The sequence below is a fragment of the Pandoraea sp. CB10b_02 genome, assembly GCF_002216225.1.
In the GTDB taxonomy this organism is placed as follows: Bacteria; Pseudomonadota; Gammaproteobacteria; order Burkholderiales; family Burkholderiaceae; genus Pandoraea; species Pandoraea nosoerga.
Window position 1 is genome coordinate 1 of sequence record NZ_NJGW02000019.1, and the last position, 57,497, is coordinate 57,497.

At 66.9% G+C, this 57,497-nt stretch carries 45 protein-coding genes (1 of these 45 running past the window's edge); 27 read left to right on the forward strand and 18 right to left on the reverse strand.

What is annotated here, in order from left to right; translation table 11 throughout:
• Positions 1-318: 318 nt before the first annotated feature.
• From CDN36_RS17610 to CDN36_RS17630, 5 genes are all read left to right on the forward strand, one after another.
• A complete protein-coding gene (locus CDN36_RS17610; protein WP_287497444.1) occupies positions 319-1,752 on the forward strand; it encodes an NAD(P)/FAD-dependent oxidoreductase in 1,434 nt (477 codons plus the stop codon).
• A gap of 94 nt (positions 1,753-1,846) precedes the next feature.
• The gene (locus tag CDN36_RS17615) at positions 1,847-2,236 is read left to right on the forward strand and encodes a nuclear transport factor 2 family protein (protein ID WP_287497445.1); all 390 of its coding nucleotides are present in this window, start codon (positions 1,847-1,849) and stop codon (positions 2,234-2,236) included.
• Between the two features lie 265 nt (positions 2,237-2,501).
• Positions 2,502-4,334 (forward strand): sulfoacetaldehyde acetyltransferase, encoded by a 1,833-nt coding sequence (gene xsc / locus CDN36_RS17620; protein WP_174966226.1) that lies wholly within the window; start codon positions 2,502-2,504, stop codon positions 4,332-4,334.
• A gap of 76 nt (positions 4,335-4,410) precedes the next feature.
• Positions 4,411-5,451: a phosphate acetyltransferase gene (pta, locus tag CDN36_RS17625; protein ID WP_287497446.1), complete on the forward strand. Its 1,041-nt coding sequence runs from the start codon at positions 4,411-4,413 to the stop codon at positions 5,449-5,451.
• On the forward strand, positions 5,448-6,215 hold the full coding sequence (locus tag CDN36_RS17630; RefSeq protein ID WP_150553701.1) for a sulfite exporter TauE/SafE family protein: 768 nt from the start codon (positions 5,448-5,450) through the stop codon (positions 6,213-6,215). Before pta ends, CDN36_RS17630 begins: the two co-directional genes overlap by 4 nt.
• Positions 6,216-6,230: 15 nt before the next feature.
• On the opposite strand, the gene CDN36_RS17635 is transcribed toward CDN36_RS17630, so the two are convergent.
• Together CDN36_RS17635 and CDN36_RS17640 are read right to left on the reverse strand one after the other, a co-directional pair.
• A complete protein-coding gene (locus tag CDN36_RS17635) occupies positions 6,231-7,979 on the reverse strand; it encodes a cobaltochelatase CobT-related protein (protein ID WP_287497447.1) in 1,749 nt (582 codons plus the stop codon).
• Entirely contained in the window at positions 7,976-8,962 is a 987-nt protein-coding gene (locus CDN36_RS17640; protein WP_174966227.1) for an AAA family ATPase, read from the reverse strand. The genes CDN36_RS17635 and CDN36_RS17640 overlap by 4 nt, the downstream gene beginning before the upstream one ends.
• Before the next feature lie 282 nt (positions 8,963-9,244).
• Between CDN36_RS17640 and CDN36_RS17645 the strand changes: the two genes are divergently transcribed.
• Complete coding sequence (locus CDN36_RS17645) at positions 9,245-10,033, forward strand: IclR family transcriptional regulator (protein ID WP_150553704.1); 789 nt, start codon at positions 9,245-9,247, stop codon at positions 10,031-10,033.
• A 56-nt stretch (positions 10,034-10,089) separates the two neighbouring features.
• Here CDN36_RS17645 and CDN36_RS17650 read toward each other — a convergent pair whose 3' ends face one another.
• The gene (locus CDN36_RS17650) at positions 10,090-10,950 is read right to left on the reverse strand and encodes an IclR family transcriptional regulator (RefSeq protein WP_150553705.1); all 861 of its coding nucleotides are present in this window, start codon (positions 10,948-10,950) and stop codon (positions 10,090-10,092) included.
• 341 nt (positions 10,951-11,291) lie between these two features.
• Here CDN36_RS17650 and CDN36_RS17655 point away from each other — a divergent pair, with 341 nt between their 5' ends.
• The 4 genes from CDN36_RS17655 (at position 11,292) to CDN36_RS17670 (ending at position 17,274) form a co-directional block, all read left to right on the forward strand.
• Positions 11,292-12,962, forward strand: a complete 1,671-nt coding sequence (locus tag CDN36_RS17655) for a GMC family oxidoreductase (RefSeq protein ID WP_287497448.1) — start codon at positions 11,292-11,294, stop codon at positions 12,960-12,962.
• Between the two features lie 43 nt (positions 12,963-13,005).
• Positions 13,006-14,334, forward strand: coding sequence for an MFS transporter (locus CDN36_RS17660; protein WP_150553707.1), 1,329 nt, complete (start codon positions 13,006-13,008; stop codon positions 14,332-14,334).
• A 198-nt stretch (positions 14,335-14,532) separates the two neighbouring features.
• Positions 14,533-15,828 (forward strand): MFS transporter, encoded by a 1,296-nt coding sequence (locus tag CDN36_RS17665; protein WP_287497449.1) that lies wholly within the window; start codon positions 14,533-14,535, stop codon positions 15,826-15,828.
• 195 nt (positions 15,829-16,023) lie between these two features.
• On the forward strand, positions 16,024-17,274 hold the full coding sequence (locus CDN36_RS17670; RefSeq protein ID WP_150553709.1) for a sensor domain-containing phosphodiesterase: 1,251 nt from the start codon (positions 16,024-16,026) through the stop codon (positions 17,272-17,274).
• 123 nt (positions 17,275-17,397) lie between these two features.
• On the opposite strand, the gene CDN36_RS17675 is transcribed toward CDN36_RS17670, so the two are convergent.
• Positions 17,398-18,504, reverse strand: a complete 1,107-nt coding sequence (locus CDN36_RS17675) for an NADH:flavin oxidoreductase/NADH oxidase (RefSeq protein ID WP_287497450.1) — start codon at positions 18,502-18,504, stop codon at positions 17,398-17,400.
• Between the two features lie 162 nt (positions 18,505-18,666).
• Between CDN36_RS17675 and CDN36_RS17680 the strand changes: the two genes are divergently transcribed.
• Complete coding sequence (locus CDN36_RS17680) at positions 18,667-19,590, forward strand: LysR family transcriptional regulator (protein WP_287497451.1); 924 nt, start codon at positions 18,667-18,669, stop codon at positions 19,588-19,590.
• Between the two features lie 93 nt (positions 19,591-19,683).
• On the opposite strand, the gene CDN36_RS17685 is transcribed toward CDN36_RS17680, so the two are convergent.
• Positions 19,684-20,844, reverse strand: coding sequence for an ABC transporter substrate-binding protein (locus tag CDN36_RS17685; protein WP_287497452.1), 1,161 nt, complete (start codon positions 20,842-20,844; stop codon positions 19,684-19,686).
• Between the two features lie 282 nt (positions 20,845-21,126).
• Between CDN36_RS17685 and CDN36_RS17690 the strand changes: the two genes are divergently transcribed.
• Positions 21,127-22,563 (forward strand): LLM class flavin-dependent oxidoreductase, encoded by a 1,437-nt coding sequence (locus tag CDN36_RS17690; protein WP_287497453.1) that lies wholly within the window; start codon positions 21,127-21,129, stop codon positions 22,561-22,563.
• Here the strand turns inward: CDN36_RS17690 and CDN36_RS17695 are convergent.
• Positions 22,530-23,642 (reverse strand): tartrate dehydrogenase, encoded by a 1,113-nt coding sequence (locus tag CDN36_RS17695; RefSeq protein ID WP_287497454.1) that lies wholly within the window; start codon positions 23,640-23,642, stop codon positions 22,530-22,532. The genes CDN36_RS17690 and CDN36_RS17695 overlap by 34 nt on opposite strands.
• Before the next feature lie 148 nt (positions 23,643-23,790).
• On the opposite strand from CDN36_RS17695, the gene CDN36_RS17700 reads away from it, so the two are divergent.
• Positions 23,791-24,693 (forward strand): LysR family transcriptional regulator, encoded by a 903-nt coding sequence (locus CDN36_RS17700; RefSeq protein WP_287497476.1) that lies wholly within the window; start codon positions 23,791-23,793, stop codon positions 24,691-24,693.
• Between the two features lie 22 nt (positions 24,694-24,715).
• Here CDN36_RS17700 and bglX read toward each other — a convergent pair whose 3' ends face one another.
• The gene (gene bglX / locus CDN36_RS17705; RefSeq protein ID WP_287497477.1) at positions 24,716-27,028 is read right to left on the reverse strand and encodes a beta-glucosidase BglX; all 2,313 of its coding nucleotides are present in this window, start codon (positions 27,026-27,028) and stop codon (positions 24,716-24,718) included.
• A 275-nt stretch (positions 27,029-27,303) separates the two neighbouring features.
• Between bglX and CDN36_RS17710 the strand changes: the two genes are divergently transcribed.
• From CDN36_RS17710 to CDN36_RS17720, 3 genes are all read left to right on the forward strand, one after another.
• Positions 27,304-28,878, forward strand: a complete 1,575-nt coding sequence (locus CDN36_RS17710; RefSeq protein WP_150554145.1) for a glucan biosynthesis protein G — start codon at positions 27,304-27,306, stop codon at positions 28,876-28,878.
• 346 nt (positions 28,879-29,224) lie between these two features.
• Positions 29,225-30,604, forward strand: coding sequence for an MFS transporter (locus CDN36_RS17715; RefSeq protein WP_287497455.1), 1,380 nt, complete (start codon positions 29,225-29,227; stop codon positions 30,602-30,604).
• A 312-nt stretch (positions 30,605-30,916) separates the two neighbouring features.
• Positions 30,917-31,405 carry a FapB/FapC family functional amyloid domain-containing protein gene (locus CDN36_RS17720; protein WP_287497456.1) on the forward strand — a complete coding sequence of 163 codons (489 nt, stop codon included), beginning with the start codon at positions 30,917-30,919 and terminating at the stop codon, positions 31,403-31,405.
• Positions 31,406-31,545: 140 nt separating this feature from the next.
• On the opposite strand, the gene CDN36_RS17725 is transcribed toward CDN36_RS17720, so the two are convergent.
• The 3 genes from CDN36_RS17725 to CDN36_RS17735 form a co-directional block, all read right to left on the reverse strand.
• Positions 31,546-33,015, reverse strand: a complete 1,470-nt coding sequence (locus CDN36_RS17725; protein ID WP_287497457.1) for a histidine-type phosphatase — start codon at positions 33,013-33,015, stop codon at positions 31,546-31,548.
• Positions 33,016-33,233: 218 nt separating this feature from the next.
• The gene (locus tag CDN36_RS17730; RefSeq protein ID WP_241013726.1) at positions 33,234-34,127 is read right to left on the reverse strand and encodes an IclR family transcriptional regulator; all 894 of its coding nucleotides are present in this window, start codon (positions 34,125-34,127) and stop codon (positions 33,234-33,236) included.
• Positions 34,124-34,939, reverse strand: a complete 816-nt coding sequence (locus CDN36_RS17735; protein ID WP_287497458.1) for an IclR family transcriptional regulator — start codon at positions 34,937-34,939, stop codon at positions 34,124-34,126. Before CDN36_RS17735 ends, CDN36_RS17730 begins: the two co-directional genes overlap by 4 nt.
• Positions 34,940-35,176: 237 nt before the next feature.
• Here CDN36_RS17735 and CDN36_RS17740 point away from each other — a divergent pair, with 237 nt between their 5' ends.
• The 3 genes from CDN36_RS17740 (at position 35,177) to CDN36_RS17750 (ending at position 38,325) form a co-directional block, all read left to right on the forward strand.
• Positions 35,177-36,136, forward strand: coding sequence for an MBL fold metallo-hydrolase (locus CDN36_RS17740; protein ID WP_150553718.1), 960 nt, complete (start codon positions 35,177-35,179; stop codon positions 36,134-36,136).
• 198 nt (positions 36,137-36,334) lie between these two features.
• Positions 36,335-38,068 carry an FAD-dependent oxidoreductase gene (locus CDN36_RS17745; protein WP_150553719.1) on the forward strand — a complete coding sequence of 578 codons (1,734 nt, stop codon included), beginning with the start codon at positions 36,335-36,337 and terminating at the stop codon, positions 38,066-38,068.
• Between the two features lie 47 nt (positions 38,069-38,115).
• Positions 38,116-38,325, forward strand: coding sequence for a DUF2783 domain-containing protein (locus CDN36_RS17750; protein ID WP_150553720.1), 210 nt, complete (start codon positions 38,116-38,118; stop codon positions 38,323-38,325).
• A 67-nt stretch (positions 38,326-38,392) separates the two neighbouring features.
• Here CDN36_RS17750 and CDN36_RS17755 read toward each other — a convergent pair whose 3' ends face one another.
• Positions 38,393-39,193, reverse strand: coding sequence for an IclR family transcriptional regulator (locus CDN36_RS17755; protein WP_150553721.1), 801 nt, complete (start codon positions 39,191-39,193; stop codon positions 38,393-38,395).
• 436 nt (positions 39,194-39,629) lie between these two features.
• On the opposite strand from CDN36_RS17755, the gene CDN36_RS17760 reads away from it, so the two are divergent.
• The 3 genes from CDN36_RS17760 to pcaF all read left to right on the forward strand — a co-directional run bounded on the left by CDN36_RS17760 (position 39,630) and on the right by pcaF (position 42,278).
• The gene (locus tag CDN36_RS17760) at positions 39,630-40,307 is read left to right on the forward strand and encodes a 3-oxoacid CoA-transferase subunit A (RefSeq protein WP_150553722.1); all 678 of its coding nucleotides are present in this window, start codon (positions 39,630-39,632) and stop codon (positions 40,305-40,307) included.
• Positions 40,308-40,340: 33 nt separating this feature from the next.
• Positions 40,341-40,991, forward strand: a complete 651-nt coding sequence (locus tag CDN36_RS17765; RefSeq protein ID WP_150554148.1) for a CoA transferase subunit B — start codon at positions 40,341-40,343, stop codon at positions 40,989-40,991.
• 84 nt (positions 40,992-41,075) lie between these two features.
• Positions 41,076-42,278, forward strand: coding sequence for a 3-oxoadipyl-CoA thiolase (gene pcaF, locus CDN36_RS17770; RefSeq protein ID WP_287497459.1), 1,203 nt, complete (start codon positions 41,076-41,078; stop codon positions 42,276-42,278).
• 264 nt (positions 42,279-42,542) lie between these two features.
• Here the strand turns inward: pcaF and leuA are convergent, their stop codons facing one another.
• Complete coding sequence (gene leuA / locus CDN36_RS17775) at positions 42,543-44,255, reverse strand: 2-isopropylmalate synthase (RefSeq protein ID WP_287497460.1); 1,713 nt, start codon at positions 44,253-44,255, stop codon at positions 42,543-42,545.
• Between the two features lie 474 nt (positions 44,256-44,729).
• On the opposite strand from leuA, the gene CDN36_RS17780 reads away from it, so the two are divergent.
• A complete protein-coding gene (locus tag CDN36_RS17780; RefSeq protein WP_502920383.1) occupies positions 44,730-46,016 on the forward strand; it encodes an MFS transporter in 1,287 nt (428 codons plus the stop codon).
• Positions 46,017-46,046: 30 nt separating this feature from the next.
• On the opposite strand, the gene CDN36_RS17785 is transcribed toward CDN36_RS17780, so the two are convergent.
• Positions 46,047-46,520, reverse strand: coding sequence for an Lrp/AsnC family transcriptional regulator (locus CDN36_RS17785; protein WP_150553726.1), 474 nt, complete (start codon positions 46,518-46,520; stop codon positions 46,047-46,049).
• Positions 46,521-46,842: 322 nt separating this feature from the next.
• Here CDN36_RS17785 and hppD point away from each other — a divergent pair, with 322 nt between their 5' ends.
• The 3 genes from hppD (at position 46,843) to CDN36_RS17800 (ending at position 50,930) form a co-directional block, all read left to right on the forward strand.
• Positions 46,843-47,916 (forward strand): 4-hydroxyphenylpyruvate dioxygenase, encoded by a 1,074-nt coding sequence (gene hppD, locus CDN36_RS17790; RefSeq protein WP_150553727.1) that lies wholly within the window; start codon positions 46,843-46,845, stop codon positions 47,914-47,916.
• A gap of 207 nt (positions 47,917-48,123) precedes the next feature.
• Entirely contained in the window at positions 48,124-49,509 is a 1,386-nt protein-coding gene (locus CDN36_RS17795; RefSeq protein ID WP_287497461.1) for an amino acid permease, read from the forward strand.
• A 221-nt stretch (positions 49,510-49,730) separates the two neighbouring features.
• A complete protein-coding gene (locus tag CDN36_RS17800) occupies positions 49,731-50,930 on the forward strand; it encodes an amino acid aminotransferase (protein ID WP_287497462.1) in 1,200 nt (399 codons plus the stop codon).
• A gap of 149 nt (positions 50,931-51,079) precedes the next feature.
• On the opposite strand, the gene CDN36_RS17805 is transcribed toward CDN36_RS17800, so the two are convergent.
• On the reverse strand, positions 51,080-51,901 hold the full coding sequence (locus CDN36_RS17805; RefSeq protein ID WP_287497463.1) for an alpha/beta fold hydrolase: 822 nt from the start codon (positions 51,899-51,901) through the stop codon (positions 51,080-51,082).
• A gap of 457 nt (positions 51,902-52,358) precedes the next feature.
• Between CDN36_RS17805 and CDN36_RS17810 the strand changes: the two genes are divergently transcribed.
• Positions 52,359-53,066 carry a glutathione binding-like protein gene (locus CDN36_RS17810; RefSeq protein WP_150553731.1) on the forward strand — a complete coding sequence of 236 codons (708 nt, stop codon included), beginning with the start codon at positions 52,359-52,361 and terminating at the stop codon, positions 53,064-53,066.
• Between the two features lies 1 nt (position 53,067).
• Here CDN36_RS17810 and CDN36_RS17815 read toward each other — a convergent pair whose 3' ends face one another.
• The 4 genes from CDN36_RS17815 to CDN36_RS17830 form a co-directional block, all read right to left on the reverse strand.
• On the reverse strand, positions 53,068-53,922 hold the full coding sequence (locus CDN36_RS17815) for a class I SAM-dependent methyltransferase (protein WP_287497464.1): 855 nt from the start codon (positions 53,920-53,922) through the stop codon (positions 53,068-53,070).
• Positions 53,923-54,079: 157 nt separating this feature from the next.
• Positions 54,080-54,586, reverse strand: coding sequence for a GNAT family N-acetyltransferase (locus CDN36_RS17820; RefSeq protein WP_287497465.1), 507 nt, complete (start codon positions 54,584-54,586; stop codon positions 54,080-54,082).
• 108 nt (positions 54,587-54,694) lie between these two features.
• Complete coding sequence (locus CDN36_RS17825) at positions 54,695-57,253, reverse strand: penicillin-binding protein 1A (protein WP_502920384.1); 2,559 nt, start codon at positions 57,251-57,253, stop codon at positions 54,695-54,697.
• Between the two features lie 95 nt (positions 57,254-57,348).
• Positions 57,349-57,497: the final stretch of a FadR/GntR family transcriptional regulator gene (locus CDN36_RS17830; RefSeq protein WP_287497466.1), read on the reverse strand. The gene runs 568 nt beyond the window's last position; only the last 149 of its 717 coding nucleotides appear in the window; its start codon lies beyond the right edge, outside the window — the gene reads right to left on this strand; its stop codon occupies positions 57,349-57,351.

A 57,497-nucleotide genomic window follows, 5' to 3' on the forward strand; every position in this document is an offset into this window, starting at 1 on the left:
CAGCGTGCAACGCCAGCCCGAACGAATTCGCAAGTATTTCGAGCACGGCCCTGTTCGCTATGCAGCTTGATACAAGTTCACAGGGGCCGGATCAATAAGGAAGTACCAAGGCGCACGGTCCGGTCCAGTATCCCCGGCCAAAATTCTCGGGGTTTAGAGCCACATGGCAGGAAACTGTGGTGCCAGAGGGCCGCGGCACACCGCGCGAAAACGCGGCTGCGGCGCCGCTTCTGACTGGCACCATCACAAAGCGGCGGTGGTACTAATCGCGGAAAAATGTTCTTGGCAGTATGAGCGCAACTTTGTCAGGAGCCTAACGTGGGTACGATTGAATCCTTCGCGCTGGATCGTCGCTCCGAAGCTGCGCCATACGATCCGCTTTACGATCCGTTAGTCTCGTCCGGTCCCGGGCTGGGCATGGAATATGCGCCCACGTACTGGGTCGCCACCGCGGGCGAGCCGCCGGAAGACGACGGTCCGCTGCCCGGCGACGCCGACGTCGACGTGGTTATCGTGGGCGCCGGTTTCACGGGGCTCTCGACGGCGCTGTTCCTCGCCCGCGAACATGGCATCAAGGCGACGGTGCTCGAGGCCAACCGCACATGCTGGGGCTGCACCAGCCGCAACGGCGGGCAGGGCCAGAACGCCAGCGGGCGTCTGTATCGCTCGCAGTGGATCGACCGCTGGGGCAAGGCGACCGCGCTGCGCCTGGACGCCGAAATCCGCGAGGGCTTCGAGACGTTCAAGTCGCTCGTCGCCGAAGTGCCCGCATGCGAGCCGCAGCCCGGCGGCCATCTCTACATCGCGCATCGCGAGCGCAAGATGGAATTCCTGCGCAACGAGGCGAAGGTCATGCGCGACGTGTTCGGCTACGACGCGCGCATCCTGTCACGCGCCGAAGTGAGCGAGCAGTACGTCGACGACCAGGAGAACTGCGGCGCGCTGCACGAACCCGACGGCATCGGTGTGCATCCGCTCAAGCTCGCGTTCGGCTATCTGCGCATGGCACGCGCGCTCGGCGCACGCGTGCATCCGTCCACGCCGGTGCTCGGCGTGGACACGATCAACGGCGTGCATCATGTGCGCACGCCACGCGGCGTCGTGCGCGCAAAAGCCGTGGCGTTCGCAACGGGCGGCTACACGCGCAACGACGTCACGAAGGCGTTGCGCGCGAAGATCATGCCGATCCTGTCGAATTCGCTCGTCACCCGCGTGCTCACGCCGGAGGAACTCGCCGCGACGAACTTCCGCACGCGTGAAGTCATCACCGATACGCGCACGCTGCGCTACTACTACCGGCTCCTGCCCGATAACCGCGTGCAGATCGGCAGCCGCAGCTCGATTACCGGCGCCGACGCGCAGAACCCGAAGCACATGGCAGTGCTCGTCGAAGGGCTGCATCGCAAGTTCCCGGCGCTCAGGGGCATTCGCGTCGATTACTCGTGGTGGGGCTGGGTCGACGTGAGCCACGACATGATGCCGCGCGTCACGCAGCCCGATCCGCGGCAGAGCCTGTTCTACGCCGTGGGCTATGGCGGCAACGGCGTGTCGTTCTCGGCGCATGCCGGACGCCGTCTCGCCCAGCGCATCGCGGGGCAGCGCGACCCGTCGTGGGATCTGCCGATCTACGATTCGGCGCTGCAATACCCGAACGTGTTCGGCACCGTGCAATGGCGCGGCTTCGCGCCGTTCCGCCGCATCGGCCAACGCTTCCTCTATCACAAGTATCACGCGCAGGACGAGGCGACCTGATTCGTTCGCGCGCCCCTGGCGCCGGCGCGGGAAACGCCCCGGCCCTCCATGCATCGACTGCTTTGTTTGTTTCATCTGAATTCAGGAATCTGCAATGACGACCCAGAACGACGCCACCGCCCTCCGCTTGCTCGAGACCTTCAACGACGCGTGGAACCGTCACGACATCGACGCGCTCATGGCGTGCATGACCGACACGTGCGTATTCCACGCGGTGGCCGGCCCCGAGGCGATGGGCCGCACCTTCGAAGGCCGCGAGGCCGTGCGCGCCGCGTTTCAGTCGGCGTGGGAGAACTTCCCCGACGCCTCGTGGACCGAAGGCGTGCACTTCGTGAGCGGCAACCGCGCCGTATCGGAGTCGACGTTCCGCGGCACGAAGGCCGACGGCACGCGCGTGGAAGCGCGCATGGTCGACGTCTTCACGCTGCGCGACGGCAAGATCGAAGTGAAGAACGCCTTCCGCAAGGACCGTCCGGCGTTCTGACGTTCTGAGCGAGCGCCATGACGACACCATGTCCGCGTCACCCGCCCGGCTTCCTGCCCCGCTTGCCGGGGCGTTTTTTGTTTGGAGACGGCGCACACGTCGCGCGCGCCTATCGGTTTCTCGCCCGAAATTTGTATTTTTCAATACAAAACGTACCAGATAATAAAAATACTGATTGACGATGGCGATTCTATCGCCTAGATTTTCACTTACGCGCACGAAATCGGAATTATTTGTTCCGTTTATTTTTCACTGGAGACACCCCATGAATGCCAAAGATCCGGCTACGGCCACCCAGCAACTGACCGCCTCCGACGCCGGCCCGCAAGCCATGACGCCGTCCGAAGCGTTCGTCGAAACGATGGTCGCCAATGGCGTGACGGAGATGTTCGGCATCATGGGCTCGGCCTTCATGGATGCGATGGACATCTTCGCGCCGGCCGGCATCCGCCTGATTCCGGTCGTGCACGAGCAAGGCGCGGGACACATGGCCGACGGCTACGCTCGCGTGTCGGGCCGCCACGGTGTCGTAATCGGTCAGAACGGCCCGGGCATCTCGAACTGCGTGACGGCCATCGCCGCGGCCTACTGGGCGCACAGCCCGGTCGTGATCGTGACGCCGGAAGCCGGCACGATGGGCATCGGCCTGGGCGGCTTCCAGGAAGCGAAGCAGTTGCCGATGTTCCAGGAGTTCACGAAATATCAGGGTCACGTCACGCACCCGGCGCGCATGGCCGAATTCACCGGCCGCTGCTTCGACCGCGCCATGTCGGAAATGGGCCCGACGCAGCTCAACATTCCGCGCGACTACTTCTATGGCCAGATCAAGGCGGAGATTCCGCGTCCGCAGCGGCTGGACCGCGGCGCCGGCGGTGAAGAGCGCCTGAACGAAGCGGCCGAACTGCTGGCGCAAGCCAAGTTCCCGGTCATCATCTCGGGCGGCGGTGTGGTGATGGCCGACGCCGTCGAGGAGTGCAAGGCACTCGCCGAACGCCTCGGCGCCCCGGTCGTCAACAGCTACCTGCACAACGACTCGTTCCCGGCGAACCATCCGCTGTGGTGCGGCCCGCTCGGCTACCAGGGGTCGAAGGCGGCCATGAAGCTGCTCGCGCAGGCGGACGTGGTCGTCGCGCTCGGCTCGCGCCTCGGGCCGTTCGGCACGCTGCCGCAGCACGGCATGGACTACTGGCCGAAAAACGCCAAGATCATCCAGATCGACGCCGATCACAAGATGCTGGGCCTCGTGAAGAAGATTTCGGTCGGTATCTGCGGCGACGCGAAGGCCGCCGCGATCGCGATCACGCAGCGTCTGGCCGGGCGCACGCTCGCTTGCGACGCCACGCGCGCCGCGCGCGCCGACCAGATCGCCACGGAGAAGGCCGCGTGGGAGAAGGAACTCGACGAGTGGACCCACGAGCGCGATCCGTACAGCCTCGACATGATCGAAGAGCAGAAACACGAGAAGACGTTCAACGGCGGCCACTATCTGCATCCGCGCCAGGTCCTGCGCGAGCTGGAGAAGGCCATGCCGGAAGACGTGATGGTGTCGACCGACATCGGCAACATCAACTCGGTGGCCAACAGCTATCTGCGCTTCAACAAGCCGCGCAGCTTCTTCGCGGCGATGAGCTGGGGCAACTGCGGCTATGCGTTCCCGACGATCATCGGCGCCAAGGTGGCCGCACCGCACCGTCCGGCGATCTCGTATGCCGGCGACGGCGCCTGGGGCATGAGCCTCATGGAAACGCTCACCTGCGTGCGCCACAACATTCCGGTCACGGCGGTGGTCTTCCACAACCGCCAGTGGGGCGCCGAGAAGAAGAACCAGGTGGACTTCTACAACCGCCGCTTCGTGGCGGGCGAACTCGACAGCCCGAGCTTTGCCGGCATCGCGAAGGCGATGGGCGCCGAGGGCATCGTGGTCGACCGTCTGGAAGATGTCGGCCCGGCGCTCAAGAAGGCCGTCGATCTGCAGATGAATCACGGCAAGACGACGATCATCGAAATCATGTGTACCCGCGAGCTCGGCGACCCGTTCCGCCGCGACGCGCTGTCGAAGCCGGTCCGCCTGCTCGACAAGTACAAGGACTACGTCTGACGCGATCGAGGTAAGCCGTGTTACAGCGCTCCCGGCTCTGTGGGTGCCGGGGGCGCTTTTTTATTTTTTCGACATCATGAAAGCCATCAATCGCATCATCGATACCGCGCGCCGCGCACCGATGCGCATCGTGCTGTGCGAGTCGGAAGACGAGCGGATCCTCTCGGCCGCCGCACGGGCCACGCGCGAGGGCATCGCCCGCATCGTGCTGGTAGGCGACATCGCCCGCACGCAGCGCGCCGCGCAGGCTGCGCGAATCGATCTGAGCGGCATGGAGCTCGTCGATCCGGCCACGTCGCCCATGACCGACGCGTTCGCCGAGACGTGGTTCGGCATGCGTTCGAAAAAGGGCATGACGCGCGCGCAGGCCGCCGAGGAAATGCACGCCCCGCTCGGCTTCGCCAACATGATGGTGCGGCTCGGGCACGCGGACGGCTCCGTGGCCGGCGCCGTCAACACGACGGCCGACGTCGTGCGCATGGCCATCCAGATCATTGGCGTGCAGCCGTCGTTCAAGCTGGTCTCGAGCTTCTTCCTGATGATGCTCTGCGAGCCGTTCCACACCATGAAGGGCGGGCTGATCTTCTCCGACTGCGCGCTCGTCGTTGACCCCGACGCCACTCAGCTCGCGCAGATCGCACTGGCCGCGGCCGACAGCGCAAGCGCGCTGCTCATGGAGCCGCCGCGCGTGGCCATGCTCTCGTTTTCGACGAGCGGCAGCGCCCGGCACGCCGCGGTCGACAAGGTAGTGGAAGCGACACGCCTGGTGAAGACGGCCCGACCGCGGCTGGCCATCGACGGCGATGTGCAGCTCGACGCGGCCATCGTCGCGGAGATCGCACAGCGCAAGGTCGTGCATTCGCAAGTCGAAGGACACGCCAACACGCTGATTTTCCCCAATCTCGATGCCGGCAACATCGGCTACAAGCTGGCCGAGCGCATCGGCGGCGCGAAGGCGATCGGACCGCTGTTGCAGGGCCTGAATCGTCCCGCCAACGACCTGTCGCGCGGCTGCAGCGCCGACGACATCTATTACGTGATCGGCGTGACCTGCGTGCAGGCGCAGGCCGCGCGCGCCAAACTGACGGGGACGTCGCCGCTCGCGATCCAGCCATGACGTGGCACGCAGTCCTGGCCTCGCTGCCGTTGATGGCGCTGCTCGGCTTTGCCACGTACTTTCAGACGGTCACCGGCTTCGGGCTCGGCATGATCGTGCTCGGCGGCGCAAGCGGCTTCGGGCTCGCGCCGGTCGCGAGCGTCGCCATCCTCGTGAGTCTCGTCACGCTCGTGAACAGCGCGCTGGCGCTACCCGGCACCTGGCATCACATCGACTGGCGCGCGGTGCGCGCCGCCACGCTCGGCATCCTTCCCTCGGTGGTCGTCGGCGTGCTGCTGTTCGACTACCTGAATGGCGCGGCATCGAACGTGCTGCATCTGTTGCTGGGCGCCGTCATCCTCTATGGCGGCATCGGCTCGGCGCTCCGGCCCGCGCCAAAACCCGAGCGTGCGAGCGACATGGGCTTCTTTTTCAGCGGAATCTTCGGCGGCTTGCTAAGCGGCATGTTCGGCATTTCGGGGCCGCCGCTCATCTTCTATTTCTATCGGCAGCCGCTCACGCTGGTCCAGATTCGTTGCGCGTTGATTCTGCTGTTCGCGGTCACGGCGCTGGTCCGCACGGCTTACAGCGCCGCAGCGGGTCAGTTGTCGCCGGCAATGTGGTGGCAAGCGGCGGCCGCACTGCCGGTCGTGACCTTCGCGACGCTGTTCGCACGGCGCCACCCGCCTCCGCTCTCCGGCACGACGACGCGCCGCCTCGCCTTCCTCACGCTGATCCTGCTCGGCGTGCACTTGATGGCAAGCGCCGTGCTGGAGATGGTCTGAGCGCCCGGCGCAAGGCTACTGGCCACGACGTCCGCCGCTGCCGATCCATTCGACGAGTCGGGCAAACATCGTCATGTCGGGCGCGGACGTCAGATCCAGCGCGAGCGAATTCCGGTAATACGGGCTCAGGTCCAGCCCGACGCCCAGACCGAGCACCTCCACGTCGCCGCGCGCGTGCTGCTGCGCCACGACTTCGCGCAGATGGTGGTCGAGATAGTGCTCGTCGTTGACCTGATTGGTGGCGGCGTCCATGGGACTGCCGTCCGAGATCACGATCAGCACACGCCGGTTCGCCACGCGCGAGCGCAAGCGCTCGCACGCCCAGTCGACCGCCTCGCCGTCCACGCCCTCCCGAAAGAGATCCGCCTTGAACAGCGACGCGATATCGGTGCGCGCGCGCCGCCAGCTCGTCACCGCGTCCTTGAAGACGAGGTGCGAGACTTCGTTCAGGCGCCCGGGGAACGGCGGCTTGCCGCGGGCGAGCCAGTCGGCGCGAGCGCGTCCGCCGTTCCATGCGCCGGTCGTGAAGCCGAGAATCTCGTTGGTCACGCCAGCCGCGTCGAGCGCCCGGGCGAGCACGTCGACGATCATGGCCACCGACTCGATCTGCGCCTTCATCGAGCCGGAACAGTCGATGAGAAAGCTCACCATCGATTCGGCAATCAGCGTGTGCTTCTCCAGCCGGAACAGCCGCCGCTCCGCAGGCGAGCTGACCAGTTGCGCGAGACGTCTGCCGTCGATACGCCCCTGCTCTTCGCCGAACGACCAGCCATCGCGCTGCGGCACGGCCAGCGCCGCCTTGAGCGCGCGCGCCAGACGCGGCACGTTGATGGCCTGCGAGACGATCCGCTCGTCGAGCCGTTCGCGCAATTCCGCGAGCAGCGCGCGGCGCACGAGCGTGCCCGCATACAGTTCGCGGTCGTAGCGGTTCGTGAAAACGCGATAGCCTTGCTCGGACGCCTTGAGCACCCGGCTGTCGCCGGAGTGGGCAAGCGTGATGCCGTCCTCCTCGTTTTCGTCGAAGTCGAGAAACAGCGAGAACGCGTTGCGCACGCCCTTGCGTTCCTCGTCGTCCTTTTCGGCGTCGTCGGCACGCCCGGCGCCGGCCGCCCGGATCAGGCCGGCAATTTCGGCGGTCAGCTCACGCGCGTGCGCCGCGAAGGCCCGCTGGTCCGCCCTCGCGCGCCGCATGCCCGCGAGGGCGCCGCCGATGCGCGGCGCGATCGCCATGCGCGTGGCTTCGATGAGCCCTTCGGTATCTTCGATGACGGGGTAGCCCGTCAGTCGCGACCAGCTCATCTGCGCCACGGTGTAGAGCAGCAGGCCGACATGGCTGTCGGCCACGCCCGTGGCATGCATGGCGCGCGACCACGCCTCGAAGCGCTCGCGCAGGTTCCGTGCGACGCCCGGCATGCCGGCGGGAACGAATGTCTCGCAGCGCAGTTGCTCGAGCAGTTCGAAGAGCAGGCGCTCGAGCGGCGGCTCCGGCTGCAGGTTGCGATGCAGCGCCGCATCGCTGTGGCGCAGGCGTAGCGCCGCGCCATCGGCCGCGCCGCGCAGCGTGGCAAGCGTGGCCGAGACGTCCGGCTGGCCGGGCAACGTCTGCAGATGCGGCGCGTGCAGCGGTAGAGGACGCATGTTCCGGCACAGCCGCGCGCCGCTGTAGTGCAGCGCGGCGTCGCCGGTCATCGCACGCACGCTCGCACCGCACAGCGCCTCGCGCCGGGCGGCGCGTTGGGCGGCTTCGCGCTCGGTGATCGTCATGACGCATCGGCCAGCAGCGAGCGGCCAGCATCGGCCGAGGGCAGCTCGCGGCCAAAGGCGCGCTGGAAATACTCGCCCACGACCGGCCGCTCGGCTTCGTCGCACTTGTTCAGGAACGTGAGGCGGAAGGCGAGCCCGGCATCGCGAAAGATACCCACGTTCTCCGCCCAGTTGATCACCGTGCGCGGCGACATCAGCGTGGACAGATCGCCGGTGGCGAACCCCTTGCGCGTGAGTTCCGCCACGCTGAGCATCGAGTCGACGAGCGCGCGCCCGGCCTCGTCGTCGAGTTCGGGCACGCGCGCGAGCACGATGCCGGCTTCGTCTTCGCGCGAGAGATAGTTGAGTGTCGCCACCACGTTCCAGCGGTCGATCTGGGCGTGATTGAGCACCTGCGTGCCGTGATAAAGACCATTCAGGTTGCCCAGGCCAACGGTGTTCGTGGTGGCGAACATGCGAAAGGCCGGGTGCGGATGGATCACACGATTCTGGTCGAGCAGCGTGAACTTGCCGTCGCGCTCCAGAATGCGCTGAATCACGAACATGACGTCGGGACGTCCCGCGTCGTACTCGTCGAAGATGAGCGCCACCGGACGCTGCAGCGCCCACGGCACGATGCCCTCCTGGAATTCGGTGATCTGGTGCCCGTCGCGCACGACGATGGCGTCCTTGCCCACGAGGTCGAGCCGGCTGATATGGCCGTCGAGATTCACGCGCACGCACGGCCAGTTCAACCGCGCCGCGACCTGCTCGATGTGAGTGGATTTTCCGGTGCCGTGCATGCCCTGCACCATCACGCGGCGGTTGCGCATGAAACCGGCCAGAATGGCCAGCGTCACGTCGGGATTGAAGCGGTATGCCGTATCGATCTCGGGCACGTGATCGTCGCGCTCGCGGAACGCCGGCACCTGCAGATCGGTATCGATCCCGAAAACGGTGCGGGCGTCGACCAGGTGGTCCGGCTGTTGAATTGCGGTCTCCATCACGTGCTTCTCCTATCGATGTGCGGCGGTGCGGCGGTGCGGCGGGGGCGGGCAGCCTTGCGCGTGTGCACAGGCGTGCGCGGCCCGGCCTGATGTCGGTCAGGGCATCATAACGTTAACCATTTTTAGAAACAATTCGTTCCGAATAATTAAAACACGGATTGACGGCCGTTGGTCCGCTCGTCTACATTCGAGCGAACTGAAACGCATCGGAACCTGCCAATGTCGTTCGAAAACCCGTTTGGGTACAATACCGCTGATCCATTTTCCGGAACGGCGCATATGACCGAAGCAGCGAACCAGCACGACGCATCCACGGAGAACAAGGCGGATACGCCCACCCTGCGCGCCTTCGCGCTGCTCGAGTATCTCGTCGCCGCCGACGCCCCGGTCTCGCTCGCCGACATGGCGCACGACATCCAGATGCCCAAAGCCTCGCTGCATCGCATGCTCGGCTCGCTCGAAGCCGGCGGGCTGGTGATACGCGAGCCGGGCCAGAAGAACGCCTACGTGATCGGCCCGCGCCTGGCGCAACTGAGCCTGGGCGTGATGATGCAGGCCGGCGCGCGCCGCATGCGGCATGCGATTCTGGGCCGGCTCGTCGCCGATCTCGGCGAGACGTGCAACCTCACGATGCTCCATGAAACCGAGGTGCTCTATCTCGATCGCATGGAAGCGCCGTGGCCGCTGCGCCTGGACCTGAAGCCGGGCTCCCACGTGCCGGCGCACAGCAGCGCGAGCGGCAAGCTGCTGCTTGCGATGATGCCGCGCGAGCAACGCGCCGCACTGCTGCGCGCGATGAAGCTCCAGCGCTTCACCCCCAATACGCTGACCGATCCCGAACTGCTCGAGAGCGAGCTCGATCGCATAGCGCACAAGGGCATAGCCGTCGATAACGAGGAGTTCGTGCTCGGCATCGCCTGCGTGGCGGCGCCCGTGCTCAAGGACGACGGCCAGTGCATCGCGGCGGTGGCCGTCCATGCCCCGGTCTCGCGAACGTCGCTCTCCAAGGCGATGGAGTTCGTGCCGCGCCTGCAGGAAGCCGCCAAGGAACTCGCGAAAACGTTTTGAGTGTTTGATCCGCTTGCGCCGGCTACGGATCTTTCCGATGCACCGAGCCGGCTTTCCTAGGCCCGCTCCGCCTCCGCCTTCTTCGCCAGCGCCTCGAGCTTGCTCGAGCGCTCCCAGTCGAGCAACGGCGCGAGCGCCGCTGCCGTCTCGCGCAGCGTCGGCACCAATCCGACCAACTGTTCGAGCGTGACGCGCGCCGTCGGCCCGTGCACGGCGAGCACCGCGCGCACGTGGCCGTCGTCGAGCGAGCGCACCGGCACGCCAACGGCGACCATGCCGCGCACGAACTCTTCGTTGTCGATGCCGATGCCGCGCGCGGCGAGCCTGTCGAGCTCAGCCTCCAGCAGGCTCACGTCGGTGATCGTGCGCGGCGTCATGCGCTTGAGCGCCAGACGCGAGAGCACCGCGCGACGCTCCGCTGCCGGCATCTGCGACAGGAACAGCTTGCCGCTCGCGGTGCAGTGCAACGGCACACGCATGCCCGGGTGCATCTGCATGCGCAGCGGCTCGCTCGTCTCCACGCGCTCGATGTAGAGCACCTCGTCGCCGTCGAGCGCCGTGAGGTTGACGGTCTCGCCCACGCGATCGACCAGCGTGCGCAGCAACGAGCGTGCCGCGCGCGTGAAATTGTTGTTCGCGAGTGTGACGAGCGCCAGGCGCGCCGCACGCGGGCCCAGCGACAGTCCGCGCTCCGAGCCGCGCGAATCCGGTACGTGCGACACGTACCCGCACAGTTCCAACGCCTCGATCAGACGCATGAGTGTGGCCTTCGGGATCGACAGGCGCGTAGCGAGCTGCGAGAGCGTATAAGGCTGTCCGGCCATCGCCAGCCGCTCGATGACGGCCAGCGCCCGCAGGTTTCGCGCCTCCTCGCTCGCGCGCAGATCCCGTTCGTCCAGCGTGCCCGTCTCGCGCATCGCGCCTCCTCGACTGTCACTCACGCAATAAAAGAAACAAAATATACCAATTATTTAAATGCCATCAGCCTCGGGATAACCCCCGGGGAGCGCCGCTGCCGCCCCGGCGCGCGTAGCGCCGATGCATTCGACGCACGCCGTCACGTCCCTAGTGAAACCCCGCAGATGCGCTGCAGCAATTGCATTTTTCTGAGACGGCTAGCGCGAATTCCGTTTCAGTTTCCCGCGAGATACGCGTTTTCGCTTGGCATTTGCCCGATGCTGGCCGACATTGAAGCGAAATATTCCGAAACGAATCGTTTCACCCCAGAGAAGCGAACGCAACGCAGGAGACAGGCGGTATGGAACATGAGGTCGACTATCTGATCGTGGGCGCGGGCTCGGCCGGATGCGTGCTCGCCAACCGGCTGAGCGCGGATCCGGCGAACCGGGTGCTGCTGCTCGAGGCGGGCGGTCCCGATAGCAATCCGTGGATTCACGTGCCGGTCGGCTACTTCAAGACGATGCACGATCCGCAGCTCGACTGGTGCTACCGCACCGAGGCGGACGCCAACGTCGCGAATCGTCGGATCGACTGGCCGCGCGGCAAGGTGCTGGGCGGTTCGAGTTCGCTCAACGGCCTGCTGTACGTGCGCGGGCAGCGCGAGGACTACGACCGCTGGGCCGCGCTCGGCAACCGCGGCTGGCGCTACGACGACGTGCTGCCGTACTTCCGCAAGTCGGAAGACCAGGAGCACGGCGCGAACGAGTATCACGGCACCGGCGGGCCGCTCAAGGTATCCGACCTGCGGCTGCGCCGTCCCATCGCCGAGCACTTCATCGCCGCCGCGCGCGACATCGGCATTCCGTTCAATCCCGACTACAACGGCGCGACGCAGGAGGGTGTGGGCTACTTCCAGCAGACGGCCTTCAAGGGCTTTCGCTGGAGCACGGCCAAGGGCTTTCTCAAACCCGCCCGCAAGCGACGCAACCTGATCGTGGAAACGCACGCGCAGACGTGCCGCGTGCTGTTCGAAGGCAAGCGCGCCGTGGGTGTCGAATACCTCCAGAACGGCGAGCGCAGGAAGGCCCGGGCGCGCGTCGAGGTGATTCTGGCCGCGGGCGCCATCGGCTCGCCGCAACTGCTGCAGAACTCCGGCGTCGGGCCGACCACGGTGCTGGCGAAGGCCGGCGTGGCGCTGCGTCACGCCCTGCCGGGCGTCGGCCGAAATCTGCAGGATCACCTGCAGGTGCGGCTCGTCTTCAAGACGCGCGAGCGCACGCTGAACGACGAGGTCAACCATCCGCTGCGCAAGGCGCTCATCGGCTTGCAATACGCGCTGTTCCGCACCGGGCCGCTCACGCTTGCCGCGAGCCAGGTGGCGATCTTTACACGCTCGCGGCCGGAGGTCGAGCGCCCGGACATCCAGTTCCACATGCAGCCGCTGTCGGCCGACAAGCCCGGTGAGGGCGCGCATCGTTTCTCGGCCTTTACGTCGTCGGTCTGCCAATTGCGACCGTTCAGCCGCGGCAGCGTGGAGATCCGCTCGAACGACCCGCTGCAGTATCCCGCGCTGCACGCGAACTATCTGTCCGACGAACGCGACCATCGCGTGGTGATCGACGGCATCAAGGTCGCGCGCCGCATTGCCGCGGCGCCGTCGCTCGCGCCGCACATCGTCAGCGAATTCATCCCCGGCGAGAACTACCGGAGCGACGACGAACTGCTCCAGGCCGCACGCCAGTTCAGCCAGTCGATCTACCACCCCGCGGGCACCTGCAAGATGGGCCACGACGCCATGGCCGTCGTGGACGACCGTCTGCGCGTACACGGGCTCGCCGCCCTGCGGGTGGTGGACGCCTCGATCATGCCGGAGCTCGTCTCGGGCAATACCAATGCCCCGACCATCATGATCGCGGAGAAGGCGGCGGACATGATTCTCGAGGACAGAAAGCAGCGCTCGGGCATACCGGAGGTCCGAGGCAGCGAGGCGCAAAGCGCGCCGGCGGCCCAAGTTGCCGTAGCCCTCTAGCCGCAAACGTCAGCCCCCATCACGACAAGATTCGGAGACAACCATGAATGCATCGACACAGTCCGACGCCCGGCAGATGCGCCGTGTCGTCGTCGCCAGCCTCATCGGCGCCACCATCGAGTGGTACGACTTTTTCCTCTACGGTGTCGTCGCGGGCATCGTGTTCAACAAACTCTACTTCCCGGGCGGCGACCCGCTCGTCTCCACCATGCTCGCCTACGGCACCTTCGCCGTCGGCTTCCTGAGCCGGCCGCTCGGTGGCGTGATCTTCGGTCACTTCGGCGACAAGCTCGGGCGCAAGAGCATGCTCGTGATGACGCTCACCATCATGGGCGTGGCGACCATGCTCATCGGCATGGTGCCCACCTACGCCCAGATCGGCCTGTGGGCGCCCGTGCTGCTGCTTATGCTGCGCGTGCTGCAAGGCATCGGGCTGGGCGGCGAATGGGGCGGCGCCGTGCTGATGGCGTTCGAATACGCGCCGAAGGAAAAGCGCGGCTACTACGCGAGCATTCCGCAGGTCGGCCTGGCGCTCGGCCTGTGCCTCGCCTCGGGGGTGGTGGCGGTGCTGTCTTACGCGCTCACCAGCGCACAGTTTCTCGCGTGGGGCTGGCGCGTGGCGTTCTTCCTGTCGGTCGGGCTCGTGGCGATCGGCATGTATATTCGCCTGAACGTCATGGAGACGCCGGAGTTCTCGAAGATCAAGAAGGCCGGCGCCGAGATCAAGATTCCCATTGCGGAAGTACTCACGCGCAGCCCCGGCAACGTGCTCGCCGGCATGGGCGCCCGCTTCATCGACGGCGTGTTCTTCAACATTTTCGGCGTGTTCTCCATCGCCTATCTCACGCAAACGCTCAAGCTCTCGCAGACCGAGGCGCTCACCGGCGTGATGGCCGCCGCGTTCGTGATGATCTTCACCATCCCGTTCTTCGGCAAGCTCTCCGATCGCATCGGGCGCACGCGCATCTACTTCTGGGGCTCGCTCGCGACCGGCCTGTCGTCGTTCGCCGGGTTCTGGCTGATGAAGGCGAGCGGCGGCAACGTCATGATCGTGTGGCTGTCGATCGTGATTCCGCTCGGCGTGATCTACGCGTCGGTGTACGGGCCGGAAGCCGCGCTTTTCTCCGAACTCTTCGACGCCAAGGTGCGCTACACCGGCATTTCGTTCGTCTACCAGTTCTCCGGCATCTTTGCGAGCGGACTGAGCCCGATCATCGCGACCTATCTGCTCCAAAAGAACGGCGGCGAGCCGTGGATGATCTGCATCTACGTGCTCTGCGCCGGCCTCGTGAGCGCGCTTTCCGCCGCCTGGATCGGCAGCCGCAAGCGCCGTGAGCAGGTGTGGCACGGTGCGAGCGTGACGGAACACTGACGACGACGGCGGCGGCGGCGGCGATGGCGGTCGGGCGGCAGCCGCTGCCGCGCCATCCCGTGCGATGATTCGGGGTATCGCTCACGCTGCCGGCCCACGCCTGCGGCTGCATTCCGTTTTGCAGTGCAAAGCACCGGCCTTGGCTGGCGCGTCGGGCGCGAATTCGCCTGTTGCCCATTCCTCTGGCCGCGAGACACGATGCAGCGAGACCCGTCGCTTGATGCCGCCCCTGCCGAAGACGACGCCGATCGTCCCGGCCCACTGTCCGAAGGCGCCCTGCTGGGCGCGCCGTCGCCCGCGCCCGGCCCCGCCCCGGCAGACGCCGTACCGCTGCCCCTGAGCGTCTATCCGGCGCTCATGGGCATTTTGCTGGGCTATGGCGTGCTGGTCGTCGGCAACGGGCTGTTCGCCACGGCCATTCCGTTTCACGCGCTTCAATACGGCGCGTCGACGTTGACCGTCGGCGTGATCCAGTCGTGCTACTACGGCGGCTTTCTGCTCGGGGCGTTCTACAACCGCTCGCTCATCGAGCGCATCGGGCAGCATCGCGCATTCGTCGCGTTCACGGCCCTTGCCGCGCTGTTCGTGATGGGCTTCGCGGTGAGCGAATCCATGCTCATGATGTGCGCCATGCGGCTCGGCACCGGCTTCGCACTGATGGGCATGTACACGACGGTGGAGAGCTGGCTCAACGGCTCGGTGCCGAACGCCATGCGCGGCCGCGTTTTCGGTTCGTATCTCACGATCAACTATCTCGCGCTCGGCGCCGGTCAGTTCCTGCTCAATGTCGGCGAGCCGGGCAGCGAAGGACAACTGCTGCTCGTTGCCGCACTCTTCGTGGCGGCCATCCTGCCGATCACCCTCATGCAGGGCTGGCCCACGCGTGTGGCCGACGAACGGCTCGCCAGGCAACCCGCGCTCAGTCTCTTCGAGGGCATCGCCGAGATGGCGCGCGCCACCCCCATCGCCATTCCGGGGTGCATCCTCGCGGGGTTTCTCTACAGCGCCTTCTATGCCATCGTGCCGATCTACCTCGCGCGCATCGGCTTTTCGATCGGCGCCCTGTCGGCGCTCATGGGCGTGGCGCTGTTCGGCGCGTTGCTGATGCAATGGCCGGTCGGACGCTTGTCGGATCGCATGGATCGGCGCGTCGTGTCGCGCCGCCTCGCGCTCGCGTCGGCGGCATTCTGCGCGCCGCTCGTCGTTTTCCAGGCCCACTGGCTCGTGGTCGTGCTGATGTTCCTGTTCTCGGCCGTCAACTTCACGCAGTACGGGCTGATCGTCTCCCATGTCAATGACCGCACCGCCGCCGAGCAGCGCGTCGTGGTGAGCGCCACGCTGCTCATCCTTTTCTCGGTCGGCGGCATGCTCGGGCCGATGATCGCCTCGGCCGCGATCACGCTGCTCGGACCGGGCGGCCTCCACGTATTCAACGTGGTCTGCGCCCTTTCGCTGGCGCGGGTCGCCGCGCGCGCCCAGCGACTTGCGCCGTGACGGGCGCACGCGTCGGGACCGCTCCCTGCGGCCCCATTTCGGTGCACTGACAGCCGCAGCCTGGTGCGATGCGACACAACGGGGCCTAAAAATCGCGGACAATAGCGCCGGCGCCGCCGGGCGCCTTTGAGCACGCTTCTTGCTCGCCTATCCTTTACCTATCGCTGCCGCCCCCACGCCACGCGCTTGCCTGCCATGACCATGACCGATCTCGACGCCCCCGGTTTGCTGCCGCCCCGACTGACCGCGGCCGAAGACGGCCGGCGCATCGTTCTCTACGGCGACTTTACGATCTGCAGTGTGTTCCAGCCGGTGTTTTCCGTCTCGCACCGGCGTGCCATCGGCTATCACGCCTCGCTGCGCGCGCACGACCCCGAAGGTCGCCATGTGCCGTCGCACGAAGTCTTCGCGATGGCGGCGCGTCATGGCGACATGCTCGAACTCGGCCGTCTCGCCGAATCGCTGCACCTGGACAACTTCCGCGAATTCGACAGCCGCGACGCGTGGCTTTTCCTGAACCTGCACCCTGCCGCGCTGATGGACACGGTCTACGGCGACGCGCTCATCGCCACGCTCAAGGCGAGCGGACTCTCCCCGCAGCGCGTGGTGCTCGAAGTGCCGGAACAGGCCGGCGGCGACACGCCGCGCTTCGGCGCCATCGTCGGCAGCCTGCGCAAGGCGGGCTTCCTGATCGCGCTGGGCGGCTTTGGCGCGAAGCACTCGAACATCGACCGGGTGTGGGATCTGCGTCCCGATATCGTGGTGCTGGACCGGGGCATTCTTGCGCAGGCCACGGAGCAGACCCATCTGGCCCGCGTGCTGCCCGGCCTCGTTTCGCTGCTGCACGAGTCGGGGCAACTCGTGATGATGGGCGGGCTGACGACCGACGTCGAAGCGCTCATCGCGCTCGAATGCAACGTCGACTTCGTGCAGGGACAGTACTTCGCCGCGCCTGACGTCGACCCGGTGCCGCCGAAGATCGCGGCCGAACGCATGGACGCGCTCTCCGCCGCCCTGCGTACCCAGCTCGTGGAGCGCGAGCGCGCCCAGCATGCGCGGCTCGCACCGTATATCGCCGGTATCGAGTCGGCGGCCGCGCGCATGGCGCAGGGGCAAGGCCTCAAACAGGCGGCGCAGGAACTGCTGGCGTTGCCCGACGCGGCGCGCTGCTTCCTGCTCGACGCGGCCGGCCGCCAGATCGGCGACAACGTGCTGCCCGACAGCCATTCGTCGCAACGCGCCAAACGCTTCCGTCCGCTGCTGCATTCGGAAGGCGCGAACTGGGCGCGCCGGCCCTACTTCATCGAGGCCATGCGCGCGCCGGGCGAAGTGCACTTCACCGCGCCCTATCTCTCGATCAATGAAGCACACCTGTGCGTGACCGCCTCCATTGCCGCACCGGCGAAGCAGGGACTGCACGTGCTGTGCGTCGACATCAACTGGTGACGGTGCGAGCGCCCGCGGCGTGCGCCGCGGCGCAAACGACGACGCCCCCGCACGTCGTACAGCGGCGGGGGCGTTCGATGCCGGCGCCGCGAGAGTCGCGATGCGCGGCGATGCACGGCGATGCTAGGCGGCGCGCTGCACCGAGTAGCGCTCGAGCCAGTGCGCATACGGGGCGGGCAGCACCCACGACGGGCGCGCCACGCCTAGCTCGAGTGCGGCATGGTAGGGCCAGTGGGGATTGGCCAGCAGCGCACGGCCGATCATGACCAGATCCATCTGGCCGTCGGCGACCACGCGCTCGGCCGCACGGGGGTCGTCGATGCCCCAGGACGACGCCACCGCAATCCCCGCTTCCTGCTTCACACGTTCTGCGATCGGCGCGAGAAACGCCGAGCCCCAGGGAATCTTCGCGTCGGGCGTCGAGAAGCCCACGCTCACGTTGAGCAGATCCAGGCCGCCGTCGCGCATGCGGCGCGTGAGTTCGATCGACTCCGCAAGCGTCTCATCGTCGCGGCCGTCGTATTCGAGCACGCCGAAGCGCGCCGTGAGCGGCAGATGCTCCGGCCACACTTCGCGCACGGCGGCGAGTGTCTCGAGCAGGAAGCGGCTGCGGCCGGCGAGGTCGCCCCCATAGGCGTCGTCGCGGTGGTTCGCATGCAGCGAAAAGAAGCTCTGCGCGAGATAGCCGTGCGCGAAGTGCAGTTCGAGCCATTCGAAGCCGGCGGCCAGCGCGCGGCGCGCGGCCGCCACGAAGTCGGCCTTCACGCGCGCAATGTCGTCGAGCGTCATGGCACGCGGCACCTTGCCCAGATGCCTGCCGTAGGCTACGGCGGACGGCGAGATCGTCGGCCAGCCGCGCGGATCGTCTTCGGCGATATGGTCGTCGCCCTCCCACGGACGGTTCGCACTGGCCTTGCGCCCGGCGTGCGCAATCTGGATGCCCGGCACCGCGCCGTGCGCCTTGATGGCCGACGCAATGCGCGCCATGCCCTGCGCCTGCTCGTCGTTCCACAAGCCGGTACAGCCCGGCGTGATACGACCTTCAGGCGAGACGGCAGTCGCCTCGACGATCACCAGACCGGCGCCGCCGCGGGCGAGGCCTGCGTAGTGGGCCAGATGCCAGTCGTTGGTAAAGCCATCGACGGCGCTGTACTGGCACATCGGCGGGATCGCAACACGATTGCGCAGCTTGACGCGCTTGAGTTCAAACGGGGAAAACAGGGCGGACATGAGAATTTCTCGTTGAGTCGGGACGCAGGGCATTCGCGGGAAGCCAGAATGACGGCGGCTTGCGCGGCACCTCGACCGGAAATCGGTCGACAGAAGCGATGGTAGTCACTGTTAGCTATAATGAAAACCATCTACCGATTATCAGATCGATAACAGTTCATTATGGTCAATCCCCAATGGCTCAAGTCGTTCTCCACGCTCGCCGAGCTGGGTAACTTCACGCGCACCGCCGATCGGCTGGGCCTCACGCAGGCCGCCGTGAGCCAGCACGTGAAGCATCTCGAGGCCGAATTCGGACCGCTGCTCGTGCGGCGTCCGCGTGCCATCGAGCTCACGCCGGCCGGACAGGCGCTGCTCAGCTACAGCGTGGAGGTGGAATGCGCGGCACGGCAACTGCACTCGAGGCTTGCCGATGCGAACGAGGAATGCGGGGAGATCACGCTGATCACGCCGGGCAGCATCGGGCTGTATCTGTGTCCGATTCTGCTCGACATGCAGAAGGCCAATCCGGCCATGGCGGTGCGACACCGGTTCGCGCCGGACCGCGAAGTGCTCGAAGGCGTGTTGCAGAACCACTTCGAGCTGGGCCTGGTGACGCTGCGCCCCGAAGACCCGCGCCTGGCCGCCACGCCTTTCACGCAGGAACCGCTGGAGCTCGTGGTGCCCGCCGGCGAAGACGTACACAGGTGGGAGGACTTGCGGCGCATCGGCTACATCGACCATCCCGATGGAGAAGCGATGGCCACGCGTCTGCTCAGCCGCCGCTTCCCAGGCAATCCGGGGGTGCGCAGCCTGCCGTGCAAGGGCTGCACGAATCAGATCAGCCTCATCCTCGAATACGTTGCGCGCGGGCTCGGGTTCACCATCATTCCGCAGTACGCGCGCCAGGCGTTCGCCACGCAGGAGGCCATTCGCGTGGTCGACTGCGGCCCGCCGGTGGTCGACACGCTGTGGCTCATCCATCGCGCGGAGTGGCCGCTGTCGGCCCGGGCGCAACGCGCCGTGGCCCTGCTGCGCGAACGCGTGGACGCGCCGCGCCCGCGCGCGTTCGGCGGCGGACGCGTCCTGCAACGGGCGAACGCCTGAGCCCTCAGGCTGCCGCCGCCGGCGAGGTCCGCCCACCCTCCGCCCACACCCTGCCCGCATCATGCCGGCATGCCCGCCGACGTCGCCATGCGGCTATCGCGCCGCCTGCGTGAACTTGTTGAACGACGTATCGAACAGGCCGCGCACGTCGAAGCTCCGCGTGAGCGTGCCGGTCTTCACGAAGTCGTCCACGCTCTTCTGCGCCTCGGCGATGGCCGCGTCGGTGAGCGGCTCGTAGCGAATGCGCGAGGTGCTGAACCACTGGTGCGCGAGCTTCGGATCGACGCGCGACTTCGCCGCCCATACGTCCGCGTAACGCTCGATGTGACGGGGGTCGGCGAGCGACCATTCACGCGCGCGCTGATAGCGCTGCACGAAATCCCCCAGCAACTCGCGCTTGGCATCGATGACCTTTTGCGTCGTCGACAGATAGCTCTGCGCCGCGATCAGCCCGCGCGCCGTCACCACGGTGCGCGCGCCTGCCTGGCGCAAGCGCGTGACGTAGGGCTCCCACGTCGCCGTCGCGTCCACCTTGCCCGCCTGCAGCGCCGCCGCCGAATCCACGGAGGCCAGATACGAGTACTTTACCGAGTCCAGCGGCAGGCCCTTCGACGCCAGCGCGGCCTGCACGAGCTGTTGCGACCAGCCGCCGCGCGTGAGCGCAACGGTCTTGCCTCGCAAGTCCTCCACCGACTTGATCTGCGTGTGCGCTCCGGCGAGCAGCACCACGCTGTCCGGGCTGTCGCGATAGATGCCGATGACCTTCACGGGCGCGCCTTGCGCTGCGAGAAACAGTACCGGCCCGTCGCCTTGCAGACCGATGTCGAGCGCGCCGGCGTTCACGGCCTCGATTACCGGCGTGCCGGCCGGGAATTGCTTCCATGCGACGGTGTACGGCGCGTCGCGCAAGGCGTCCGACGCTTCGAACAGACTCTGCGCGTTGTAGGCCTGATCGCCCACGACGAGCACCGGTTTGTCGGCCGCCTTGCCGGTGAAGGGCAGGATGGCGGCCACGCTCAGCGCTACCGCAATGCCACGTCGAAGGCCGGCGCGCACCTGCGGCCAACGCTCTCGCAGCCGCGCATGCCAGCGCGTGCGCACTTCGCGTCGGGTGGAGCGCGCCAGCGTCGTGCGAATGAGGGCGGCGCGCGAGGGCGCCGACACATAAAGTCCGAAGGCGATGGCCGAGGCCGCGATGAACGCATCGATCACGGGACTGATTTCGGAAACGGTACGGGAAGCGGGATTCGTCATGTTGTGACGCCACGTGCGAGCGCGGCAACAGGAGTGAGCGGACATGTCAGTGTAGGGACGCCGCCGGCCGCGCCCAACCATCGAATATTGCGATCCATAGCACCCGCGCGAGGGGTTTGCTTATGCCGGATCCGGTGTCGTGCTTATCGAATTTCGTTGTTTGTGCGCACACCGCTCGCGCCCGTATCGTGACGGTCTGCCGTGGCCTTGCGCGCGACGTATTTGCGCGCGCGACGCCGTTCATCGAATCCTTGACGCGCAACCGCGCAAGAGAGCGTGCTCATGACCCAACCCGCCCGCCAACTCCGACTCGGCGCCTACATGTCGGGGTCCGCCGTGCAAGGCGACAGCTGGCGCCATCCCGACACCGACACGGACGCCGACTCGCAATTCGCCCGTTACCGTCACTACGCACAGGAACTGGAGCGCGGCTGCTTCGACGCGCTGTTCTTCTTCGACAACCTCTTCATGTCGACGGACCCCGTCGCGCTCGCGCACAGCCCCGGCGCGCCGCGCTGGGACCCGGTCGTGCTGCTCGCCGGTCTGGCCGGCGCGACGAAACACATCGGCCTGGTCGCCTCGGTGAGCACCACCTACAGCGAGCCCTACAACGTCGCTCGCGCATTCGCGTCGCTCGATCACCTCTCGGGCGGACGCGCCGGGTGGAATCTGGTGACGTCGACGGGCGGCGGGGAGAATTTCAATCGCGACGACCACGTCGACCATGCGCTGCGCTACGAGCGCGCCAACGAGTTCTACGACGTGGTGACGGGCTTGTGGGACAGCCACGCAGACGACGCCTTCCCACGAAACAAGACGACGGGCCAATGGGCCGATCCCTCGCGAATTCACACGCTCGATCATCGCGGCAAGCACTTTCGCGTGCGCGGACCGCTCAGCGCGCCGCGCCCGGTACAGGGCTGGCCGGTGATTGCGCAGGCGGGCTCGAGCGAGGCAGGCCGGGAGCTGGCCGCGCGCGCGGGCGAACTGCTCTACACCGCCGCGCAGGACATCGAAGACGCGCGCGCCTTCTATGCCGACGTCAAGACGCGTGCGCTCAGGTACGGTCGGCGTCCCGAGCACATCGTCATCCTGCCCGGCGTTTCGCCCATCGTGGGACGCACGCAGGCCGAAGCGCAGGAAATCTACGACTCGCTGCTCGCGCATCGCGATCCGGCCGTCGTGCTGCACGCGCTGGCGAACTATGCAAGCCTCGGCATCGACCTCGGCAGCCTGCCGCTCGACGCGAAGGTGCCATTGCCCGAGCACGTGCCCGAGACGAACTCGCACAAGAGCCGTCAGAAGCTGCTGGTGGACTGGATTCGCCGTGAACAGCCGACCGTGCGCGAGCTCTACACGCGCTTTACCGCCGGGGGGCACCGCGTGCTGGTCGGCACCCCCGAGTCGATCGCCGACGACTTCCAGCACTGGTTCGAGACGGGCGCGGCCGATGGCTTCAACATCATGTTCCCGAGCGCGCCCGCAGGCATTACATCGTTCGTGGATCTGGTCGTGCCGGAGCTGCAACGGCGGGGCCTGTTCCGCACGCGCTACGAAGGCCGCACGTTGCGCGAGAACCTCGGCGTGCCGGCCGTCCCCAACCGGCACTTCGCCGCTCGCCCCACGTCACCGGCATCGTCGCCCGCCACCCCGCCGCAACCGGAGAATCAGCAGTCCCTGCAGACTCAGCCCGCACTCACGACGGCGGCGATCGCCTGACCGACTTCGGTCGTGCTCGCACGCCCGCCCATATCGCCGGTGCGCGGACCGTCCTTGATGACCTGGGTGATTGCCGCGAGGATCGCGTCGTGCGCGTCGCGCGCGCGGCCTTCGCCGTGACCGAGGAAGTCGAGCATCATCGCGGCGGTCCAGATCATGCCGATCGGGTTGGCGATGTTCTTGCCGGCGATGTCCGGCGCGGACCCATGCACCGGCTCGAACAGCGACGGGAACCTTCGCTCCGGATTCAGGTTGCCCGACGGCGCAATGCCGATCGTGCCGGTGCATGCGGGCCCCAGGTCGGAGAGAATGTCGCCGAACAGGTTCGATGCGACCACCACGTCGAAGCGATCCGGATTGAGCACGAAGCGCGCGCACAGGATGTCGATGTGCTGCTTGTCCCACGTCACGTCCGGATATTTCGCCGCCGTCTCGGCCGCGCGCTTGTCCCACCACGGCATCGAGATCGAGATGCCGTTGCTCTTCGTGGCGACCGTCACGTGCTTGCGGGCGCGCTGCTGCGCAAGATCGAAGGCGAACCTGAGCACGCGCTCCGTGCCGTGACGCGTGAACACCGACTCCTGCACGACGAACTCCCGCTCCGTGCCCTCGAACATCACTCCGCCGACCGACGAATACTCGCCCTCGGTGTTCTCGCGCACGATCAGAAAGTCGATGTCGCCCGCCGCACGGCCCGCGAGCGGCGACGGCACGCCGTCGAACAGTCGCGCCGGGCGCAGGTTGATGTACTGGTCGAATTCGCGTCGGAATTTGAGCAGCGACCCCCACAGCGAGATGTGATCGGGCACGGTCTCGGGCCAGCCCACCGCGCCGAACAGTATCGCGTCCACGCCATCGAGCTGCTGTTTCCAGTCGTCCGGCATCATCTGGCCGTGCCTGGCGTAGTAGTCGCAACTCGCCCATTCGATGTGCCGGTAGTCGAGCGCGATGCCAAAGCGGCTGGCCGCCGCGTCCAGCACGCGCAGGCCTTCGGGCATGACTTCCTTGCCGATGCCATCGCCGGGGATTACGGCAATCCGGAACGGGCGCTGCGCTGACGAGGGGGACGTGGTGGTCATGTCTGTCTCCTGATGAGGGCGGATGAGCGGCAAACCGGGCAAGCCGGTGAACTGCGCGGTTCGCACAATGTCGGTAGGTTATTCCATTGCACCGCGGATAAAATCCCACAATCGGTTAATCCACTATCCACGAATCGTGAATAAACGCCTGCCCGTCAACCCGAACCTCGACGATCTTCGCGTGTTCTGCCAGGTTGCCCGCCGCGCGAGTTTCTCCGCGGCGGCCGAGGCGCTGGGCGTCTCGCCGGCCTATGTAAGCAAGCGCGTGAGCATGCTCGAAACGGACCTGGGCACGCGCTTGCTGCATCGCTCGACGCGGCGTGTGGCAATCACGGACGCCGGGGAGCGGGTCTACGCGTGGGCGGAGAAGATTCTCGACGACGTGGACCGTCTCGTCGAAGACGTGTCGAGCACGCGTCAGGTGCCGCGCGGCACGTTGCGCGTTTCCAGCAGCTTCGGGTTCGGACGCCATGTGGTGGCGCCGGCGATGTCGCGTCTGCGCGCCCTGCACCCGCAACTGAACGTCCGTCTCGACCTGTTCGATCGCCTCGTCGACGTCGCCGCCGAGGGCTATGACCTGGAAGTGCGCATTGGCGACGACATCGCGCCGCACCTGATCGCGCGCAAGCTTGCCGACAATCATCGCGTGCTGTGCGCCTCGCCGGCGTATCTCGACGCTCACGGCACGCCGCGTCAGTTGAGCGATCTCGCCGGACACGCATGCATCGTGATCAAGGAGCGCGACCATCCGTTCGGCGTGTGGCGGCTGCAGCAGCGCGGCGAGGCGGTGTCGCTCAAGGTCACCGGCCCGCTCTCGACCAACCATGGCGAAGTGGCGGTGCAGTGGGCGCTCGACGGGCAAGGCATCGTACTTCGCTCGATGTGGGACGTGGGCGCGCTCATCGCGCGAGGGGACCTGGTACAGGTGCTGCCCGAGGTCACGCAGCCGGCGAACGTGTGGGCGGTGTACTCGTCGCGAGTGGCGTCGTCGGCCAAGGTGCGGGCCTGCGTGGAATTCCTCGCGGGGCAATTCCAGCGGCAGGCGGTGTGACCCCTTCGTCCCGCGAAGGCGGTTATTGCAGCGTGAAAGTCGCTTGCTCGACGTGCTGGGAATCGAGCCCGATCTGCACGTTGAAGTCGCCCGGCTCGGCCACGTACTGCAGCTTCGCGTTGTAGAACTTCAACAGGCTTTCGTCGATGGCGAAGTGCACCGTGCGCGCTTCGCCCGGCTCCAGGCTGACCTTCTGGAAGCCCTTGAGCTCCTTGTTCGGGCGCACGATCGATGCGGCCACGTCCTGCAAATAGAGCTGCACGACGGTCTCGCCTTCACGCTTGCCGGTGTTGCGCACGGTGACGCTGGCATCGAGCGTGCCGCCGCGCGCGAGGGTCTTCGCCGAGAGCTTCACTCTCGAGACTTCGAACGAGGTATAGCTCAGCCCGTAGCCGAACGCGTACAGAGGGCCCGAATCCTCTTCGAAATACTGCGAGGTGTAGTTCGCCGGCTTGCCCGGCGTGAACGGGCGACCGATGCGCAACTGGTTGTAGTACGTCGGGATCTGGCCGATGGAGCGCGGAAACGAAATCGGCAACTTGCCCGACGGGTTGTAGTCCCCGAACAGCACGTCGGCGATCGCGTGACCGCCTTCGGTGCCCGTGTACCACGTCTCGAGCAAGGCGTCGGCATTCGCCTGCGGCCAGTTCAGATCGAGCGGCCGGCCGTTCATCAGCACGACGACCAGCGGCTTGCCGGTCGCCTTGAGCGCCTGCAGCAGCGCGAGCTGGCTGCCGGGCAGCGAAAGGCTCGTGCGGCTCGACGCCTCGTGCGACATGCCACGCGACTCGCCCACCGCCACGATGAGCGTGTCGGCCTCGCGCGCGACCTGCACCGCTTCATCGATCATCTGCTGCGGCGTGCGCTTGTCCTGCACGACTTCCGGATTGTCCCAGTCGAGGAAGTTGAGGTATTCGACGACGCGCGGATCGTCCGTGACGTTCGCGCCGCGCGCATACGTCACCTGCGCCTGCGCCCCCAGCACGTCGCGCACGCCCTGCAGCAGCGTGACGGCCTGCGCCGACTTGCCGGCCGCCGACCAACTGCCCATGACGTCGATCCTGGCGTCGGCGAGCGGGCCGATCACGGCGACCTTGCCGGCCTTTCTGAGCGGCAGCGTGTCGTGACGGTTCTCGAGCAGCACGACCGACTTGCGCGCGGCGTCGCGTGCCGCGGCGCGGTGCAGGCGACTCTCGGCGTTTACGTCCTTCGGATCGCGCGACGCGTCGCCGATCCGGCGATAGGGATCGGCAAAGAGGCCCATGTCGTACTTCGCGCCGAGTACCTCGCGCACGGCCTCATCGATCTCGCGCATGGGGACCTCGCCCGACTTCACCAGGTCCGGCAACTGCCTGAGGTACTGCACGTCGGCCATGCTCATGTCGACGCCCGCCTCGATGGCGAGCTTCGCCGCTTCGCGGCCGTCCTTCGCCACGCCGTGGCGCATGAGTTCCTCGATCGCGCCGTGATCGCTCACCGTCACGCCCTTGAAGCCCCACTCGTCGCGCAGCAGGTCGCGCAGCAGCCACTTGTTCGACGTGGCCGGCGTGCCGTTGATCGAGTTGAGCGCGATCATCACGCCGCCCGCGCCCGCGTCGAGGCCGGCGCGATAAGGCGGCAGATAGTCCTGATACATGCGCATCGGGCTCATGTCGACTACGTTGTAATCGCGCCCGCCCTCGACCGCGCCGTACAGCGCGAAATGCTTCACGAACGCCATCAGGCTGTCCGGATTGGCGGGCGACGTGCCCTGGAAGCCCTGCACGCTTGCCCGCGCGCATTGCGAGACGAGATACGGATCTTCGCCGAAGCCTTCGGAGGTGCGGCCCCAACGCGGGTCGCGCGAGATGTCGACCATCGGCGCGAAAGTCGCGTCGATGCCGTCGGCACTCGCTTCGATGGCCGCCACGCGCGCGGCATTCTTCACCACCGACATGTCCCAGCTCGACGCAAGGCCGAGGCTGATCGGAAATACCGTGCGGTGACCGTGCACGATGTCGTATGCGAAGAAGATCGGTATCTTCAGGCGGCTTTGCCTGAAAGCGGCGTCCTGCAGCGGACGATTGTCGGCCGGCGTGACCGAATTGAACGTGCCGCCGACGCGCCCCGCGGCAATTTCCTTGATGAGCTGGGCCTGCGGCATGTCGGCGCCGATGCTGATCAGGCGCAACTGGCCGATCTTCTCGTCGAGCGTCATGCGCGCGACGAGATCATCGATGAACGCCCGTTTCGCCGCCGCCGACGGCATGGCAGCGGAGGTATTCCCGGCAACCGGGGCGTCGGCGAAGGCCGGCGCCACGACGAGACTGGCGGCAAGCGCCAATGCGCAGAACATTCTCATGACAAAGCGATCCAATGAGGCGCGACGCATGGTCACCGGCAGGTGGCGGCGTGGGCCCGGCACGTCCGGGGAGCCACGCCGCGGCCTGCACGCGCGTCGGCTTGACGATTGGTGCCGCACACGAGAGCCGTGGCCCTGTGAACGACGCGAAATGCGATACTTTGCCACAATGTGAGCTTCACGCCGCCATGCAGTCCCGGCGACGGCGTACCGTCCGGTGTCGAGCCACCGTTTTTTTGGAGAGATTCTTGGTTCTGTTTTCCTCTGCGATGTCCTGGCGCAAACGCGTTCGAGCGTTCGCCCCCGTGATCGTGGCGTGCACGGCCGTGCTGAGCGCCGCGCAAGCCCATGCCTTCTCCCTCGATGACGTCACGGCCCGCGCGAAAACGCTGGCCGACAAGCCCTACACCGCGCCGGCGAGCAATCTCACCCCCGAGTTCGCCCGGATGCAGTTCGGCGACTACATCAAGATCCAGCCGCGCCGCGAGGCGTTCGAATGGAACGATCAGCCCACGGCGTTCCGCCTGGGTTTCTATCACCAGGGCATGCAGTTCAGCACGCCGGTGAAAATCAACGAAATCGTTGGCAACGGTCCCAACGCGAAGATCGACGAGATCAAGTACGACTCGCGCCGCTTCGACTTCGGCGACCTCAAGCTCGAGCGCAGCGCCACGCACAACCTCGGCTATGCAGGCTTTCGCGTGCTCTACCCGATCAACGAACCGGGCAAGCTCGACGAAATCATGAGCGTGCTCGGCGCGAGCTACTTCCGCGTGATCGGCAAGGGACAGGTCTACGGGCTTTCCGCGCGCGGGCTGGCCATCGACACGGGGCTGCCCATCGCCGAGGAATTCCCGGCGTTCCGCGAGTTCTGGATCGAGCGGCCGGCCGCCGGCGACAAGCATCTCGTGTTCTACGCACTGCTCGATTCCAGACGCGCCACCGGCGCCTATCGCTTCGACCTCACGCCGGGCGAAGACTCGGTACTCAAGGTCGAAGCGCGCGTTTTCCTGCGCGAAAAGGTGACCAAGCTGGGCATTGCGCCGCTCACGAGCATGTTCCTGTTCGGCCCCAACCAGCAGCGCGATCCCTACAACTTCCGTCCGGCGCTGCACGATTCGAACGGCCTGGCCATTCATGCCGGCAACGGCGAGTGGATCTGGCGTCCGCTGAACAACCCGCGCAATCTCGCCATCAGCCAGTTCCAGGTAACGAACCCGCGCGGCTTCGGCCTGCTCCAGCGCGGCCGCGATTTCGCGCAGTATGAGGACCTCAAGGATCGCTACGATCTGCGCCCGAGCGCCTGGGTGGAGCCGCAGGGCGACTGGGGCAAGGGGCACATCGAGCTGGTCGAGATCCCGTCGCCCGACGAGACCAACGACAACATCGGCGCGTTCTGGACGCCGGATCAACTGCCGCCGAAGGGCCAGCCGCTCAAGGCCGACTACACGATCCGCTGGACGATGAACGAGCGCGGCATCATCGAGCGCAACCTCGCCTGGGTGAAGCAGACGCTGCGCACCGCCGGCGAGATCACGCAGGCGAACCTGATCCGCCACTTCGACGGCAGCACCGGGCTCGTGGTCGACTTCGACGGCGGTCCGCTCGCGTCGCTGCCGGCCGGCGCGCTCACGCCGCAGGTCAGCGTGAGCGAGAACGCCACCGTCATCGAGCAGACGCTGCAGCCGAACCCGGTCACGCGCGGCGTGCGCCTGAACCTGCGCGTGATGGTGAAGGACCCGTCCAAGGTGGTCGAAATGCGCGCGGCGCTCGTCTCCGGCGGCAAGGCCGTGAGCGAAACGTGGAGCTATCAGCTTCCGCCCTTCTCCGTCACCAGGCAATAAGTTGCACCTTTTCTGACCGTGCGGCGGCGTCCTGCCGCCGCATAACCCGCCTGCGTCTCATCTCGACATGGCGCCATCGACCACGATTAAACAAGTACTTACGTGCGTCGTTGTGTCATGTAAAACCCTTAGACGTGTAAATTACCCTTGCGGTCGCGCGGCATTTCGCGTTTACTTCATGCACAATATTTCATAAAAATCCGCCATTCGGTCCTCGAATCGGCGGTTGGCTGCATTGGCGTCGGCTCCGGCCGGGCCGGTGCGGTCCGGCCAGGTGCCGCTTGCGTCGGTCAAGACAAAGACTCTCCGCGTTTCGACGGAGGGCGAATCGTTATGGAGACAACGCATGCGACACATCGATGTGCATCATCTGGCCGACGAAGCGCGCTTTAACGGCTATCACGGCCGCATCCTGCTCTGGTGCGCGCTCATCATCATCTTCGACGGCTACGACCTCGCGGTGGCGGGCATCGCCCTGCCCTCGATCATGAAGGCAATGAACGTGGACGCCACGAGCGCCGGCTTCATGGTCAGCGCCGCGCTCTTCGGCATGATGTTCGGCGCGATCGTGATGGGCATGGTCGCCGACAGCATCGGCCGCCGCAAGGCCATTGCCATCTGCGTGCTGATGTTCTCGCTGTTTACCGCCGCGGCCGGGCTGACGCATGAGCCGGTCAGCTTCTCGGCGACGCGCTTTCTCGCCGGCGTGGGCATCGGCGGCGTGATGCCGATCGTGGTCGCGCAGATGACCGAATACTCGCCGCGCCGTCTGCGCGGCACGCTCGTCACCCTGATGTTCTCGGGCTACTCCGTCGGCGGCATGCTCGCCGCGCTGCTCGGCAAGGGTCTGATCGAGACCTATGGCTGGCAGTCCGTTTTCCTTGCGGCGGGATTGCCCGCGCTGCTCGTGCCGTTCGCGATGAAGGCGCTGCCCGAGTCGATGCCGTATCTCATCCGCACGGGTCGCGTCGATACGCTCAAGCAGGTGCTTGCACGCCTCGCGCCCGCCTACGCGGCGCAGCCGGGCGATCAGTTCGCGCAGGCGTCGGGCGAGCGCAAGCCGGCTGCACCGCTCTCGCGTCTGTTCCAGGACGGCCGGGGCTTCTCCACGATCATGCTGTGGGTGGCGTTCTTCATGTGCCTGTTCATGGTGTATGCACTCAGCTCGTGGCTCGCGAAGCTGATGGCCGGCGCCGGCTACAGCCTCGGCTCGGCCCTCACGTTCGTGCTCGTGCTGAACTTCGGTGCCATGCTCGGCGCCATCGGCGGCGGCTGGCTCGCCGATCGCTTCAACATCAAATACGTGCTCGTGGGCATGTACGCACTTGCGGCCGTGTCCATCACGCTGCTCGGCGTGAAAGTGCCCACGCCGACGCTCTTCGTGCTGGTCGGCCTCGCCGGTGCATCCACGATCGGCACGCAGATCGTGACATACGCCTATGCCGGTCAGTTCTATCCGATGGCCGCACGCGGCACGGGCATCGGCTGGGCCTCCGGCGTGGGTCGCAGCGGCGCGATTCTGGCGCCCATCGTCATCGGCGTGCTCGTGAGCCTACAGCTCCCGTTGCAGCAGAACTTTATGGCAATCGCCATTCCCGCCGTCATTGCGGTCGTTGCCGTGTTGCTGATCGACCACAGGAAGTCGGCCACGGTGCAGCAGCAAGCCGCGGCGCGCTCGCACGAGAACACCGCGGGATTGGCCGGGCGGGCGGGAGAACCGGCGTAGGCTCGCGCATCGACGGTGACAGAGGGTGACAGAGGGCGAAAGAGGGCGAAAGAGAGCGGGCGAAAGAGAGCGGTCGATAGCGGGACGTCGGCGGTCGTGCATGGGTGCGAAGCTCGCGCCGCTGTGCGAGAATTCGCGCCGCAGCGCGGAAGAATCGGCCCCGCTGCATTTCGGTGACGCCGCTCGTTCCGGTGCAGGGGCAAAGCCAGGACTGTCCGGTCCGGACGCGCACGCGAAAACTCATTCAACCCAAGCGCCTCTGGCGCCGATATCCAGGTATCTGTCCCAACGGACATCCTGGGGAAGACAAACATGCCGCGACTTGCCCTGCTGGGTTCCCTCGTGCTAGCTGCGGTCGGCGCCACGGCCTTGGCCACTCCCTCCGCCGCCTCCGCCGCCTCCGCCGCCTCCGCCGCCTCCGCCGCCTCCGCTTCCTCCGCCCCTTCCGGCGACACCTCCGCCGCCCGGCTCTCCACCGGCCAGACCGTCACCGGCGACGCGGTGTTTCGCGGCAGTCCCGTCGCGGCGCTCGGCGCCGACGCCCTGCGCAGCGCGCACGGCAACTTCGGCGTGAACCTCGCCGCGGGCGCGCTCAACGTGCAGTCGAACCCGATCGTGCAGGCGGCCGCCTCGCAAGTGAGCGTGGACACCCGTCAGGTGGTTCGCAGTGCCGCGGCGATTGCCGGCGCCAGCAGCGCAGCGCTCGGCGAGCGCGCGCTAATGGGGGCCTCGGGCAACATCGGCGTGAACGTGGCGGCCGGCGCCGCCAACGCGCAGGCGAACGCACTGGCGATTCACTGAGTCCGCAGCGCGGCCTTCGCGCGCCGCTCGGGCGTCGGGCGGAAAGCGGTCCTGAAGCCTGCGGGTCAGCGCGCGCCGGTGCAACAGCTGAAACCCCGGTCGGCGCCGCACGAGACGGCGTACTTACGGATTCGCCCGGCTCAGCGCACGCCGTCGAGGCACGCCGGGGACAGTGCCGCCCTGGCCCGCTGCGAGAAGTCCTGCCAGCGGCAGCTCTTGCCGTCGGGACCGGCGTTGCACTCGGGAACGGCGATCGTGATTCGCCTGGCCGGTTCGTCGAGCGAGAGCGCGCTGAGATGCCGCAACTGGTGCATCGACTGGTAAACGAACTCGACGCGCACGAACGCCTCGCCCGCCGGGTTGCGCCACAACGTGAACACCAGCGCGCCATCGGGCGGCGTATTGTCCGGCTGATCGGACAGTTGCCAGTCGAGCTTGAGCATGCCCGCGAGATTCGCGACGTTGGTGTCGTGGCCCGTGAGGACGTAGACGCGATTGCCGACAGGCAGTACCGGCCCCCGCACGGGCGCGGCCGGCGGGGCCCCCGTTTGCATCTGCGCGCGAGCGAGCGCATCGAGCACGACGGCGAGCAGCGGCGTGCCGTTCGTCGCGGCAAGATATGGCGTGCGGTTGAGCAAGTCGCGCTGCGCGTTATGGGCTTCGAGCAACCGCGCCCAGTCCTGTTCGTCGCGGATGCGTCCCCATGCGACGTCGTTCTGCGGCAGACCTTCGGCGTCTTGCAGCAGAAACACTTCGGACGCCTTCGCCGCGCTGCCCAGCCCGCCGCGCAACGCGACGCCGCTGCCATCGCTTTCCACGCGCAAGCGCGTCGGCACATCTTCGAGCTTGCATCCGCCCGATGCGCCGCAGGCGGGGCTGCGCCCGTAGTCGAGGACTTCGCCCACGCGGGCGATCGTGGCGGCATAGCGTGTGTTCAGTCCCGCAACGCCGCCGGGCGCGAGACGCGCCTCGATCGCACCGCGCGCGGCGCCTGGATCGAGCGGGCAGTCGCCGGCCGCCACCGGCTGGAACACGGCGTCGTAGGTGGTGAGATCGGCCTGGTGCGAGGTGCGCATGTCGCAGCCCGGCGCCATGCCCTGCAGCAGCGCGTTGCCCGTCTCCCGCGTGCGCTGGTCGATGTCCGCCCACCCGTAGACAGTGCCCGGTGCGGGGCACGCATTGTCGGGAAGCACGCGTCGCGCGCGCAACCAGTCGCCGTAGTACCGCCCCATGCGCTCGGCGAGCGAACCGCCCCGGGCGGTGAGATAGCCAGCCGGCACGGGCCAGCCCGGCCACGCATCGGGGCTCAGCTTGTCCAGCGGGGGATGGGCATGGGTGGGCGATCGCACGCCGTGGCGACTCACGATCACCGTGGAGACGAGCGTCCAGTCCACGGGCATGCCGTCGATACGCCCCGCCGATTCGGTCGGCTTCGCCTGTCCCGGCGACGGCGGCGTGCCCGTCGTGCATGCGCTCAGAACGCCGGCAATGGTCAGCGCGGCCAGACACGCGCGCCAACGCCCGCCATTGCCGCACGCACGCCGGGCAGCCATGGGGGAAGAAAGCGGGCGGGCAAGGCGAACGGGCTCACGCGTCATCATGCGGGTCATGGCAGGCGTCATGGCGGCAGGTCGAGTGACAGATTGACGGGGCTACAGGGCTACAGGGTGACGGGACGGCGTCGATGCCGCCCATCTTACCGTGCGTTTCCGGCATCGCCCAAACGCGTCCGGAACCGTGGCGCAAATACGTCGCGCGCAACGAACGCTCCCCGCCGCCGCACTACCGCAGCACTACCGCGACAATACCGCCGCGCCTCACCGTGCGCCTAGCGGGCCGCGCCCATCACACCGACCACGCCGTGCGTGCGGCCGATGGCGCCGAACCGCCACGACAGCCGGCGCGCCGCGGCGAGCAGCGCCTGCGCGGGCGCCGCATCGAGGGCCGTCTCGAAGCTGCCCGCCGACCCCATGAGCGCGAGCACCAGCGTCACCTCTGCCGTGTGATCGAACACCGGCACGGCGACCGTGTCGATGCCGGGCACCGGATTGCTCAACGCCGTATCGAATAGCTGCGCGCGAATGGCAGCGAGGCGATCGGCGTAGTCCGCGGGCGGCGTGGCGGCACGCCCTTCCGCGCCGAGGCCTGCCATTCTTACGGACTCCTGCGCAAGCAGGCCCTCGAGCACCGCCGCCGGCAAGAAGGCGGCAAACGTCCGGCCGATTGCCGTATTGACGAGCGAGAGCACCGTGCCGATGCGCAAGCTCACGTGCTGCGGGCGCATCGCTTCCTCCAGACGAACCACCGTCGGGCCGACCGGCCCGAGTACGGCCATCGCCGCCGACAGCCCGGTCGCCTGCGCGAGCGCCAGAATTTCGGGCTCGGCCTCACCGGTGGGAGAGAGCCGTTGCAACGCCATCAGCCCCAGTTCGAGGCTCAGCGTTCCCGCCTCGAAATTGCCGCCGGCGTCGCGCGAGAGCAGTCCGGCGCGCTGCAGGCTGACAAGATGCGGATGCGCCTTGGCCGGCGACATGCCCGCCTCGCGCGCCAGGGCGTTGAGCGGCAGCGGGCGCCCCGCCGCCGCGAGCGCCTCCAGCAGCGCGCCGGTGCTCTCGAGCGCCTGAATGCCGCGTTGCGGCTTCGCGGCCTGCCCGGTCGATGCCGCCTCGTCCGGGCTCGACGTCACGTTGCCGGCGTTCGTGCGTTGTCGCGTCGCGCTCATGCGCTCACCTCGCGATCTGCCGCGCCCGCGTCGACCTGTGCGGCGGTGGCGGCCGCCGTCGCGCGCAACGCGTTGGCGGCGGCCCCGTCCCACGCAACGTCGAGCGCCGCCGTCGGACCGATGGCCGTGAGCGCGAGGCGCAGCCGGCCGCTCGCATCGAACACCGGCGCGCACAGGCTGCTCACCGACGGACTCGGCGTGTTCACGCTGCGCGACATGCCGTGCGTGCGCGTCTCCTCGAGCAACGCCTCGAACGACGCGCGCGCCGGCGCGTCGGCCGGCATCTGCTCGTGCCAGGCCTGCGGCCATTGCGTCTGGGGCGTGAACGCGCAAAAGGCGCGTCCGGTCGAGGTGGTCGTGAGCGACATGACCGACCCCACGTGCAGATTCACATGCAGCGGGAACGCCGCGCGCTCGAAATACACGACGAGCGGCCCCTGCGGCGCCAACGTACTGAGCGCCACGCAGAAGCCGGTCTCGCGCGCGAACGCAACCGCGCGCGGCACCGCCGCCCGATATGCGGGGTCGTTCTCCAGATGCAGGAGGGCGAGTCGCAACGCCATGGGCCCCGGCGCGTAGTCGCCCGACATCGGGTCGCGCTTGAGCAGGCCGAGCCGCGTGAGGCTTACCAGATAAGGATGCGCCTGCGCGGGGGGCAGCCCGGCGAGTGCGGCGAGGTCGCCCGGCCCCAGCGGCCGGCGCGCCTGCGCCAGCGCCTGCAACACGCGTGCGGCGACGTCCACGCTCTGCACGCCGCGCGAGGCGCGCTGCGGACTCGCGTCGGAGGCGCCGTCCATCGGAATTCGGTTCATGCCGTCATGGGGGGAGCCCCCAAAAGAAAATGGCCTAGATTCTAAACAAGTCGGCGATCCGAACCCTCCGGGCGATTTTTCCGGGGGTTTACCCGCGTCCAAGTACGCACGGATCGCACACGCCGTCACATTAGCAAATAACAATAAGATTTGTCATTGACAAATATTTAACGGCTTTCGTAAGATGCCCTCATCAAGCAGCACCTTCCCCGCAGACGAGACAAGAGAGAGACAAGCATGGCCAAAGCATTCGCTTCGCAAGCCGACCTGGAAGCCAAGAAGGTCACCTTCACCCAACTGTCGGAAAACGCCTGGGCGTACACCGCCGAGGGCGATCCGAACTCGGGCGTCATCATTGGCGACGACGGCGTGATGATCGTCGACACCACGGCCACGCCGGCCATGGCGCAGGACCTGATCGCCAAGATCCGCACGATCACGGACAAACCCATCAAGTATGTGGTCCTTTCGCACTATCACGCCGTGCGCGTGCTCGGCGCCTCTGCCTATTTCGCCGAGGGCGCGCAGCAGATCATTGCGAGCCGCGGCACCTACGAGATGATCGTCGAGCGCGGCGAGGCGGACATGAAGTCGGAGATCGAGCGTTTCCCGCGCCTGTTCGCCGGGGTCGAGACCGTGCCGGGCCTGACCTGGCCGACGCTCGTGTTCGAGAAGGAAATCACGCTTTTCCTCGGCAAGCTCGAAGTGAAGATCGCGCACCTCGGCTCGGGTCACACGAAGGGCGACACGGTGGTGTGGCTGCCGTCGCAGAAGGTGCTGTTCTCGGGCGACCTCGTCGAGTACGACGCCGCCTGCTACACCGGCGACGCGCAGCTCGCCGAATGGCCCGCCACGCTCGACGCCCTTGCGGCGCTCGGCCCCGAGAAGCTCGTGCCGGGTCGGGGGCCTGCGCTCACCACGCCGGAGGAGGTTGCCAAGGGTCTCGCATACACGAAGGACTTCGTGACGACGCTGTTCGAAGCCGGCAAGCAGGCCGTCGCGCAGAAGCTCGACCTGAAGGGCGCAATGGCGCTCACGCGCAGCAAGATGGACCCGAAGTTCGGCCATGTGTTCATCTACGAGCACTGCCTGCCATTCGACGTGACGCGCGCGTTCGACGAAGCGAGCGGCATTACGCATCCGCGTATCTGGACGGCGCAGCGCGACAAGGAAATGTGGGCCGCGCTGCAGGACTGATCGCCGGTCCCCGGCATCCGCCGGCAGAAAGGGGGGCAGAAGGCCGGCAGGAAGGAAGCGGAAGGGGACAGGAAGCGGCGCGCGCAAAGGACCGCGCGCCGTCGGCAAGCCAGGCAAGACATTAGAAAGCAGAAAGTAGAAGGCGGCCTGCGCTGGCGCGACGACGCGCCGGCGATAGGCCGACGATGGAGACATTGCATGAGCAGCATCGATTACCAGCGCCTCACGTTCGATTACCGGCCATGCGCCGAGCAGTCCGGCGGCCACGCAAGCGCCACACATCCGGTCATCGTCGTCGGGGCCGGCCCGGTCGGCCTCGCCACGGCCATCGATCTCGCGCAACAGGGTGTGCCCGTGATCGTGCTCGACGACGACTGCACGCTCTCGACGGGCTCGCGTGCGATCTGCTTCGCCAAGCGCACGCTCGACATCTTCGACCGGCTCGGCTGTGGCGAGCGCATGGTGCAAAAAGGCGTGTGCTGGAACGTTGGCCGCGTATTCCTGCGCGATCAGGAGGTCTACAACTTCGATCTGCTGCCCGAGCCCGGACACCACCGCCCGGCGTTCATCAACCTTCAGCAGTATTACGTCGAAGGGTATCTGTTCGAGCGCGCGCAGCAGTTGCCCAACATCGAGATCCGCTGGAAGAACAAGGTCGTCGGGCTCGTGCAGCAGGGCACGCCCGGATCGGCCGATGCGAGCGTCACGCTTACGGTGCAGACGCCCGACGGCGAATACCGGACGAGCGCACGCTACGTCGTCGCGTGCGACGGTTCGCGCAGCCCCGTGCGCAAGCTCATTGGCGTGGACAGCCACGGCCGCACGTTCAAGGACCGGTTTCTCATCGCCGATGTGAAGATGACGGCAGACTTCCCGGCCGAGCGCTGGTTCTGGTTCGACCCGCCGTTCCATCCGAACCAGTCGGTGCTGCTCCATCGTCAGCCGGACGACGTGTGGCGCATCGACTTCCAACTGGGCTGGGATGCCGACCCGGTGGCCGAGAAGGCGCCGGAGCGCGTGATTCCGCGCGTGCAGGCGTTGCTGGGCCCCGACGCGAAGTTCACGCTGGAGTGGGTGAGCGTCTACACGTTCTCATGCCTGCGCATGGACGAGTTCCGCCACGGGCACGTACTGTTTGCCGGCGACTCTGCGCACGGCGTGTCGCCGTTCGGCGCGCGCGGCGCGAACAGCGGTGTGCAGGACGCCGAGAACCTGGCGTGGAAACTCGCGCTCGTGCTCGCCGGCCGCGCCCCCGATGCACTGCTCGACACCTACGCACGCGAGCGCGAATTCGCCGCCGACGAGAATATCCGCAACTCCACGCGCTCGACCGATTTCATCACGCCGAAAAGCGCGGTCTCGCGCGTGTTCCGCGACGCGGTGCTGACACTGGCCCGCGACCATGCGTTCGCGCGGCAACTGGTCAACAGCGGACGATTGTCGGTGCCGGCCGTGCTGCACGCGTCCACGCTGAATACACCCGATCGCGACGCGTTCGCCGGCCGCATGGTGCCGGGCGCCGCGTGCGTCGATGCGCCGCTCTCTCGCGAGGGGCAGGACGGCTGGCTGCTGCCCCGGCTGGGCGGCCGCTTCGTGGCGCTGGTCTTCGGCACGCCGGCGTCGCTCGACGCGAGCGCGCTGGCCGCACTCGACGCGCTCGCTAACGACGACGTGCCGGTCGTGCCGGTGTTCGTGACGCCGGACGCTCACGCGGACGACGGCGCACACGGCGAGCGCAACGTGTGGCACGACGTGCAGGGACTGGCCGCGCAACGCTACGACGCCGCGCCGGGCACCGTGTACCTCGTCCGTCCGGACCAGCACGTATGCGCGCGCTGGCGCACGATCGACGGTGCGGCCATTGCCGCCGCACGCGAGCGCGCCCTCGGCCGCACGGCCCCGGAAGCGGCGCCAATGCCATGCGCCGCATAGCGCGCGCGAACACCGCTCACGGCATCGAACAGGCAGGAGACATTCAAATGACACTCGACACGCAAGCGCGGCTCACGCGACCGGACGACTTCTACGAAGCGTTGATCGACATGCACCGCGATCTGAACGACGCGCAGAGTCAGGCCGCCAACGCGCAGCTGATTCTGTTGCTCGCCAACCAGATCGGCGATCACGACACGCTGCTCTGCGCGATTCGCCTGGCGCGAGCCGGCGCGCTGGGTACACCGGCGCACTGAACCGCATCGCGGCGAAACCCGGGCGCAGCCGGGGAAAAAGCGGGGCGTCCGGCCAGCGGCGCCTCGCCTACACGACCACCATCTGCGAGATCTTCCGCGCGGCCTGCTGCAGCGGCCCCAGGAACTTCGCTTCCATCTCGGCGGCAGACGTGCGATTGGCCTGTCCGCTCACGTTCATCGCCGCAATGACCTGCCCGGCGCGGTTGCGAATCGGCGCGGCGATCGAAATCAGTCCTTCCTCGAGTTCCTGATCCACGAGCGCCCAGCCCTGCGAGCGCACAGCGCGAATGCGCTCGCGCAGCACATCAACGTCCGTCACCGTGCGGTCGGTATGCGCGCGGATGTCGGCGCGGCCAAGCGCGGCGTCGAGTTCGTCGTCGGGCAGCGCGGCGAGCATCACGCGGCCCATCGACGTGCACCACGCCGGCAGGCGGCTGCCGATGGACAGGTTGATGGACATCACCTTGCGTACCGGCACGCGAAGCACGTAGACGATGTCGTCGCCGTCGAGCACGGAGGCGGAACTGCTCTCCTGCACCTGCTGGACCAGCGCTTCCATGAACGGCTCGGCCAGATTCCACAGCGGCATCGACGTCAGATAGGAGAAGCCGAGATCGAGAATGCGCGGCGTGAGACGGAACAACCGCCCTTCGCTGCGCACGTAGCCGAGCGATTCGAGTGTGAGCAGAATGCGGCGCGCGCCCGCGCGCGTGAGGCCGGAGGCCTGCGCGACTTCGGAGAGCGTCTGCGCCGGACGCGCGGCATTGAACGCCTTGACCACCGCCAGTCCACGCGCGAACGACTGGACATAGGAGTCGCCCGGCTTCTTGTCGGTCGGTTCGCTGGCGTCGTTCGGCACTGGAGTCATGTGTGGCTTCTTCGAGAACTTCGTTGAACGGGACGCCGGACAGCGCTCCCGTACCGCTGCGGCCATCCGGGCGCGGCGACATCGGCGGCGCGAACGGCAAGCGTAATGGATTTGCGCTGTCTGTTCCACCGCGCGGCACACGGCAAGCCCCGCACAACGCCCTCGCGCCCTCGCATCCTCGCATCCTCGCATCCTCGCATCCTCGCGCCGGGCGGGCGCGCGAGGTATGGCGAGGCCACTGGGGCCGGCGTCGCTTGACGGCCGACACCCCGAGGGTTACGCTGACTGCTGTTGTTCTCATAGCGAATATTTGTTCGCATAAAGAACATTGTGAACCGGACGATGCCGCCTGACAAGACGCCATCGCCGGGAGACAGCCAACAGGGGGCGCTCGGCCGCGAGCCTTTCGCCCGATGGAGATGCCCAGGAGGCACGTGTGATCAACAAGATTTACGATTCGCTCGCCAACGCGGTCGCCGACGTCCACGACGGCGCGACGGTCATGATTGGCGGCTTCGGCAACGCCGGCATGCCCTCGGCGCTCATCGACGCGCTGATCGATCAGGGCGCGCGCGAGCTGACCATCGTCAACAACAACGCCGGCAACGGCGAGACGGGCCTGGCCGCGCTGCTCAAGGCGGGCCGCGTGCGCAAGATCATCTGCTCGTTCCCGCGTCAGACGGACTCGCAGGTGTTCGACGCGCTCTATCGCGCGGGCAAGATCGAGCTGGAACTGGTGCCGCAGGGCAACCTTGCCGAGCGCATTCGCGCCGCGGGCGCCGGCATCGGCGGCTTCTTCACCCCGACGGGCTACGGCACGCTGCTCGCCGAAGGCAAGGAAACGCGCGTGATCGACGGCAAGCCGTATGTGCTCGAATCGCCGATTCACGCCGACTTCGCGCTGATCAAGGCTCTCAAGGGCGACCGCTGGGGCAATCTCGTGTATCGCAAGACCGCCCGCAACTTCGGCCCGATCATGGCCACCGCGGCGAAGTGCGCCATCGCGCAGGTGAGCGAGGTCGTCGAGCTGGGCGATCTCGATCCGGAAGCCGTGGTCACACCGGGCATCTTTGTCCAACGCATCGTTGCGGTGCCTGGCGCCGCGCGCGCCTGAGCCCCATCCGAACCGGAGCACTCCATGAGCAATGTGAACCGACTGACCCGCGACCAGATGGCCGCCCGCGTCGCCCGGGACATTCCCGACGGCGCCTACGTGAACCTCGGTATCGGCCTGCCCACGGCCGTCGCCAATCATCTGCCCGCCGATCGCGAGATCATTCTCCAGAGCGAGAACGGTGTGATCGGCATGGGCCCGGCCCCGGCCAAGGGCGAGGAGGACGAAGACCTCATCAACGCGGGCAAGCAGCCCGTCACGCTCAAGCCCGGCGGCGCGTTCTTCCACCATGCCGACTCGTTCGCGATGATGCGCGGCGGTCACCTCGACTTCTGCGTGCTGGGCGCGTTTCAGGTCTCCGTCACCGGCGACCTTGCCAACTGGCACACGGGCGCCCCCGATGCGATTCCGGCCGTGGGCGGCGCCATGGACCTCGCGAGCGGGGCGAAGCAGGTGTTCGTGATGATGGAGCATCTCACCAAACAGGGGGAGAGCAAGATCGTGGACAAGTGCACGTATCCGCTCACCGGCGTGGGCTGCGTCACGCGCATCTACACGGACCTCGCCGTGCTCGACGTGACCCCCGAGGGCCTGCGTGTCGTCGATAGGGTCGACGGCCTCACGTTCGACGAGCTGCAGCGACTCACCGGTGTCGCGCTGCTGCCCTCGCCGGCCATTGCCTGACACGCGACCGAAACGCCACAGAACGACACCATCGCCGGGGCCCTCGCCTCACGTGCGCCGGCGAATTCCATTGAGGTAGAGAACATGAGTGAAGTTTTCATCTGCGACGCCATACGCACCCCGATCGGCCGCTACGGCGGCGCGCTGTCGTCCGTGCGCGCCGACGACCTCGGCGCGATCCCGCTCAAGGCGCTCATGGCGCGCAACCCGAACGTGGACTGGACGCAGGTCGACGACGTGATCTTCGGCTGCGCGAACCAGGCCGGCGAAGACAACCGCAACGTGGCCCGCATGTCGTCGCTTCTCGCCGGTCTGCCGCAAGACGTGCCGGGCGCCACGCTCAACCGCCTGTGCGGCTCGGGCATGGACGCCATCGGCACCGCCGCACGCGCCATCAAGGCCGGCGAAGCGGGTCTCATGATCGCCGGCGGCGTGGAGAGCATGAGCCGCGCTCCGTTCGTGATGGGCAAGGCGGCGAGCGCGTTTTCGCGTCAGGCCGAGATTTTCGATACGACCATCGGCTGGCGTTTCGTCAATCCGCTCCTGAAGGCGCAGTACGGTGTGGATTCGATGCCCGAGACGGGCGAGAACGTGGCGACCGAGTTCGGCATCAGCCGCGAGGACCAGGATCGCTTCGCGATGCGCTCGCAGGACAAGGCGGCGCGTGCGCAGGCGAGCGGCACGCTGGCCGAAGAGATCACGCCGGTGTCGATCGCTCAGAAGAAAGGCGAGGCGATCGTCGTGGATCGCGACGAACACCCGCGCGCGACGAGCTTGGAAGCGCTTGCCAGACTCAAGGGCGTGGTACGCCCTGATGGGACCGTGACCGCCGGTAACGCTTCTGGCGTCAACGACGGCGCCTGCGCTCTGCTGCTGGCAGACGAGGCGAGTGCGGCGCGCTTTGGCCTGACGCCGCGCGCCCGGATTCTGGGCATGGCGACGGCAGGGGTGGCACCGCGCATCATGGGCATCGGTCCGGCTCCCGCAACGACGAAACTGCTCGCACGGCTCGGTATGTCGCTCGATCAGTTCGATGTCATCGAACTGAACGAAGCGTTCGCGAGCCAGGGCCTGGCCGTGCTGCGTCAGCTCGGCGTGGCCGACGACGACTTGCGCGTCAATCCGAACGGCGGCGCCATTGCGCTGGGCCATCCGCTCGGCATGAGCGGCGCACGTCTGGTCACGACGGCGACGTATCAGCTCAAGCGCACGGGTGGTCGCTTTGCGCTGTGTACGATGTGCATTGGGGTCGGCCAAGGCATCGCTATCGCCATCGAAGCAGTGTGACGCGGCAGCGCCGCCCATCTCACTGCTTGCGTTGCGGGGCCGGGGCGAAACGCGCCGCACTGGATAAGTGCCGCCGCGCCGCTCCGGGCGCCCGCCGGCACGATCAGTGCCGCGCGGGTCGCGTCTGCCCCATGTCTCCTTCCTTTCCCGCCTGAAGTGTTCGCTTTCACAGCGGCTTTCACAGCGGCTTTCGCAGCCGCTTGCGTGGCCGCTCGCGTGTCGCGCTTGAGCGAGCTCAGGTGCTTGTTTCGCTCACCGGCCGGCTCAGACGGCCTTGGCCACGTCGCGCATCACGGCGTCGAAGAACCCGGCCCGGGCATCGGCATCGCTGCGCGCATAGGCGCGGTTGATACCGCTGATGACCGCGCGGATCGAAGCCGTCGTCAGATTCGCGTCGATCCCCACGCCGAAGGCGCTGCCCACGATCGCCTCGCCCGCCATTTCGGCAATGGCGATGGCGCGGGCGTCGGCGCCCTGCGTGAGCGCCCGCTCTTCGTAGTGCTGCACGCGCACCGGCGTGCGCATCGCGTTCATCAGGGCGTCCAGCGGACCGTTGCCGGTGCCCGAGACCGTCGTGCGCTGGCCATGGATGTCGACGGTCACGGCGATGTGCTGACGACCTTCGCGCTCGGAGAGCGTATGGCCGACGTAGGCGACGGGCTCGTGCGACCTCACGTATTCGTCCTGGAACAATTGCCAGATCTGTGCCGCCGTGACTTCGGCGCCCGTCTCGTCGGTATAGCGCTGCACGGCCGAGCTGAAATCGACTTGCAGGCGGCGCGGCATCTGCACGCCGTATGACTGCTCGAGCAGATAGGCGATGCCGCCCTTGCCCGACTGGCTGTTCACACGAATGATCGAGTCGTAGGTGCGACCGAGGTCGCTCGGATCGATGGGCAGGTACGGCACTTCCCAGATCGCGTCCGGCTGCTGCGCGGCGAGGCCCTTCTTGATGGCGTCCTGGTGCGAGCCCGAGAACGCGGTGAAGACCAGATCGCCCACGTAAGGATGGCGCGGATGCACGGGCAGTTGCGTGCATGCTTCGGCCGTGCGCGCGATGTCGTTGATGTTCGAGAAGTCGAGACCCGGATCCACGCCTTGGGTGTAGAGGTTCAGCGCCAGCGTGACGAGGTCGACGTTGCCGGTGCGCTCGCCGTTGCCGAACAGGCAGCCTTCGATGCGATCGGCGCCGGCCATCACGGCCAGCTCGGCAGCCGCGACCGCGGTGCCGCGGTCGTTGTGCGGGTGCACGGACAGGATCAGCGAATCGCGGCGCGCCAGATTACGGTGCATCCATTCGATCTGGTCGGCGTAATAGTTCGGCGTACCGATTTCCACCGTGGCCGGCAGGTTGACGATGCACTTGCGCTCCGGCGTGGGCTGCCAGACGTCGAAAACGGCATCGCACACTTCCTTGGCAAACTCGAGCTCCGTGCCGGTAAACGTCTCCGGGCTGTATTGCAGCGTCCATTGCGTCTCGGGCGCGGCGTCCGCACAGCGCTTGATCGTCCTGGCGGCAGCCACGGCGAGCGCCTTCACGCCCGGCTGATCGAGGTTGAAGACGATGCGCCGGAATTCCGGAGCCGTGGCGTTGTACAGGTGAACGATGGCCCGGGGCGCGCCCTTGAGCGCCGCGAAGGTGCGCTCGATGAGGTCATCGCGAGCTTGCGTGAGGACTTCGATGGTGACGTCCTCGGGAATATGGCCGCCTTCGATCAGTTCGCGAACGAAGTTGAAGTCGGTGTCGGACGCCGACGGGAACGCCACTTCGATTTCCTTGAAACCGATGGCCACGAGCGTCTTGAACATACGCATCTTGCGCTGGGCGTCCATCGGCTCGAACAGGGCCTGGTTGCCGTCGCGCAGATCGGTGCTCATCCAGATCGGCGCGCGCGTGATGGTGCGGCTCGGCCATTGTCGGTCCGCAATGTTGACCGGCGTGAACGGGCGGTATTTCGTGGCAGGGTTCTTCAGCATGGCGTTGTCTCGATTGTCGGCAAAAGTGGCAACCGGACGACGCATGAGCGCAAAGCAGCTACGACCTCCGGTTGGATGAACCGGGGCTCAGGTCGGCGTAACTGGGGAAAATCAGCGGTGCTTCAGTGAGGAATTCAGACGATGCACGCGCGCAGCAACGGACCAAGCCCGGTGGAGCGGGCTAGTAGTCGTAGCGAGAGGGTGAATTGCGCGGTGATCATGTGGCACATGAAAGCACAGATTTTCGGAACCTGTCAACCATGATGTGTCGCCTCGTGGATCTCGCGACGGACGGCCTGCCCCCTGCCCTGCCCCTGACTCCACTTCTCAGGTTGCGGCGCGGCGATGTCTTCGATATCGTGTGCGCCTATGGGATAACCGAAGCTCAGCCTCGAAACCCGACGGATCGACATGCTCAGCCGTCGGCGCCAATCCCGGTGTCGTGCGGGACATGTCACGACATCGGAGACTGCTGTGGCATCCGTGCGCGCCTCATCCCCTCCTGCCTCGTGCGCCGCCGGCGCATCGAGCGCGCCCATCGCCCACGACAACAGGGTCGCCGCGGACGCGGCGCCCTCCTCGCCCCGGCCGCGCGGCGCCGCGCAGGTCGGATGGCTCGCGCTGACGGTGTTTCTCGCCGGCATTGCCGAGAACATCTGCACCGGCATACTTCCGGCGCTCTCGGCGGGCCTCGGCGTATCGACGGCCTCCGCCGGGCAGCTCACGACGGTCTTCTCGGCCGTATTCGCGCTCTGGGCGTTCGTCATGGCCGCGTGGCTATCGCGCTTCGAACGCCGTCGCGCCCTCCTCGCGGCGATCGCGATCTTCAGCGCGAGCAACCTCGCTGCTGCGGGCGCACCGGGTTATGCGGCGCTGTTCGCCGCGCGCATCGCCATGGCGGCGAGTTGCGCCACCATTGTGCTGCTGTGCTCACGCCTGGCCGCGGAAATCACGCCGCCGGACTATCACGGGCGCGCCGTCGGCATGATCTTCATGGGAATCAGCGCGTCGCTGGTGCTCGGCGTGCCGCTGGGCATGACGCTCGAACACTGGGCGGGCTGGCGCAGCGTGTTTGCCGCCATCGGACTCGCGAGCGCGCCGCTCGTCTTCGTGCTGTGGCGGGTGTTGCCGGCTCGCACGCCGCCCGCGGCGCTCACCCTGCGCGCGTATGTGCGGGCGCTTTGCCAGCCGCGACGCCTTGCCGCGCAGGGCGTGACGATCGCGATGCTCGGTGGGCACTTCACGCTGTTCGCTTACCTCGCGCCATATCTCCAGTCGGTCGTCGCGCCGTCAGCCGGCGAAATGAGCCTGTGGTTTCTTGCGTTCGGCGTGGCCGGCGTGGGCGGCGCATGGCTTGGCGGATGGGCTGCGGACCGGGCCGGGCCGATGCGCTCGCTGCGCGGCTGTCCGGCGCTGTTTCTCGCCGCGATGGCGTGCGTGCCGCTTGCCGCCATGGGCGTCCAGGCGGCAGCAGGCGCCCTGCCCGTCCTGTTGTTGCTGGCCGCGATGATGGTGTGGGGCTCGCTCTCGTGGTCGATTTCGCCTGTGGTGCAGAACCATCTGATCCGCGTGGCGCCGCACGATGCGGACGCCAACGTGGGCGTGAACGTCGCCGCCATGCACGTGGGCGTGGCGCTCGGCGCGGGCGTCGGCGGTGCGCTGGTGGGCGCCGGTGCGCTCGCGCTCACGCCGTGGGTCGGCTGCGCACTCGTCGCGCTGGCGGTGGGGCTCGCCTGGAGCGCCACGCGCGAGCGCCCCTGAGCGCCGTGCCCGCCAGGGCGGCGCCGGGGCTCAGGCCGAGAGCGGCACGGCGGAGGTGCATTTGATTTCGTCGAGGCAGACGCTCGACTTCACCGCGCTCACGCCGGGAATGCGCATGAGCGTGTCGAGCAGGAATTCGGACAGCGCCTTGAGGTCGCGCGCCACGACCTTGAGCACGTAGTCGATGTCCCCCGTCACCGAAAAGCATTCCTGAATCTGCGCGAGTTCGGCGACGAGGCCCTTGAAGTTCGACAGGTCGCGAATGTGTCCGCGCTCCATCGTCACGTGAACGAAGGCCACGACGCTAAAGCCAAGACGCTGCGCGTCGAGCCGCGTGTCGTAACCCTTGATCACGCCCATCTCCTCGAGCCGCCGGTGGCGCCGTAGCGTCTGCGCCGGCGAAAGCTTGATCGCCTCGGCCAGCTCGAGGTTGGAAATCCGCCCGTTCGACTGCAAAATGCCGAGCAACCGGACGTCGATCCGATCGATCTCGATGTTGTGCATCTTAATTTCTCCACATATCGATATGGAGAAATATTAATGCATAACCTAGGGTTTGCCTGTGTTCGTAACGAAATCCTATTTTGCGACGCACCACTTACACTGGGCGCCGTAAACGGTCGCAAACGCGCTCGCGCGAGCCGCAGACAGGCGAGTTTCGTCGCACGGAACGGCGGGAAAGCCATTTCCCGACCCATCGGTCAGCAAACCACAATTTTGTTGCACCCTCCGCGCCCATACCCAAGCGCTTCGGCGCCAAACCGCCGGGCAGTGCAATGCGTCCAACGAATTCACCACCTCACAAACTCATTGAGCCGAGACGATCATGGCCGACCTTTTTGACAACCCGATGCAACTGATGGGCTTCGAATTCGTGGAATTCGCCTCGCCCACGCCGAACGTGCTCGAACCGATTTTCGAGAAGATGGGCTTTTCGCTCGTCGCACGTCACCGCTCGAAGGACGTGCTGCTCTACCGCCAGGGCGACATCAACTTCATCGTCAACCGCGAGCCGAACAGCGAAGCCGCCTACTTCGCGGCCGAGCACGGCCCGAGCGCGTGCGGCATGGCGTTCCGCGTGAAGGATTCGCACAAGGCCTACGCGCGCGCGCTCGAACTGGGCGCCCAGCCTGTCGAGATCGCCACCGGTCCGATGGAGCTGCGTCTGCCCGCGATCAAGGGCATCGGCGGCGCGCCGCTGTATCTGATCGACCGTTTCGAGGAAGGCAAGTCGATCTATGACATCGACTTCGAATACATCGAAGGCGTGGATCGCCATCCGCTCGGTCACGGTCTGCGCCTGATCGATCACCTCACGCACAACGTCTACCGCGGCCGCATGGCGTACTGGGCCAATTTCTACGAGAAGCTGTTCAACTTCCGCGAGATCCGCTACTTCGACATCTCCGGCGAGTACACGGGCCTCACGTCGAAGGCCATGACCGCCCCCGATGGTAAAATCCGCATTCCCCTGAACGAGGAATCGGCCAAGGGCAGCGGCCAGATCGAGGAATTCCTGATGGCCTTCAACGGCGAAGGGATTCAGCACATTGCATTCCTCACGGACAACCTGATCGAGGTCATCGACAACCTGCAAATGGCCGGTGTCGAACTCATGAGCGCACCGAACGACTTCTACTACGACGCGCTCGAGACCCGTCTGCCGGGCCACGGCCAGCCGGTCGGCGAGCTCAAGTCGCGCGGCATCCTGCTCGACGGCACGACCGAAGGCGGCAAGCCGCGCCTGCTGCTGCAGATCTTCTCGAAGACGCTGCTCGGCCCGGTGTTCTTCGAGTTCATCCAGCGTGAAGGCGACGACGGCTTCGGCGAAGGCAACTTCAAGGCGCTGTTCGAATCGCTCGAGCGCGACCAGATCGAGCGCGGCACGCTCAAGGTCTGAGTCCTGGGGAGACAACCGGCGGCCTGTGCGCCGGCACATGATCCTCGCCGGCGAGCGGGGATCCCAAAGGACACGGCGGCGGCGTCACGAGCGCCGCGCCGTGGCGGCTCAACGGTTCCGGTTCGCTCGTACAGGGCGAAAACAGAGAAGCGCGCCGCTTGGCAAGGAAGGAGGGTCTGTTCGCGGACCCTCGGGTAAGGAACAGACATGTCCCGCAACGCAGCACAAGAAGGGTCGCTCCACCGCGGCCTGAAGAATCGTCACATCCAATTGATCGCGCTTGGCGGCGCGATCGGCACCGGCCTCTTTCTCGGCATCGCCCAAACCATCAAGACCGCCGGCCCATCCGTTCTGCTCGGCTACGCCATCGCGGGCGTCGTCGCCTTCTTCATCATGCGCCAGTTGGGCGAGATGGTGGTCGACGAACCGGTCGCCGGCTCGTTCAGTTACTTCGCCAACCAATACTGCGGTCAGTTCGCCGGCTTCGTATCGGGCTGGAACTACTGGGTGCTCTACGTGCTCGTGTCGATGGCCGAGCTCTCGGCTGTCGGCATCTACGTGCAGTACTGGTGGCCCGCGATTCCGACATGGGTCTCGGCGCTCGTGTGCTTCGGCATCATCAACGCCATCAACCTCACGAGCGTGAAGTCCTACGGCGAGATGGAATTCTGGTTCGCCATCATCAAGGTCGCGGCCATCGTCGGCATGATCGGCTTCGGCGGCTACCTGCTGCTCTCCGGCAACGCCGGCCCCGAGGCGAGCGTGGCCAACCTGTGGCAGCACGGCGGCTTCTTCCCGAACGGCATGTCCGGGCTCGTCATGGCGATGGCCGTCATCATGTTCTCGTTCGGCGGCCTGGAGCTGGTCGGCATCACGGCGGCAGAGGCGGACGATCCGTCGCGCACCATCCCGCGTGCGACCAATCAGGTCATCTACCGCATTCTGATTTTCTACGTGGGTGCGCTCGGCGTGCTGCTCTCGCTGTACCCGTGGGAGAAGGTCGCGACCGGCGGCAGCCCGTTCGTGCTGATCTTCCACGAGCTCAACAGCAACTTCGTCGCGAACGTGCTCAACGCCGTGGTGCTCACCGCCGCGCTGTCCGTCTACAACAGCGGCGTGTACTGCAACAGCCGCATGCTCTACGGTCTGGCCGGTCAGGGCAACGCGCCGCGCGCGCTGCTCAAGGTCAACGCCCGCGGCATTCCGCTCGTGGCGCTGGGCGTCTCCGCCGCGGCCACGGCCGTGTGCGTGGTGATCAACTACTTCATGCCCGGCAAGGCGTTCGAACTGCTGATGGGCCTCGTCGTCTCGGCACTCATCATCAACTGGGCGATGATCAGCGTGATCCACCTCGCGTTCCGCCGCGCCAAGGCGCGCGCCGGCGAGACGACCTCGTTCCGGAGCGTCGCCTATCCGCTCACGAACTACCTGTGCCTGGCCTTTCTCGCCGGCATCCTGGTCGTGATGTACCTGATCCCGGATCTGCGCATTTCCGTGTATCTGATCCCGGTGTGGCTGCTCGTGCTGGGCGTGGGCTACCGCCTTCGCACGAAGCACGGCGCCGTGCCGGTGCCGGCCGGCGTCACGCGCTGAGGCCGTGTCCCGGGCCGCGCGCCCGGGATAACGCGCAACGCACCCAACGCGCCGGCTGACCGGTCGGCCGATGGCCGGCCGCCCACGCCCGGGCATACCCGGCAACGCCACACTAGCGGTATCATCAGTCGTTTGGCGCCATCGGCATTGCGCCGGGCGACCCGCCCCGCGGGCCCGCGGGGCCGCCGCACCGACTTTCTCTCGTTATTCCAGGAACTGCCATGTTCGAACATATCGATGCCTACCCCGGCGATCCGATCCTCTCGCTCAACGAGAACTTCGCGAAGGATCCGCGTGCCAACAAGGTCAACCTGAGCATCGGCATCTATTACGACGACGATGGCCGTCTGCCGGTCATGCAGGCCGTGCGCGAGGCCGAAGCGCTGCTGCTCGCCGAAGTCGGCCCGAAGCCTTATCTGCCGATGGCGGGCTTCGCCAACTATCGCGACGTGGTGCAGGGCCTCGTCTTCGGGGAAGATTCGCCCGCGCGCGCCGACGGCCGCATCGCCACGGTTCAGACGCTCGGCGGCTCGGGCGCCCTGAAGGTCGGCGCCGACTTCATCAAGCGCTACTTCCCGGACTCGCAGGTGTGGGTGAGCGATCCGACGTGGGACAACCACCGCTTCATCTTCGAGCGAGCCGGCTTCACGGTAAATACGTACCCGTATTACGACGAGGCGACCGGCGGCCTGCAGTTCGAAGCCATGGTCGACGCCATCGACAAACTGCCGGCGCGCAGCGTGGTGCTGCTGCATGCGTGCTGCCACAACCCCACGGGCGTGGACCTGAACGATGCGCAGTGGGTACAGCTCATCGAGGTGCTCGGCAAGCGCGAACTGCTGCCGTTCGTCGACATGGCCTATCAGGGCTTCGGCTCGGGCATCGACGCGGACGCGTTCGTCATCCGCGAGCTCGCGCGTCGTGGCCTGCCGGCCTTCGTCGCCAACTCGTTCTCGAAGAACTTCTCGCTGTACGGCGAGCGCTGCGGCGGCCTGTCGGTCATCTGCGAATCGGCCGAGGCAGCCGAGCGCGTGCTGGGCCAACTGACGAGCGCGGTGCGCTCGAACTACAGCAACCCGCCGACGCACGGCGCAAAAATCGTCGCGAAGGTGCTCGGCACGCCGGAACTGCGCAAGTCGTGGGAAGACGAGCTCTCGCAGATGTGTCAGCGCATCACCCGCATGCGCGGCGCGATCCACGAAGGTCTGCGCGGCCGCGTGCCCGAGACCATGCTCTCGCGCTATCTGGAGCAGCGCGGCATGTTCACCTACACGGGTCTGTCGGCCGCGCAGGTCGATGTGCTGCGCGAGCAGCACGGCGTGTACCTGATCCGCTCGGGCCGCATGTGCGTGGCCGGCCTGAACGAGAAGAACGTGGCGGTCGTGGCGGACAGCATCGCCAAGGTGCTCGGCAACGCTTGAGGCGCAGCCCCGGAGCGCTCACCGAGACACTTGCCGAAGCACTTACCTGAGCACTTACCTGAGCTAAGGGTCGGCGCTGCCGGCGGCACGGGAAGGGACGGCGAATGCCGTCCCCCGTCCCTTTCTCATTGGCGCCGAGCCAAAGACGCTCAGCCGCGCAGGAACGCCAGCAAGTCGGCGTTGACCTTGTCGGCGTCGATCACGCACATGCCATGCGAGCCGCCGGGATACACCTTGAGCGTCGCGTGCGGAATGATCCTGGCGCTGAGCATGCCCGCGTCGTCGATCGGCACGATCTGATCATCGTCGCCGTGCAGCACGAGCGTCGGCACGTCGATCCTCTTCAGATCCTCGGTGTAATCCACCTCAGAAAACTCCCTGATGCAGAGGTATTGGCCGAGGTGCGAGCCCCACATGCCCTGCAGCCAGAACGCGTCGATCACGCCCTGCGACGGCTTGGCGTGCGGCCGGTTGTAGCCGTAGAACGGCATGGCGAGATCGCGGTAGAACTGCGAACGGTTGTTCGCCACGTTCGCCCGGATTTCGTCGAACACACCGATGGGCAGGCCGCCCGGGTTCCTGTCCGACTTAACCATGACGGGCGGCACGGCGCCGATGAGCACCGCCTGCGCCGCGCGGCGCGTGCCATGCCGGCCGAGATAGCGGGCGACCTCGCCGCCGCCGGTCGAGTGGCCGACAAACGTCGCTTCCGTCAGGTCGAGCCGTTCAACGAGCTCCGCCAGATCGTCGGCGTAGGTGTCCATGTCATTGCCGGTGCCGGGCTGCGCCGAGCGGCCGTGCCCACGTCGATCGTGCGCGATCACGCGGTACCCGTGCTGCACGAGAAACAGCATCTGCGCGTCCCAGGCGTCGGCCGAGAGCGGCCAGCCGTGCGAGAACACGACCGGACGGCCCTCGCCCCAGTCCTTGTAGAAAATCGTGGTGCCATCTTTCGTCTGAAAGGTGCTCATGGTGGGATCCTTGCGCGATGCGCGAATCGAAACGGCAACGAAGAACGTCGGACGCGGCACTGTGAAGGCGGGAGGCAGCGCCACGGCGCGACACGGCGGGAGGCGCGGTGCGTCGCACCGGCCGGGGATCGAGCTTCACGCGCCGACGTGCGATTCGGGGGGAGGGGGGCGGCGCACCTGAAGGCTTTCATTTAATGCCGTGCGCGGCGCGCGTTCAAGGGAAGAACGCTTGATGTCCCCGTGAGCCAGATTCATGCACGAACCCACGCTGCCGTCACATGCACGGCACATAGGCGTGGCCTGCAGGCGCCGGCACGCGCTTGCATGCGTCGGGATGCGTCGGGATGCGTCGGAATGCGTCGGAATGCGCGGGGTCGTTGGGCAAGCTTGCGCGCTTGGCGTTATATTGGCTGTCCCGCGGCGTTTCGAGCCGCTCGAACCGAATACGTCGATCCCCATGACCGATCTTTCCCAATTTCCGATCACGCGCAAGTGGCCCGCTGCGCACCCCGACCGCCTGCAACTGTACTCGCTGCCCACGCCCAACGGCGTGAAGGTGTCGATCATGCTCGAGGAAATCGGGCTGCCTTACGAACCGCATCTGGTGAATTTTCAGACGGACGACCAGTTCTCGCCGGAATTCCTCTCGCTCAACCCGAACAACAAGATTCCCGCGATCCTTGATCCCGACGGCCCCGGCGGCAAGCCGCTGCCGCTGTTCGAGTCGGGCGCGATCCTGTGGTATCTGGCCGAGAAGACAGGCAAGCTGCTGCCCTCGGACCCGGCCGCGCGCTACGAAACACTGCAATGGGTAATGTTCCAGATGGGCGGCGTGGGACCGATGTTCGGCCAGGTCGGCTTCTTCCACAAGTTCGCCGGCAAGGAGTTCGAAGACAAGCGCCCGCGCGAGCGTTACGTGAATGAAGCGAAGCGCTTGCTGGCCGTACTGGACGGACGCCTTGCCAATCGCCAGTGGATCATGGGCGACGAGTACACCATCGCGGATATCGCCACGTTCCCGTGGATTCGCAACCTCGTCGGGTTCTACGAGGCGGGCGAGCTGGTCGGCTTCAGCCAGTTCAGGAACGTGCAGCGCGCGCTCGACGCGTTCGTTGCGCGCCCGGCGGTCGTTCGCGGGCTCGATATTCCGAAGCGCCCCGCGTAAGTTATGCCGGGGCGCGTGCCGCGAGATGCCAACACGCCGCGGTAAAACGCACCTCGTCGCCTTCGATGAACGGTGTGAAGGCTTGCACGACGACATCGGCGACGCGCTCCCGTTCCGGCGGTGAAAGCCCGGCGAGCGCCTGGCCGACCGGTCCCAGTCGCGACACGTAGTCGCGAAGATCGGCCCGTGCGAACGCGCACTCGAACTGGACCGGCGTGAGCGCGACGTCCTCCCATCCGCCCGCCGTCAGTATCGCTTCGACACGCTCGCGCTGCGCGAAGCCGAACTGGCCGGGCGCGCCCGGCTCACGCGGCGGCAAGGCCGGCAGCAGTTGCACGGCGGCACGCTCGGCGGTCGTCATGAACGGATTTTCGGCGGGACTGCGCCAGGCGAGCGCGTGCAGCCATGCGCCCGGCTTCGCCGCGGTGCGCAGGTTGTCGAAAGCCGCGACGGGATCGTCGAAGAACATCACGCCCAGACGCGAGACGACGAGATCGAACTGCCCGGCGGGAAAGTCATGCGTTTGCACGTCGGCGGACAGAAACTCGATGGGAACCCGTGCATGCGCGGCGCGCGAACGTGCCGTGGCGATCATCGGCGCCGAAATGTCCACCCCCGTACATTGCCAGCGCTCGCCCAGCGCGCCGGCGATGGCGAGCGTCGCGCCGCCAGTGCCGCAGCCGACGTCGAGCAAGCGGCCCGATGGCACACGCCGCGCCGTCTCCCTCGCCCGGTCGATGAGAAATCGCGCCAGCGGCGCAAACATCCGGTCTATCGCGACACGGTTGTCGATCCAGGCGTTGCCCGATCGGCCGTTCCATAGCGCGGATTGTTCCTGATTGGCCTGATGCGTCATTGCAAACCTCGTTGCGTGCTCGCCGGGAGCGCCCACGCGATCCCCATGATGTCGTGATCTGCGCTCGGCACGGCTGACCTCACACAGTTTGCCAATTCAAGTCGACTTCAGGTCAAGCACTTTTCAAAGTCTTTCGCCGGGACGTTTTCGCGCCGCTTCACGCGCTCGCGCCGAAGGCGTCGTGATATGCGACGGCGCCCGAAGGCATGGCGCCGTCGAAGCGCACGATCTGGAAGTACTCGGCGGGCGCGCCCGGCAGCGTGACCTCTGGCGCTGCCTGAAAGCCGAAACGTCCGTAGTAGGCTGGCTCGCCGAGCACGACGCACCCTGCTGCGCCAAGCGCGCGCAGCGCGCCGAGCGACGCGCGCACGAGTTGGCTGCCGATGCCGCGCCCTTGTTTTTCCGGAGCCACGGAGAGGGGTCCGAGGCCGTACCAGCGCGCGCTCCCGTCGGAGATCGTCACCGGCGAGACGGCCACGTGACCGACGATGTCGTGGCCTTCCTGAGCAACGAGCGAGATCGTCAGTTGGCCCGCGCGACGCAGTGCATTCACGATGAACTGCTCCGTGTGAGCGGTATGCGGCGCATCTCGGAAAGCGGCGACGGTCAGCGCTTCGATAGCGTCGACGTCGGCCGGGGTTTCACTTCGGATATGGAGGGTCATGGACGGCATTGTATGCCGTGACAGCGCAAAGCACCGACTTTGCCGACGTCGGCGGGCGCGGTCGACGCGCCCGGAGGTCGCGCCGCCCACCGCACGGCGGGCGGTGGATCACTGCACGGGCGCCGAAGCCGAGGGCGCGGGAGGGAGCGCAAGGTTTTGCGGTGCTGTCGACGGGCTCGCCGGCACTGTCGGCGCGGAGGGCCCCGCGGACGCGGGCGGCGGCGCTCCGCCCGGGCCATCCCACTCGCCGGGCACGCCGGGAATCGTGGTGCCGTGCGGCACGCTCGCCGGCGCCGCGTATTCGGGCTGCGCCAGCACCGCGGACGCGACCGGCACGGGCAGCGGGGCGGCATCGCTTGCCGCGTCGGGCAGCGCCGCCGCCGGTGCCGAGCTCGGCGGCGGCGCCTGACGCTTCACTGGCGCCTTCGGCTTGTGTTCCGTCGCCGGCGCCTTCGCGAACCGTTGCCTGATCCATTCCGACGCGCGCGCCCACCAGTCGCTGTACCAGTGGTGGTGGTCCGGCGCCTCGAACTTCGCGCTGGCGTCGATGATCCTGGCGCGCAACGCACGCGAGAAGACATCGCCCACGATCGGCAGCGCGCTGTGCGCGCCCTGCCCCCAGTAGTCGCTGCGCAGCGTGATGCGGCTGTCGTTGAAGCCGACCCACGCCCCGGCCACGAGCTGCGGCTGCATCAGGATGAACCAGCCGTCGGCGTTGTCCTGCGTCGTACCGGTCTTGCCCGCGACGTCGGCGCGAATGCCGAAGCGGGTGCGGATCGCGCTGCCGGTGCCGCGATCGATCACGCCGCGCATGGTGTCGAGCAGCGTGTAGTCGTCGTCGGCTGACAGCGCGCGCTCCGGGCGCGCCGGCGAGAACGTCGCGAGCACGTCGCCTTCCGTGTTCGTGATCTGCGTGACCATCGTCGGCTCGCGGTACTCGCCGCCGTCGGCGATCGTGCCGTAGGCGGCCACCATTTCCTTGAGCGACACGGGGCTCGTACCGAGTGCGAGCGACGGCACCGGCTCGAGCTTGCTCTCGCGCACGCCCATGGCGCGCGCCAGCCCCACGACGCGGGATGGCCCGACGTCCTGCATGAGCTGCGCCGTGACCGTATTGCGCGACTGTGCGAGCGCGTCGCGCAGCGTCATCGGCCGGTTCGTCGGCGCGCTGTCGTCGCTCGGACGCCATATCTCGCCACCCGCGAGCGGGATTTCCACGAGCTGATCCACGATGGTGTCCTCGGGCTTGCGCCCCTTCACGAACGCCGCGCCGTACACGAACGGCTTGAACGTGGAGCCGGGCTGACGCCGCGCCTGCTGCACATGGTCGAACGGGTCGGTGGTGAAGTCGCGGCTGCCGACCCACGCACGGATCTCGCCGGTGCGCGGATCGACGGCCAGGAAGCCGGCTTGCACGCGCGTTTTCGTCGCGCGCAGACTGTGCATGAACGCCCGGTCGGCCAGAAGGCGCTTCATGGCGGCCTCGGGCGCCTCGCCGCCGGCCACAGCGTTGCGGTACTCCGCCGACTCGCGCACGAACGACTGGACGAGCGCCGCGCTGTCTCGCCAGCCGCCTCGCGCGGACCAGTTGGCGTCCGCGATGCCCTGGAGCTGATTCGCCTGTCGCGTGAGCGCCTGCGTTGCCATCGTCTGCAGGCGCGAATCGAGGGTCGTGTGCACGACGAGGCCATCGGAGTAGATGTTGTAATCGTTGCGATCGGCCCAGCCGATGAGCCATTTGCGCAACTGCTGCGCGAAGTGCGGCGCCGGGCCGGGCTCTTCCGCCTGGCGCTCGAAATCGATGCGCAATGGACGCTTTTGCAGCGCTGCGAGCCTGGATGCGTCGAGATCCCCGAACCTGACCATCTGGGCGAGCACCGTATTGCGGCGCTGCAACGCGCGCTCCGGATTGATCACCGGGTTGTAGTAGCTGTTGCCCTTGAGCATGCCGACGAGGGTTGCCGCCTCGACCACGTCGAGCTGATCGGCCGACTTGTCGAAGTACGTTCGCGCGGCCATCTCGATGCCGTAGGCGTTGTACAGGAACGGCACGGTGTTCAGGTACGTCTCGAGAATCTCCGGCTTGGTGTAGAGCGCCTCGATCTTGAACGCGGTGATCGCTTCCTTGAGCTTGCGCGTGAGCGTGGGCGCGCGGCCGATCTCGTCCGGATACAGGTTTCGCGCGAGCTGTTGCGTGAGCGTGGAGCCGCCTTGCCGATCGCCCGAGAACGTATGCAGCGCCGCCGACGCCGTGCGCTTCAGGTCGATGCCGTGGTGTTCGTAGAAGCGATGGTCTTCGGTGGCAACGAGCGCCTTGACGACGTTGGGCGACACCTTCGCGAGCGGCACCCATTCGCGGTTCGACGGACGAAACTCGGCGAGTAGTTTGCCGTCGGCCGACAGCACCTGTGCGGGACGGTCCACTTTCGCTCGCCGGATGTCGCGGATACCCGGCGTGAAAGGAATCAGGATCAGCGCGTAGGCCACCAGCAGGCAGGGCCCGGCGGCGATGGCGATGAGCACGCCGCGGCGCGTGGGATGACGCAGGTGATACCCGGCGCGAGACACGTAGGGGCGCAGGGGTTGGGCAAGTCGAACCGCGTGCCGGCCGGCCTGGGCGGCGGCGCGCAGCAGTGACGCAAACAGCGACGAAATCGGGCGCTTCACGATGCGAGAACGCGTAACAAAGTCCGCATCCTACCAAACCGGGAGGCCTTGCCGGCCGTTTCAGCGCTGGCGGGGCTGGCGGGGCTGCCGGGGTGTCAGGGCACGACGGGCACCGGCGAATCGGGCTCCAGCTTGCGCCACACGAACCCGATGTGCTCACGCATGACGCGGCGCGCCTCTTCCGGCTGGCGCGTGCGGATCGCCTCCCACAGGGCGAGATGCTGCGCGAGGATGTGCTCCGACG

What these genes read in the sequence shown, in the direction of transcription:
- CDN36_RS17630 (WP_150553701.1), top strand. Translation starts at nt 5,448, where the DNA reads ATGACGTGGCACGCAGTCCTGGCCTCGCTGCCGTTGATGGCGCTGCTC.
- CDN36_RS17795 (WP_287497461.1), top strand. Translation starts at nt 48,124, where the DNA reads ATGTCCCGCAACGCAGCACAAGAAGGGTCGCTCCACCGCGGCCTGAAG.
- CDN36_RS17720 (WP_287497456.1), top strand. Translation starts at nt 30,917, where the DNA reads ATGCCGCGACTTGCCCTGCTGGGTTCCCTCGTGCTAGCTGCGGTCGGC.
- CDN36_RS17725 (WP_287497457.1), bottom strand. Translation starts at nt 33,015, where the DNA reads ATGACCCGCATGATGACGCGTGAGCCCGTTCGCCTTGCCCGCCCGCTT.
- CDN36_RS17740 (WP_150553718.1), top strand. Translation starts at nt 35,177, where the DNA reads ATGGCCAAAGCATTCGCTTCGCAAGCCGACCTGGAAGCCAAGAAGGTC.
- CDN36_RS17685 (WP_287497452.1), bottom strand. Translation starts at nt 20,844, where the DNA reads ATGACGAATCCCGCTTCCCGTACCGTTTCCGAAATCAGTCCCGTGATC.
- CDN36_RS17800 (WP_287497462.1), top strand. Translation starts at nt 49,731, where the DNA reads ATGTTCGAACATATCGATGCCTACCCCGGCGATCCGATCCTCTCGCTC.
- CDN36_RS17675 (WP_287497450.1), bottom strand. Translation starts at nt 18,504, where the DNA reads ATGTCCGCCCTGTTTTCCCCGTTTGAACTCAAGCGCGTCAAGCTGCGC.
- CDN36_RS17695 (WP_287497454.1), bottom strand. Translation starts at nt 23,642, where the DNA reads ATGACCACCACGTCCCCCTCGTCAGCGCAGCGCCCGTTCCGGATTGCC.
- CDN36_RS17745 (WP_150553719.1), top strand. Translation starts at nt 36,335, where the DNA reads ATGAGCAGCATCGATTACCAGCGCCTCACGTTCGATTACCGGCCATGC.
- CDN36_RS17680 (WP_287497451.1), top strand. Translation starts at nt 18,667, where the DNA reads ATGGTCAATCCCCAATGGCTCAAGTCGTTCTCCACGCTCGCCGAGCTG.
- CDN36_RS17805 (WP_287497463.1), bottom strand. Translation starts at nt 51,901, where the DNA reads ATGAGCACCTTTCAGACGAAAGATGGCACCACGATTTTCTACAAGGAC.
- bglX (WP_287497477.1), bottom strand. Translation starts at nt 27,028, where the DNA reads ATGTTCTGCGCATTGGCGCTTGCCGCCAGTCTCGTCGTGGCGCCGGCC.
- CDN36_RS17655 (WP_287497448.1), top strand. Translation starts at nt 11,292, where the DNA reads ATGGAACATGAGGTCGACTATCTGATCGTGGGCGCGGGCTCGGCCGGA.
- CDN36_RS17785 (WP_150553726.1), bottom strand. Translation starts at nt 46,520, where the DNA reads ATGCACAACATCGAGATCGATCGGATCGACGTCCGGTTGCTCGGCATT.
- CDN36_RS17715 (WP_287497455.1), top strand. Translation starts at nt 29,225, where the DNA reads ATGCGACACATCGATGTGCATCATCTGGCCGACGAAGCGCGCTTTAAC.
- xsc (WP_174966226.1), top strand. Translation starts at nt 2,502, where the DNA reads ATGAATGCCAAAGATCCGGCTACGGCCACCCAGCAACTGACCGCCTCC.
- CDN36_RS17815 (WP_287497464.1), bottom strand. Translation starts at nt 53,922, where the DNA reads ATGACGCATCAGGCCAATCAGGAACAATCCGCGCTATGGAACGGCCGA.
- pcaF (WP_287497459.1), top strand. Translation starts at nt 41,076, where the DNA reads ATGAGTGAAGTTTTCATCTGCGACGCCATACGCACCCCGATCGGCCGC.
- CDN36_RS17640 (WP_174966227.1), bottom strand. Translation starts at nt 8,962, where the DNA reads ATGGAGACCGCAATTCAACAGCCGGACCACCTGGTCGACGCCCGCACC.
- CDN36_RS17820 (WP_287497465.1), bottom strand. Translation starts at nt 54,586, where the DNA reads ATGACCCTCCATATCCGAAGTGAAACCCCGGCCGACGTCGACGCTATC.
- CDN36_RS17670 (WP_150553709.1), top strand. Translation starts at nt 16,024, where the DNA reads ATGACCATGACCGATCTCGACGCCCCCGGTTTGCTGCCGCCCCGACTG.
- hppD (WP_150553727.1), top strand. Translation starts at nt 46,843, where the DNA reads ATGGCCGACCTTTTTGACAACCCGATGCAACTGATGGGCTTCGAATTC.
- CDN36_RS17650 (WP_150553705.1), bottom strand. Translation starts at nt 10,950, where the DNA reads ATGCGCGAGACGGGCACGCTGGACGAACGGGATCTGCGCGCGAGCGAG.
- CDN36_RS17665 (WP_287497449.1), top strand. Translation starts at nt 14,533, where the DNA reads ATGCAGCGAGACCCGTCGCTTGATGCCGCCCCTGCCGAAGACGACGCC.
- leuA (WP_287497460.1), bottom strand. Translation starts at nt 44,255, where the DNA reads ATGCTGAAGAACCCTGCCACGAAATACCGCCCGTTCACGCCGGTCAAC.
- CDN36_RS17730 (WP_241013726.1), bottom strand. Translation starts at nt 34,127, where the DNA reads ATGAGCGCGACGCGACAACGCACGAACGCCGGCAACGTGACGTCGAGC.
- CDN36_RS17755 (WP_150553721.1), bottom strand. Translation starts at nt 39,193, where the DNA reads ATGACTCCAGTGCCGAACGACGCCAGCGAACCGACCGACAAGAAGCCG.
- CDN36_RS17690 (WP_287497453.1), top strand. Translation starts at nt 21,127, where the DNA reads ATGACCCAACCCGCCCGCCAACTCCGACTCGGCGCCTACATGTCGGGG.
- CDN36_RS17735 (WP_287497458.1), bottom strand. Translation starts at nt 34,939, where the DNA reads ATGAACCGAATTCCGATGGACGGCGCCTCCGACGCGAGTCCGCAGCGC.
- CDN36_RS17750 (WP_150553720.1), top strand. Translation starts at nt 38,116, where the DNA reads ATGACACTCGACACGCAAGCGCGGCTCACGCGACCGGACGACTTCTAC.
- CDN36_RS17615 (WP_287497445.1), top strand. Translation starts at nt 1,847, where the DNA reads ATGACGACCCAGAACGACGCCACCGCCCTCCGCTTGCTCGAGACCTTC.
- pta (WP_287497446.1), top strand. Translation starts at nt 4,411, where the DNA reads ATGAAAGCCATCAATCGCATCATCGATACCGCGCGCCGCGCACCGATG.
- CDN36_RS17810 (WP_150553731.1), top strand. Translation starts at nt 52,359, where the DNA reads ATGACCGATCTTTCCCAATTTCCGATCACGCGCAAGTGGCCCGCTGCG.
- CDN36_RS17710 (WP_150554145.1), top strand. Translation starts at nt 27,304, where the DNA reads ATGTCCTGGCGCAAACGCGTTCGAGCGTTCGCCCCCGTGATCGTGGCG.
- CDN36_RS17635 (WP_287497447.1), bottom strand. Translation starts at nt 7,979, where the DNA reads ATGACGATCACCGAGCGCGAAGCCGCCCAACGCGCCGCCCGGCGCGAG.
- CDN36_RS17645 (WP_150553704.1), top strand. Translation starts at nt 9,245, where the DNA reads ATGACCGAAGCAGCGAACCAGCACGACGCATCCACGGAGAACAAGGCG.
- CDN36_RS17660 (WP_150553707.1), top strand. Translation starts at nt 13,006, where the DNA reads ATGAATGCATCGACACAGTCCGACGCCCGGCAGATGCGCCGTGTCGTC.